The following is a 49058-nucleotide window of genomic DNA, read 5'->3' as shown; positions in this document are numbered from 1 at the left end:
TGGCCGTACCGTCGGCGCCGGCGTCGTCGCCAAGATCATCGAGTAAGCCAGTTATTCGTTGATCGACAGTTTTGGGGCTGGCAACAGCCGGCCCCAGCATGGTTTAGGGGTATAGCTCAACTGGCAGAGCGTCGGTCTCCAAAACCGAAGGTTGGGGGTTCGATTCCCTCTGCCCCTGCCAAAAATCGCCACGTGTCCTACGTGGCATTTGTTTTAAGGTGTTATGGCGAATCCATCCGTCGAAACTGTAAATACCTCCGGCGATAAGCTGATGCTGGCCCTGGGCGTATTGCTGGTCTTGGCCGGATTCGTGGGCTTCTTCTGGCTGGCCAACCAGCAGTGGTATGTCCGCGGTGCCGCTTTGGCGGTAGGTATCATCGCTGGCGTGGCCGTCGGGCTGATGTCCGCACCTGGCAAGAGCCTCATCGCGTTTGCCAAGGATTCGTACAAGGAAGTCCGCAAGGTCGTTTGGCCCACCCGCAAGGAAGCGACGCAAACCACACTCGTCGTGTTCGGTTTCGTGCTCGTGATGGCGATTTTCCTCTGGTTGAGTGACAAATCGATCGAATGGGTGATTTTCTCGGCGATTCTGGGTTGGAAATGATATGAGCGATACTCCGGCATCCCCGAGCGGAAAGCGTTGGTACGTCGTGCACGCCTACTCCGGTATGGAGAAGAGCGTGCAACGTGCGCTTCAGGAGCGCATCGAACGTGCTGGCATGCAGGATAAATTCGGTCAGATCCTGGTCCCGACCGAAGAAGTGGTCGAAGTCAAGGGCGGCCACAAGGCTGTAACCGAGCGTCGTTTCTTCCCCGGCTACGTGCTGGTTGAGATGGAAATGACGGACGAAACGTGGCACCTCGTGAAGAACACGGCGAAGGTCACGGGTTTCGTCGGCGGTGCGCGTAACCGCCCGACCCCGATTTCCCCGAAGGAAGTCGAAAAGATCATGTCGCAGATGCAGGAAGGCGTTGAGAAGCCGCGCCCGAAGACCCTGTTCGAAGTTGGCGAGATGGTGCGTGTCAAGGAAGGCCCGTTCACGGACTTCAATGGCACGGTCGAAGAAGTCAACTACGAGAAATCGCGCGTGCGTGTGTCGGTCACCATCTTTGGCCGCTCCACCCCTGTCGAACTCGAGTTCGGCCAGGTCGAAAAAGTTTGATCCCGATTCGGCGGGCAGCCTCGGCTGCCCGCCTTCGCGCTTACGGTCCGCGTCATGGCCGTTGAGGAGCGTCAGTAGCCAGCGGCGAACGCGCGTTATTACTCACCGAACGCCCCTCCGGCGTTCCAATGAGGTTCACAAATGGCAAAGAAGATTATCGGCTTTATCAAGCTGCAGATCCCTGCAGGTAAAGCCAACCCGTCGCCGCCGGTCGGTCCGGCACTGGGCCAGCGCGGCCTGAACATCATGGAGTTCTGCAAGGCGTTCAACGCGCAGACTCAAGGCATGGAGCCGGGTCTGCCGGTGCCGGTGGTCATCACGGCATTCGCTGACAAGAGCTTCACGTTCGTGATGAAGACGCCGCCGGCGACCGTCCTGATCAAGAAGGCGGCGAAGGTGGACAAGGGCTCGAGCAAGCCGCACACCGACAAGGTCGGTTCGATCACGCGCGCTCAAGCCGAAGAAATCGCGAAGACCAAGATGCCGGACCTTACGGCAGCTGATCTGGACGCAGCCGTTCGCACCATCGCTGGTAGCGCACGCTCGATGGGCATCACTGTGGAGGGCGTGTAAATGGCTAAGATCTCCAAGCGCCGTCAGGCATTTGCCGCCAAGGTCGACCGTCAGAAGCTGTACGCGATCGAAGACGCACTGGCACTCGTGAAGGAATGCGCGAGCGCGAAGTTCAACGAGTCGATCGACGTCGCAGTTCAGCTCGGCATCGATGCGAAGAAGTCGGACCAGGTCGTTCGTGGTTCGGTCGTTCTGCCGGCAGGTACGGGCAAGTCGGTTCGCGTTGCCGTGTTCGCGCAAGGCGAGAAGGCCGAGCAGGCTCGTGCAGCAGGCGCGGAAATCGTCGGTATGGAAGACCTGGCTGAGCAGATCAAGGCTGGCCAGATGGACTTCGACATCGTGATCGCTTCGCCGGACACGATGCGTATCGTCGGTACGCTCGGCCAGATCCTCGGCCCGCGCGGCCTGATGCCGAACCCGAAGGTCGGCACGGTCACGCCGGACGTCGCAACCGCCGTCAAGAACGCGAAGGCTGGTCAGGTGCAATTCCGTGTCGACAAGGCCGGTATCATCCACGCGACCATCGGCCGTGCATCGTTCGAATCGACCGCACTGCGTTCGAACCTGTCGGCGCTGATCGAAGCGCTGCAGAAGGCGAAGCCGGCAACGAGCAAGGGCATCTACCTGCGCAAGATCGCACTGTCGAGCACGATGGGCGTCGGCGTGCGTGTCGACCAGGCTACGCTGGCAGCACAGTAAGCAAGTATTCGGGCCGCTTCGTTCGCGAAGCGGCCTACATGGGCTTTGGGCGGTTGTTCGTGCAGTAGCGCGGGCAACCGGTTATCAAAGACCGTTGGTGGGACGCAGCAGGCAGGCGATCCCTTAATTCAAGCCAACGCAGATGGCGAACCCGAAAAAGTTTTGCAGTGGTGAAGCCGCAGGTCGTGAAGCGATTCACGGCGTGAGGTGGAAATACTCCTAACGAGGTCGGACGCCGTTGTTGAACGAGGTACGTGAGGTTTCGGCCATGCCGGCCGCGCCGAACGTATCGTTTCTGGAGGCTAACCGTGCCGCTTAATAGAGAAGACAAGCAAGCCGTCGTCGCTGAGGTTGCCGCGCAAGTCGCGAAGGCCCAGACCGTTGTGCTGGCTGAGTATCGTGGAATTGCGGTTGGCGATCTGACCAAGCTGCGCGCGAAAGCGCGTGAGCAACAGGTTTACCTGCGCGTGTTGAAGAACACGCTGGCGCGTCGCGCTGTTGAAGGTACGCCTTTTGCTCCGCTGGCAGAGCAGATGACTGGTCCGCTGATCTACGGCATCTCGGAAGATGCAATTGCTGCTGCGAAGGTCGTTCACGACTTCAGCAAGGGCAATGACAAGTTGGTCATCAAGGCTGGTTCGTTCGATGGCAAGGTGATGGACAAGGCTGGCGTGCAAGCGCTGGCAAGCATCCCGAGCCGCGAAGAACTGCTCTCGAAGCTGCTGTTCGTTATGCAATCGCCTGTTTCGGGCTTTGCGCGTGCCCTGGCCGCGCTCGCCGAGAAGAAGCAAGCGGAAGCTGCGTAAGCGAACGTGCATCAGCGTTACTGATCGCTGGCTGTATCCGAATTCAATTTAGGAGTATTTCAAATGGCAATCGCAAAAGAAGACATCCTGGCAGCAGTCGAAGGGATGACCGTTCTGGAACTGAACGAACTGGTCAAGGCGTTCGAAGAGAAGTTTGGCGTGTCGGCAGCTGCAGTGGCAGTCGCTGGCCCGGCAGGCGGCGGCGCTGCTGCTGCTGCAGAAGAGAAGACCGAATTCACGGTCGTTCTGACTGAAGCAGGCAGCAACAAGGTTGCAGTCATCAAGGCAGTTCGCGAACTGACGGGCCTGGGCCTGAAGGAAGCGAAGGACGTCGTTGACGGCGCACCGAAGGCTGTCAAGGAAGGCGTCGACAAGGCTGCTGCTGAAGAAGCCAAGAAGAAGCTGGAAGACGCAGGCGCGAAGGTCGAAGTCAAGTAAGTTTCGGCGCGCTGTGCGAAGGCTGGCGGTATTTTCACCGCCGGCCTTTTTGTGCTTTGTGGGGACGTTATTCTGGCACTCATTCGGGAGCCCGAATAATTGGCCCCAGAAGCCAAAGAAAACCGCCTGATCGTAGTGATTGGTCACGATTGGCGGTTCTCTTTGTCTTCTGAAGCGACTGCAGAAGGCAAGTTTGGTCGGGTAGCGGGCAACACAGGCATCCGCTGCCGTCAGCCAGCGGTTGGTAGCGGCCAACCACCAAGCTTCTCGGCTCGTTCAAGCCGTTGGACGGCCATCGGGTCTCAGTCGGTGAACACTCGGGTTTGAAACGTCCAGGTATTCCGCCTCGATAGCACCCGCCGTGATTCGGAGATCGTATGCAATATTCCTTCACCGAGAAGAAGCGCATTCGCAAGAGTTTCGCGAAGCGCCCCATCGTTCACCAAGTTCCTTTCTTGCTGGCTACCCAGCTTGAATCATTCAGCACGTTTCTGCAAGCCGATGTGCCGGCCACGCAACGCAAGCCTGAAGGTTTGCAGGCCGCATTCACATCGGTATTTCCCATTGTTTCGCACAACGGTTTCGCGCGCCTCGAGTTCGTGAGCTATGCGCTGTCCGCGCCGGCATTCAACATCAAGGAATGCCAGCAGCGTGGCCTGACGTACTGCTCCGCGCTGCGCGCGAAGGTCCGCCTCGTCATCCTCGACAAGGAATCGCCGAACAAGCCGGTCGTCAAGGAAGTGAAGGAGCAGGAAGTGTACATGGGCGAAATGCCGCTCATGACGCCGACGGGCTCGTTCGTCATCAACGGCACCGAGCGTGTCATCGTCTCGCAGCTGCACCGTTCGCCGGGCGTGTTCTTCGAACACGACAAGGGCAAGACGCACAGCTCGGGCAAGCTGCTGTTCTCGGCACGGATCATTCCGTACCGCGGCTCGTGGCTCGACTTCGAATTCGATCCGAAGGACATCCTGTACTTCCGCGTCGACCGTCGCCGCAAGATGCCGGTCACGATCCTGCTGAAGGCCATCGGCCTCACGCCGGAACAGATCCTCGCGAACTTCTTCGTGTTCGACAACTTCACGCTGATGGGCGAAGGCGCGCAACTCGAGTTCGTGCCCGAGCGCCTGCGTGGCGAAGTCGCGCGCTTCGACATCACGGATCGTGATGGCAAGGTCATCGTCCAGAAGGACAAGCGGATCAACGCGAAGCACATTCGCGACCTCGAAGCCGCGAAGACCAAGTTCATCTCGGTGCCGGAAGACTATCTGCTCGGCCGCGTGCTGGCGAAGAACGTCGTCGACGGCGATACCGGCGAAGTGATCGCGAGCGCGAACGACGAAGTCACGGAAAGCGTGCTCGAGAAGCTGCGCGAAGCGGACATCAAGGACATCCAGACGCTCTACACGAACGATCTGGATCAGGGTCCGTACATCTCGTCGACGCTGCGTGTCGACGAAACGACCGACAAGACGGCCGCGCGCATCGCGATCTACCGCATGATGCGTCCGGGCGAGCCGCCGACCGAAGAAGCGGTCGAGGCCCTGTTCAACCGTCTGTTCTACAGCGAAGAAGCGTACGACCTGTCGAAGGTCGGCCGTATGAAGTTCAACCGCCGCGTCAGCCGTGACGAGATCACCGGCCCGATGACGCTGCAGGACGACGACATCCTCGCGACGATCAAGATCCTCGTCGAGCTGCGCAACGGCAAGGGCGAAGTGGACGACATCGACCACCTCGGCAACCGTCGCGTGCGTTGCGTCGGCGAACTGGCGGAAAACCAGTTCCGCGCGGGTCTTGTGCGTGTCGAGCGCGCGGTCAAGGAACGCCTCGGTCAGGCCGAAAGCGAAAACCTGATGCCGCATGACCTGATCAACTCGAAGCCGATTTCGTCGGCGATCCGCGAGTTCTTCGGTTCGTCGCAGCTGTCGCAGTTCATGGACCAGACCAACCCGCTGTCGGAAATCACGCACAAGCGCCGTGTTTCCGCACTGGGCCCGGGCGGTCTGACGCGCGAACGCGCAGGCTTTGAAGTTCGTGACGTGCACCCGACCCACTATGGCCGCGTGTGCCCGATCGAAACGCCGGAAGGTCCGAACATCGGTCTGATCAACTCGCTCGCACTGTATGCGCACCTGAACGAGTACGGCTTCCTCGAGACGCCGTACCGCAAGGTCGTGGACAGCAAGGTGACCGACCAGATCGACTACCTGTCGGCGATCGAAGAAGGCCGCTACATGATCGCGCAGGCGAACGCCGCGATCGACGAGAACGGCCAGCTGATCGACGAACTCGTGTCGTCGCGTGAAGCCGGCGAAACGATGATGGTCACGCCGGATCGTATCCAGTACATGGACGTCGCGCCGTCGCAGATCGTGTCGGTTGCAGCTTCGCTGATCCCGTTCCTCGAGCACGACGATGCGAACCGTGCACTGATGGGTTCGAACATGCAGCGTCAGGCCGTGCCGTGTCTGCGTCCGGAGAAGCCGGTCGTCGGTACGGGCATCGAGCGTACCTGCGCGGTTGACTCGGGCACGACGGTTCAGGCATTCCGTGGCGGCGTCGTCGACTATGTCGACGCAGGCCGTATCGTGATTCGCGTGAACGACGACGAAGCCGTCGCGGGTGAAGTCGGTGTCGACATCTACAACCTGATCAAGTACACGCGTTCGAACCAGAACACGAACATCAACCAGCGTCCGATCGTGAAGATGGGCGACAAGGTCTCGCGCGGCGACGTGCTGGCCGACGGCGCCTCGACGGACCTGGGCGAGCTCGCGCTCGGCCAGAACATGCTGATCGCGTTCATGCCGTGGAACGGCTACAACTTCGAGGATTCGATCCTGATCTCGGAGAAGGTCGTGGCCGACGATCGCTACACGTCGATCCACATCGAAGAGCTGAACGTCGTTGCACGTGACACGAAGCTCGGGCCGGAAGAAATCACGCGCGACATCTCGAACCTGGCGGAAGTCCAGCTCGGCCGTCTCGACGAATCGGGCATCGTGTACATCGGTGCTGAAGTCGAAGCGGGCGACGTGATGGTCGGCAAGGTCACGCCGAAGGGCGAGACGCAGCTGACGCCGGAAGAGAAGCTGCTGCGCGCGATCTTCGGCGAGAAGGCTTCGGACGTGAAGGACACGTCGCTGCGCGTGCCGTCGGGCATGAGCGGTACCGTGATCGACGTCCAGGTGTTCACGCGTGAAGGCATCCAGCGCGACAAGCGTGCGCAACAGATCATCGACGACGAACTGAAGCGCTACCGTCTCGACCTGAACGACCAGCTGCGCATCGTGGAAGGCGACGCGTTCCAGCGTCTCGCACGCATGCTGGTGGGCAAGGTTGCGAACGGCGGTCCGAAGAAGCTCGCGAAGGGCACGAAGATCGACCAGGCTTACCTGGAAGACCTCGACCACTACCACTGGTTCGACATCCGCCTCGCGGACGACGAAGCAGCGGCGTCGCTCGAAGCGATCAAGAACTCGATCGAAGAGAAGCGTCACCAGTTCGACCTCGCGTTCGAAGAGAAGCGCAAGAAGCTCACGCAAGGCGACGAACTGCCGCCGGGCGTGCTGAAGATGGTCAAGGTGTACCTGGCGGTGAAGCGCCGCCTGCAGCCTGGCGACAAGATGGCAGGCCGTCACGGTAACAAGGGTGTCGTGTCGAAGATCGTTCCGATCGAAGACATGCCGTACATGGCCGATGGCCGTCCGGCAGACGTCGTGCTGAACCCGCTCGGCGTGCCGTCGCGGATGAACGTGGGTCAGGTTCTGGAAGTGCACCTCGGCTGGGCCGCGAAGGGCCTCGGCTGGCGTATCGGCGAAATGCTGCAGCGTCAGGCGAAGATCGAGGAAATGCGCGTATTCCTGACGAAGATCTACAACGATTCGGGCCGCCAGGAAGATCTGGAAAGCTTCACCGACGACGAGATCCTCGAACTCGCGAAGAACCTGCGTGAAGGCGTGCCGTTCGCAACGCCGGTGTTCGACGGTGCGACCGAGGAAGAAATGAGCAAGATGCTCGATCTGGCCTTCCCGGACGACATCGCGGAACAGCTCGGCATGAACCCGTCGAAGAACCAGGTCCGTCTGTACGATGGCCGCACGGGTGAAATGTTCGAACGTCGCGTGACGCTTGGCTACATGCACTACCTGAAGCTGCACCACTTGGTCGACGACAAGATGCACGCGCGTTCGACGGGCCCGTACTCGCTCGTCACGCAGCAGCCGCTGGGTGGTAAGGCGCAGTTCGGTGGCCAGCGTTTCGGTGAAATGGAAGTGTGGGCACTCGAAGCGTACGGCGCGTCCTACGTGCTGCAGGAAATGCTGACGGTGAAGTCGGATGACGTGAACGGCCGGACCAAGGTCTATGAGAACCTGGTCAAGGGCGATCATGTGATCGATGCAGGCATGCCGGAATCCTTCAACGTGCTCGTGAAGGAAATCCGCTCGCTCGGTATCGACATCGATCTCGACCGCAATTAATCGGACTACGGAGAGAAGGCAATGAAAGCTCTGCTCGATCTATTCAAGCAAGTCCAACAGGAAGAAGTTTTCGACGCGATCAAGATCGGTCTGGCCTCGCCGGACAAGATCCGTTCGTGGTCGTTCGGTGAAGTGAAGAAGCCGGAGACCATCAACTACCGTACGTTCAAGCCGGAACGCGATGGTCTCTTCTGCGCGAAGATCTTCGGGCCGATCAAGGACTACGAGTGCCTGTGCGGCAAGTACAAGCGCCTGAAGCATCGCGGCGTGATCTGCGAGAAGTGCGGCGTCGAAGTCACGTTGGCGAAGGTGCGTCGCGAGCGCATGGGCCACATCGAGCTCGCCTCGCCGGTTGCGCACATCTGGTTCCTGAAGTCGCTGCCGTCGCGTCTGGGCATGGTGCTCGACATGACGCTGCGCGACATCGAACGCGTGCTGTACTTCGAAGCGTACGTGGTGATCGAACCGGGCATGACGCCGCTGAAGGCGCGGCAGATCATGACCGAAGAGGATTACTACAACAAGGTCGAGGAATACGGCGACGAATTCCGTGCCGAGATGGGCGCGGAAGGCGTGCGTGAACTGCTGCGCGCGATCAACATCGACGAGCAGGTCGAGACGCTGCGCACCGAGCTGAAGAACACCGGCTCGGAAGCGAAGATCAAGAAGTACGCGAAGCGCCTGAAGGTCCTCGAGGCATTCCAGCGCTCGGGCATCAAGCCCGAGTGGATGATCCTCGAAGTGCTGCCGGTGCTGCCGCCGGAACTGCGTCCGCTCGTGCCGCTGGACGGCGGCCGTTTCGCGACGTCGGACCTGAACGACCTGTATCGCCGCGTGATCAACCGTAACAACCGGTTGAAGCGTCTGCTCGAGCTGAAGGCACCTGAAATCATCGTCCGCAACGAAAAGCGGATGCTGCAGGAAGCCGTCGACTCGCTGCTCGACAACGGTCGTCGCGGCAAGGCGATGACGGGCGCGAACAAGCGTCCGCTGAAGTCGCTCGCCGACATGATCAAGGGTAAGGGCGGTCGTTTCCGTCAGAACCTGCTGGGCAAGCGCGTCGACTACTCGGGCCGTTCGGTCATCGTGGTCGGCCCGACGCTGAAGCTGCACCAGTGCGGTCTGCCGAAGCTGATGGCGCTCGAGCTGTTCAAGCCGTTCATCTTCAACAAGCTGGAAGTGATGGGCGTCGCGACGACCATCAAGGCTGCGAAGAAGGAAGTCGAGAACCAGACGCCGGTGGTGTGGGACATCCTCGAAGAGGTGATCCGCGAGCACCCGGTGATGCTGAACCGTGCGCCGACGCTGCACCGTCTCGGTATCCAGGCGTTCGAGCCCGTGCTGATCGAAGGCAAGGCAATTCAGCTGCACCCGCTCGTCTGCGCGGCGTTCAACGCCGACTTCGACGGTGACCAGATGGCCGTTCACGTGCCGCTGTCGCTCGAAGCGCAGATGGAAGCGCGTACGCTGATGCTGGCGTCGAACAACGTGCTGTTCCCGGCCAACGGCGATCCGTCGATCGTGCCGTCGCAGGATATCGTGCTGGGTCTGTACTACGCGACCCGCGAAGCGATCAACGGCAAGGGCGAAGGCCTGTCGTTCACCGGCGTGTCGGAAGCGATCCGCGCGTACGAGAACAAGGAAGTCGAGCTCGCATCGCGCGTCAACGTGCGAATCACCGAAATGGTCCGCAACGAGGACACGTCGGAAGGCGCGCCGCAGTTCGTGCCGAAGATCTCGTTGTACGCGACGACCGTCGGCCGCGCGATCCTGTCGGAGATCCTGCCGCACGGCCTGCCGTTCTCGGTGCTGAACAAGCCGCTGAAGAAGAAGGAAATCTCGCGCCTGATCAACACGGCGTTCCGCAAGTGCGGTCTGCGCGCGACGGTGGTGTTTGCCGACCAGCTGATGCAGTCGGGTTTCCGTCTCGCGACGCGCGCCGGTATTTCGATCTGCGTGGACGACATGCTCGTGCCGCCGCAGAAGGAAACGATCGTCGGCGACGCCGCGAAGAAGGTGAAGGAGTACGACCGCCAGTACATGTCGGGTCTCGTCACCGCGCAGGAACGCTACAACAACGTGGTCGACATCTGGTCGGCAACGTCGGAAGCGGTCGGCAAGGCGATGATGGAGCAGTTGTCGACGGAACCGGTGACGGACCGCGACGGCAACGAGACGCGCCAGGAGTCGTTCAACTCGATCTACATGATGGCCGACTCGGGCGCCCGGGGTTCGGCGGTTCAGATTCGTCAGCTGGCCGGTATGCGAGGCCTGATGGCGAAGCCGGACGGCTCGATTATCGAGACGCCGATTACCGCGAACTTCCGCGAAGGCCTGAACGTGTTGCAGTACTTCATCTCGACCCACGGTGCACGTAAGGGTCTGGCTGATACGGCACTGAAGACCGCGAACTCGGGTTACCTGACGCGTCGTCTCGTCGACGTCACGCAGGATCTGGTGGTGGTGGAAGACGATTGCGGTACGTCGAACGGCGTCGCGATGAAGGCGCTGGTCGAAGGCGGTGAAGTCGTCGAAGCGCTGCGCGACCGTATCCTCGGCCGCGTCGCGGTCGCGGACGTCGTGAACCCGGAAACGCAGGAAACGGTGTACGAATCGGGCATGCTGCTCGACGAAACGGCGGTCGAGGAAATCGAACGCCTCGGCATCGACGAAGTGCGCGTGCGCACGCCGCTGACCTGCGAAACGCGCTACGGCCTGTGCGCAGCCTGCTACGGCCGTGACCTCGGCCGCGGCTCGCTCGTGAACGTCGGTGAAGCAGTCGGCGTGATCGCGGCACAGTCGATCGGTGAACCGGGCACGCAGCTGACGATGCGTACGTTCCACATCGGTGGTGCGGCATCGCGTGCGGCAGTGGCGTCGTCGGTCGAAGCGAAGAGCAACGGTATCGTGCGTTTCACGGCGACGATGCGTTACGTCACCAACGCGAAGGGCGAGCAGATCGTCATCTCGCGTTCGGGCGAAGCGCTGATCACCGACGATTTCGGTCGCGAGCGCGAGCGTCACAAAGTGCCGTACGGCGCGACGCTGCTGCAGCTCGACGGCGCGACGATCAAGGCCGGCACGCAGCTGGCGACGTGGGATCCGATGACGCGTCCGATCATCACCGAGTACGGTGGTACGGTGAAGTTCGAGAACGTCGAGGAAGGTGTGACCGTCGCGAAGCAGATCGACGACGTGACCGGCCTGTCGACGCTGGTCGTGATCGACGTGAAGCGTCGTGGTTCGCAAGCTTCGAAGAGCGTGCGTCCGCAGGTGAAACTGCTCGACGCGAACGGCGACGAAGTGAAGATCCCGGGCACGGAACACGCAGTGCAGATCGGCTTCCAGGTCGGCGCACTGATCACCGTGAAGGACGGCCAGCAGGTGCAGGTGGGTGAAGTGCTCGCACGTATCCCGACCGAAGCGCAGAAGACGCGTGACATTACCGGCGGTCTGCCGCGGGTGGCGGAACTGTTCGAAGCGCGTTCGCCGAAGGATGCCGGCATTCTCGCGGAAGTCACCGGTACGACGTCGTTCGGTAAGGACACGAAGGGCAAGCAGCGTCTCGTCATCACGGACCTCGAAGGCAATCAGCACGAGTTCCTGATCGCGAAGGAAAAGCAGGTTCTGGTTCACGATGCACAGGTCGTCAACAAGGGCGAAATGATCGTGGACGGTCCGGCCGATCCGCACGACATCCTGCGTCTGCAGGGTATCGAGGCGCTGTCGCGCTACATCGTCGACGAAGTGCAGGACGTGTATCGTCTGCAGGGCGTGAAGATCAACGACAAGCACATCGAGGTGATCGTTCGCCAGATGCTGCGTCGTGTGCAGATCACCGACAACGGTGATACGCGCTTCATCCCGGGCGAACAGGTCGAGCGTTCCGACATGCTGGACGAGAACGATCGCATGATCGCCGAGGACAAGCGTCCGGCTTCGTACGACAACGTGCTGCTCGGTATCACGAAGGCATCGCTGTCGACCGACTCGTTCATCTCCGCGGCATCGTTCCAGGAAACGACCCGCGTGCTGACCGAAGCGGCGATCATGGGCAAGCGCGACGATCTGCGTGGCCTGAAGGAAAACGTGATCGTCGGCCGTCTGATTCCGGCCGGTACGGGTCTCGCGTTCCACAAGGCGCGCAAGGCGAAGGAATCGTCGGATCGCGAGCGTTTCGACCAGATCGCAGCGGAAGAGGCATTCGACTTCGGCACGCCGAGCGCGCCGGCAGAAGAGCCGCAGCAACACCCGACGGCCGAGTAAGTGCGGGCGGCGCGAGCCGCCTCACCTCGCTGTCATCGAAACCGCCCGGTCCGCCGGGCGGTTTTTTTTATCCGTCGTTCGCGTGCATGACGGGCTTGCCGCACGGTTGCGCAGGCCCGTCATGCGCGCGCACGAACCCTGTCCGCTTGGCTAGCGTTGCACGATTCGCCGCGCGCTGTGCGAGCGGGTTGTTAAAATTGCGGTCATCGTTCTGCCGCCCTCGTTCTCATTCATGTCCCGCGCCCTCGAAATCCTCGACGAAGTCTTTGGTTATTCCGCATTTCGCGGCCAGCAGGGCGAGATCGTCGAACACGTCGCCGGCGGCGGCGATTGCCTCGTGCTGATGCCGACCGGCGGCGGCAAGTCGCTGTGCTACCAGATTCCGGCGCTGCTGCGCCGCGAGGCCGGGCAGGGCGCAGGCATCGTGGTGTCGCCGCTGATCGCGCTGATGCAGGACCAGGTCGCCGCGCTGCGCGAAGTCGGCGTCCGTGCGGCCTACCTGAACTCGACGCTGTCGGGTGCCGAGGCCGCGGCCACCGAGCGCGCGCTGCGCGAAGGCGAAATCGACCTGCTGTACGTCGCGCCGGAACGGCTGATGACGGGGCGCTTCCTCGACCTGCTCGAGCGCGCGAAGATCGGCCTGTTCGCGATCGACGAAGCGCACTGCGTGTCGCAATGGGGGCACGATTTCCGTCCGGAATACATCCAGCTGTCGGTGCTGCACGAGCGGTTTCCGGCGGTGCCGCGCGTTGCGCTGACGGCCACGGCCGACGCGATCACGCGCGACGAGATCATCCATCGTCTCGCGCTCGACGACGCGCGCGTGTTCGTGTCGAGCTTCGACCGCCCGAACATCCGCTACCGGATCGTCGAGAAAGACAACGCGCGCTCGCAGTTGCTCGACTTCATCCGTGCCGAACACACGAATGCCGACGGCACGACGGACGCGGGCGTCGTCTATTGCCTGTCGCGCCGCAAGGTCGAGGAAACGGCCGAGTGGCTGAAGGCGCAGGGCGTGCGCGCGCTGCCGTATCACGCCGGGATGGAGTTCGAGGTGCGGCAGAAGCACCAGGAAATGTTCCAGCGCGAAGAGGGCGTCGTGATGTGCGCGACGATCGCGTTCGGCATGGGGATCGACAAACCCGACGTGCGTTTCGTCGCGCACCTGGATCTGCCGAAGAGCGTCGAAGGCTACTACCAGGAAACGGGTCGCGCGGGCCGCGACGGGATGCCCGCGAACGCATGGATGGCGTACGGTCTCGGCGACGTCGTCCAGCAGCGCAAGATGATCGACGAGTCCGATGCGGACGACGCGCACAAGCGCGTGCAGACGTCGAAGCTCGATGCGCTGCTCGGGCTGTGCGAGACGATCTCGTGCCGCCGCGTGCGGCTGCTGAACTACTTCGGCGAAGAGAGCCGGCCGTGCGGCAACTGCGACACGTGCCTCGAGCCGCCCGCATCGTGGGATGCCACGCGCGAGGCGCAGATGGCGCTGTCTTGCGTGTTCCGCGCGCAGCGCGCGAGCGGCTTCAATTTCGGCTCGAGCCACCTGATCGAGATCCTGCGCGGCGGGCGCACGGAGAAGGTGTTGCAGCGCGGCCACGACCAGCTCACGACGTTCGGGATCGGCGCATCGCTGTCCGAGCCCGAATGGCGCGCGATTTTCCGGCAGCTCGTCGCGTACGGCTATCTGGCCGTCGATCATGGCGGCTTCGGCGCGCTGGTGCTGACCGAGGCCGCGAAGCCCGTGCTGAAAAACGAGGAGAAGGTCACGCTGCGCCGCTACGTGAAGCCGCAGCGCACGCGCCAGTCGTCGAGCCGCAGCGGCACGCGCGTCGACCCGACGGCCGGCATGGGTACGCGCGAGCGCGCGCGGTGGGACGCGCTGCGCGCGTGGCGCGCGGAAACCGCCAAGACCGACGGCGTGCCGGCCTACGTGATCTTCCACGACGCGACGCTCGCGGAAATCGCGCGCAACGCGCCGGAGTCGATCGACGACCTGCGCCACATCCCCGGCATGGGCGTACGCAAGCTCGAACGCTTCGGCGACGAGATCATCGACGTCGTCGAATCGGCCTGACACAGGCGTTCCGACCCTTCCTGTAAACCACGCGGTCGACTGGCAAATCACGCAAGCCGTTGACTTAGTTGGTATTTCCGGAATATCATGCTGGGTTCCGGTATTCGGTGGGCCGTGTTGCGTTCGAAAGCTCGCACCCGATTCGCCGGTTCGGAAGTCAACTGTGCGCCGATTCTCGCTTTGCCCGAAATCGATGTGCAGATTTTGTTCAATTTCAGGAATAAACAATGCCAACCATCAACCAACTGGTTCGCAAAGGCCGTCAGTCGGAAACGACGAAGAGCAAGAGCCCGGCCCTGCAGGACTGCCCCCAGCGTCGCGGCGTGTGCACCCGTGTGTACACGACGACGCCGAAGAAGCCGAACTCGGCACTCCGTAAGGTCGCCAAGGTTCGTCTGACGAACGGCTTCGAAGTGATTTCGTACATCGGCGGTGAAGGCCACAACCTGCAGGAACACTCGGTTGTGCTGATCCGCGGCGGCCGTGTGAAGGACTTGCCGGGTGTGCGTTACCACATGGTTCGCGGCTCGCTGGATACCCAGGGCGTCAAGGACCGTAAGCAAGCGCGCTCGAAGTACGGCGCGAAGCGTGCAAAGGCTGCCAAGTAAGCAGTTTTTGATCAGGGATCGCCGCAGGGCGGTCAAGGCGGGAGTGCCGGATTGCCGGTGCTGTCGAGTAAGTGGTCACCCGGCCAAGCTGGTTAGTCGTGAAGATGTGATCGGGTTTGTTGGTGGCCGCGGAGCTGGAACCAGCTCCAACTGAACAAGTAAAGGAAGAATCATGCCGCGTCGTCGCGAAGTCCCCAAGCGGGAAGTGTTGCCGGATCCGAAGTTCGGTAACGTTGATGTTGCCAAGTTCATGAACATGCTGATGCTGTCCGGCAAGAAGTCGGTCGCAGAGCGCATCGTTTATGGCGCATTCGAACAGATCCAGACCAAGGGTGGCAAGGACCCGCTGGAAGTGTTCACGGTTGCGCTCAACAACGTGAAGCCGGTGGTCGAAGTGAAGAGCCGTCGCGTTGGTGGTGCCAACTATCAAGTTCCGGTCGAAGTGCGCCCGTCGCGTCGTATGGCATTGGCGATGCGCTGGCTGCGTGAGGCTGCGAAGAAGCGCAGCGAGAAGTCGATGGCTCTGCGCCTGGCAGGTGAACTCTCCGAAGCGGCCGAAGGCCGTGGCGGCGCGATGAAGAAGCGCGACGAAGTTCACCGCATGGCAGAAGCCAACCGCGCGTTCTCGCATTTCCGTTTCTAAGCGCCTGGCTGGGCTGTTTGCGGAAATAAATTCCGGGCGGGTGCGCTTTTCAGGCGCCTCGCCCGTTTGTGTTGAAGCGTGATGCAGCAGCGCTGCATCGCGTCATCCCAGTAGAGGATCAAAGTGGCTCGCAAGACTCCTATCGAGCGCTACCGCAATATCGGTATTAGCGCTCACATCGACGCCGGCAAAACGACGACGACCGAGCGCATTCTGTTTTACACCGGTGTGAACCACAAGATCGGTGAAGTCCACGACGGCGCAGCAACGATGGACTGGATGGAGCAGGAACAGGAGCGTGGTATCACGATCACGTCCGCTGCTACCACGGCCTTCTGGAAGGGCATGGGCGGCAACTATCCGGAACACCGCATCAACATCATCGACACCCCGGGCCACGTCGACTTCACGATCGAAGTGGAACGTTCGATGCGCGTGCTCGACGGCGCGTGCATGGTGTACTGCGCAGTGGGCGGCGTGCAGCCGCAGTCGGAAACGGTGTGGCGCCAGGCTAACAAGTACAAGGTGCCCCGTCTCGCGTTCGTCAACAAGATGGACCGTACCGGCGCGAACTTCTTCAAGGTCTACGACCAGCTCCGTCTGCGCCTGAAGGCGAACCCGGTTCCGGTCGTGGTGCCGATCGGTGCGGAAGAAGGCTTCAAGGGCGTCGTCGATCTGATCAAGATGAAGGCGATCATTTGGGACGAGGCGTCGCAAGGCACGAAGTTCGACTACGTCGACATCCCGGCGGAACTCGCCGACACGTGCAACGAGTGGCGTGAAAAGATGGTCGAAGCCGCTGCCGAGTCGAGCGAAGACCTGATGAACCAGTATCTGGAAGCAGGTTCGCTGACGGAAGACGAGATCGTGAAGGGTCTGCGTGACCGTACGATCGCGTGCGAAATCCAGCCGATGCTGTGCGGTACCGCGTTCAAGAACAAGGGCGTGCAGCGTATGCTCGACGCCGTGATCGACTTCCTGCCGTCGCCGGTCGACATTCCGCCGGTTACGGGCGAACTCGAAAACGGTGAGAAGACGGAGCGTCGTGCTTCCGACGACGAGAAGTTCTCGTCGCTCGCGTTCAAGATCATGACCGACCCGTTCGTCGGCCAGCTGATCTTCTTCCGCGTGTACTCGGGCGTCGTCAATTCGGGCGACACGCTGCTCAATGCGACCAAGGGCAAGAAGGAACGTCTCGGCCGTATTCTGCAGATGCACGCGAACCAGCGCGAAGAAATCAAGGAAGTGCGCGCGGGCGACATCGCTGCAGCGGTCGGCCTGAAGGAAGCGACCACGGGCGACACGCTGTGCGATCCGGCACATCCGATCGTGCTCGAACGCATGATTTTCCCGGAGCCGGTGATTTCGCAGGCCGTCGAGCCGAAGACGAAGGCTGACCAGGAAAAGATGGGCCTGGCGCTGAACCGTCTGGCTCAGGAAGATCCGTCGTTCCGCGTGCAGACCGACGAAGAATCGGGTCAAACGATCATTTCGGGCATGGGCGAGCTCCACCTCGAAATTCTGGTTGACCGGATGAAGCGTGAATTCGGCGTGGAAGCGACCGTCGGCAAGCCGCAGGTTGCTTACCGCGAAACCATCCGCAAGTCGGCCGCGGACGTCGAAGGCAAGTTCGTCAAGCAGTCGGGCGGTCGCGGTCAGTACGGCCATGCGGTCATCACGCTCGAGCGCAGCGAACTGGGCAAGGGCTACGAGTTCATCGACGCGATCAAGGGCGGCGTGATTCCGCGCGAATACATTCCGTCGGTTGACAAGGGTATCCAGGAAACGCTGAAGAGCGGCGTGCTGGCAGGCTTCCCGGTCGTCGACGTGAAGGTCACGCTGACGTTCGGTTCGTACCACGACGTTGACTCGAACGAAAATGCGTTCCGCATGGCTGGTTCGATGGCGTTCAAGGAAGCAATGCGCCGCGCTGATCCGGTTCTGCTCGAGCCGATGATGGCCGTGGAAGTGGAAACGCCGGAAGACTTCATGGGTAACGTGATGGGTGACCTGTCGGGTCGCCGCGGCATCATCCAGGGCATGGACGACATGGTGGGCGGCGGCAAGATCGTGCGCGCCGAAGTGCCGCTGTCGGAAATGTTCGGCTATTCCACGTCGCTGCGTTCGCTGACGCAGGGTCGCGCAACGTACACGATGGAGTTCAAGCACTACGCTGAAGCTCCGAAGAACGTTGCAGAAGCGATCATCAGCGCGAAGACGAAGTAATTCGTTATCACAATCGATTATTTTTGAAAGAAGAGAATCATGGCAAAAGGTAAATTCGAGCGGACCAAGCCGCACGTCAACGTTGGTACGATTGGTCACGTTGACCACGGCAAGACGACGCTGACGGCAGCGATTACGACGGTGCTGACGAAGAAGTTCGGCGGCGAAGCGAAGGCATACGACCAGATCGACGCGGCACCGGAAGAAAAGGCGCGCGGCATCACGATCAACACGGCACACGTCGAGTACGAAACGGCTAACCGCCACTACGCACACGTCGACTGCCCGGGCCACGCTGACTATGTGAAGAACATGATCACGGGCGCAGCGCAGATGGACGGCGCGATCCTGGTTTGCTCGGCAGCAGACGGCCCGATGCCGCAAACGCGCGAGCACATCCTGCTGGCCCGTCAGGTTGGCGTTCCGTACATCATCGTGTTCCTGAACAAGTGCGACATGGTGGACGACGCTGAACTGCTCGAGCTGGTCGAGATGGGAAGTTCGCGAACTCCTGTCGAAGTACGACTTCCCGGGCGACGACACGCCGATCGTGAAGGGTTCGGCGAAGCTGGCGCTGGAAGGGCGACACGGGCGAGCTGGGGCGAAGTGGCGATCATGAGCCTGGCAGACGCACTGGACACGTACATCCCGACGCCGGAGCGTGCAGTTGACGGCGCGTTCCTGATGCCGGTGGAAGACGTGTTCTCGATCTCGGGCCGTGGTACGGTTGTGACGGGTCGTGTCGAGCGCGGCATCGTGAAGGTCGGCGAAGAAATCGAAATCGTCGGTATCAAGCCGACGGTGAAGACGACCTGCACGGGCGTTGAAATGTTCCGCAAGCTGCTGGACCAAGGTCAGGCAGGCGACAACGTTGGTATCCTGCTGCGCGGCACGAAGCGTGAAGACGTGGAGCGTGGCCAGGTTCTGGCGAAGCCGGGTTCGATCACGCCGCACACGCACTTCACGGCTGAAGTGTACGTGCTGAGCAAGGACGAAGGCGGCCGTCACACGCCGTTCTTCAACAACTACCGTCCGCAGTTCTACTTCCGTACGACGGACGTGACGGGCTCGATCGAGCTGCCGAAGGACAAGGAAATGGTGATGCCGGGCGACAACGTGTCGATCACGGTGAAGCTGATCGCTCCGATCGCGATGGAAGAAGGTCTGCGCTTCGCAATCCGCGAAGGCGGCCGTACCGTCGGCGCCGGCGTCGTCGCCAAGATCATCGAGTAATATCGACGATCCGCGGATCCCTCGTGGGTCCGCGATTCCACGGTAGGCAGTTGTACCGTCGAAACCGGGTGTCCAGCTTGTGCTGGCACCCGGTTTTGTTTTTGTGGCGTGCCATCGCGCACATCGACAAACGCACACCACCGCTCCGAATTTTCGTGTAGAATCGCGGGCTTAGCAGTGGAAGTGCCGTTCGGAACCTGTCGCCTCGCTCCCCGCAGGCAACATGTTTCGCGTTCTTTTAGTGTCCGGCGATGCAACATCGCCTCGCTCTTTTCAAGGAATCGTCATGCAGCAACAGAAAATCCGCATTCGTCTGAAGGCATTCGACTATCGTCTGATCGATCAATCGGCTGCCGAGATCGTCGATACCGCGAAGCGGACTGGCGCAATCGTCCGTGGCCCGGTGCCGCTGCCGACGCGCATTCAGCGTTTTGACATCCTGCGTTCGCCGCACGTCAACAAGACGTCGCGTGATCAGCTCGAAATCCGCACCCACCAGCGCCTGATGGACATCGTCGATCCGACCGACAAGACGGTTGACGCGCTGATGAAGCTCGATCTGCCGGCTGGCGTCGACGTGGAAATCAAGCTGCAGTAAGGCTTTCAGCGCCAACCGGCTTGTCGGGCGGCGCTAAGTCTTTGTATTGCTTGCGGAAATCGAGAAGTCGGGCTATACTGCTTGGCTTTTCGCGTATTCGCGTAAAAAAGTTGGGCCTTGCGTGCCCGGCATTTTGTAAATCAGCCCCGACCAATCGCAGTCGGGAATGGAGAAAATGATGAGCCTTGGACTCGTAGGTCGCAAGGTTGGCATGACCCGTATCTTCACGGCTGAAGGGGATTCGATTCCCGTCACCGTGCTGGACGTGTCGGACAACCGCGTGACGCAGATCAAGACTGTTGAAACCGACGGCTACACGGCCGTGCAGGTTGCATTCGGCTCCCGCCGCGCATCGCGCGTGACGAAGCCGCTGGCAGGTCATCTCGCCAAAGCCGGTGTCGAAGCCGGTGAAATCCTCAAGGAATTCCGCATTGACGCGGCCAAGGCAGCTGAGCTGTCGAATGGCGCCGTGGTCGGTGCTGATCTTTTCGAAGTAGGCCAGAAGGTCGACGTGCAAGGCGTGTCGATCGGTAAGGGCTACGCCGGTACGATCAAGCGTTACAACTTCTCCTCCGGCCGTGCCACGCACGGTAACTCGCGCTCGCACAACGTGCCGGGCTCGATCGGTATGGCGCAGGATCCGGGTCGTGTTTTCCCGGGTAAGCGCATGACGGGTCACCTCGGTGACGTTACGGTGACGGTGCAGAACCTCGAAATCGCTCGTATCGACGCAGAGCGCAAGCTGCTGCTCGTCAAGGGCGCGATTCCGGGCGCGAAGGGCGGCAAGGTTTTCGTGACGCCGGCCGTCAAGACCAAGGGGGCGAAATAATGGAACTCAAGCTCCTGAATGAAAATGGTCAGGAAGGTGCAGTGGTCAACGCGTCGGACGTCGTGTTCGGTCGTGACTACAACGAAGCGCTGATCCACCAGGTCGTCGTCGCTTACCAGGCGAATGCTCGCCAGGGTAACCGCGCACAGAAGGACCGTGAGCAAGTCAAGCACACCACCAAGAAGCCGTGGCGTCAGAAGGGTACGGGCCGCGCTCGTGCTGGTATGTCGTCGAGCCCGTTGTGGCGTGGCGGTGGTCGCATCTTCCCGAACTCGCCGGAAGAGAACTTCTCGCACAAGGTCAACAAGAAGATGCATCGCGCAGGTCTCTGCTCGATCTTCTCGCAGCTGGCCCGCGAAGGCCGTCTGTCGGTCGTCGAGGACATCATCCTCGAAGCGCCGAAGACCAAGCTGCTGGCTGACAAATTCAAGACCATGGGTCTCGACTCCGTTCTGATCATCACGGACACGGTCGACGAGAACCTGTACCTGGCTTCGCGCAACCTGCCGCACGTGGCGATTGTCGAGCCGCGCTACGCTGACCCGCTGTCGCTGATCTACTTCAAGAAAGTGCTGGTCACGAAGGCTGCGGTCGCCCAGATCGAGGAGTTGCTGTCATGAGCGAGATTCGCAAGAACGATCATCGTTTGATGCAGGTCCTGCTCGCACCGGTGATCTCGGAAAAGGCGACGCTGGTTGCCGACAAGAACGAGCAAGTCGTGTTCGAAGTCGCACCGGATGCCACGAAGCAGGAAGTGAAGGCGGCTGTCGAGCTGCTGTTCAAGGTTGAAGTTGATTCGGTCAACGTGCTGGTTCAGAAGGGCAAGCAAAAGCGCTTCGGCCGTTCGATGGGCCGCCGTAAGGACGTGAAGAAGGCGTACGTTTGCCTGAAGCCCGGCCAGGAAATCAACTTTGAAGCGGAGGCCAAGTAATCATGGCAATCGTTAAAGTTAAGCCGACATCGCCGGGTCGCCGCGCGATGGTCAAGGTGGTCAACAAGAACCTGCACCAGGGCAAGCCGTTCGCGGCACTGCTCGACTCGCAGAGCTCGACCGCCGGCCGTAACAACAACGGTCGTATCACCACGCGTCACAAGGGTGGTGGTCACAAGCAACACTACCGTATCGTCGATTTCCGTCGCACGAAGGACGGCATCCCGGCAAAGGTCGAGCGTCTCGAGTACGACCCGAACCGTAGCGCGAACATCGCGCTGGTGCTCTACGCAGACGGCGAACGTCGCTACATCATCGCCCCGAAGGGTCTGACGGTCGGCCAACAGCTGATGTCGGGTTCGGAAGCGCCGATCCGTGCAGGCAACACGCTGCCGATCCGCAACATTCCGGTCGGTACGACGATCCACTGCATCGAGATGCTGCCGGGCAAGGGCGCGCAAATGGCGCGTTCGGCTGGCACGTCGGCCATGCTGCTGGCACGCGAAGGCGTCTACGCGCAGGTTCGTCTGCGTTCGGGCGAAATCCGCCGCGTGCACATCGAGTGCCGTGCAACGATCGGTGAAGTCGGCAACGAAGAGCATAGCCTGCGCCAAATCGGTAAGGCTGGTGCGAACCGCTGGCGCGGTATCCGCCCGACGGTGCGTGGCGTTGCGATGAACCCGGTTGATCACCCGCACGGTGGTGGTGAGGGCAAGACGGCTGCAGGTCGTGACCCGGTGAGCCCGTGGGGTACGCCGGCTAAGGGTTACCGCACCCGCAGCAACAAGCGCACGACGACGATGATCGTCCAGCGCCGTCACAAGCGTTAAGGAGTAGGCAATGGCACGTTCTGTTAAAAAAGGTCCGTTCTGCGACGCCCATTTGCTGAAGAAGGTTGAGGCGGCTGCAGCTTCGCGCGACAAAAAACCGATCAAGACCTGGTCGCGTCGCTCGACGATTCTGCCGGATTTCATCGGCCTGACGATCGCTGTTCACAACGGCCGTCAACACGTTCCGGTGTACATCTCGGAAAACATGGTCGGCCACAAGCTTGGCGAGTTCGCACTGACCCGTACGTTCAAGGGTCACGCGGCCGACAAGAAGGCCAAGAAATAAGGGGCAATCAAGATGGAAGTGAAAGCAATTCATCGCGGTGCCCGCATCTCGGCGCAAAAAACGCGCCTTGTGGCTGACCAGATCCGCGGTTTGCCGGTCGACAAGGCGCTGAACGTTCTGACGTTCTCGCCGAAGAAGGCGGCTGGCATCGTGAAGAAGGTTGTGCTGTCGGCAATCGCGAATGCGGAGCACAACGAAGGCGCTGATATCGACGAGCTCAAGATCAAGAGCATCTACGTCGACAAGGCTGCATCGCTCAAGCGTTTCACCGCGCGCGCCAAGGGCCGCGGTAACCGCATCGAGAAGCAATCCTGTCACATCACTGTGACGGTCGGGAATTAAGGAGCCATACGATGGGACAGAAAATTCATCCGACTGGCTTCCGCCTGGCTGTCAGCCGCAATTGGGCTTCGCGTTGGTACGCGAACAACAACAATTTCGCGGCGATGCTGCAGGAAGACATCGGTGTTCGTGAATACCTGAAGAAGAAGCTGAAGAACGCTTCGGTCGGTCGGGTCGTCATCGAGCGTCCGGCGAAGAACGCGCGCATCACGATTTACAGCTCGCGTCCGGGTGTGGTCATCGGCAAGAAGGGCGAGGATATCGAACAGCTGAAGACGGAACTGCAACGCCGCATGGGCGTGCCGGTTCACGTCAACATCGAAGAAATCCGCAAGCCGGAAACCGATGCGCAGCTGATCGCTGACTCGATCACGCAACAGCTCGAGCGCCGGATCATGTTCCGTCGCGCGATGAAGCGTGCGATGCAGAACGCGATGCGTCTGGGTGCTCAAGGCATCAAGATCATGAGCGCAGGCCGTCTGAACGGTATCGAAATCGCTCGTACGGAGTGGTATCGCGAAGGTCGCGTGCCCCTTCACACGCTGCGTGCTGATATCGACTACGCGACTTCGGAAGCGAAGACGACTTACGGGATCATCGGCGTCAAGGTGTGGGTCTACAAGGGCGATACGCTCGGCCGCAACGACGCACCGGTGGTGGAAGAAGTAGCCGAAGACAAGCGTCCGCGTCGCAATGCGCGTCCGGGCGACCGTCGTCCGCGCCGTGACGGCGAAGGCGGCGCTCCGGGTGCTCGCCGTGGCGCACCGCGCCGTGGCGCCGGCAAGCCCGAAGACGGCAAGACTGGAGAATAACGATGCTGCAACCGAAACGCAGAAAGTATCGTAAAGAGCAGAAGGGTCGTAACACCGGCAAGGCGACGCGCGGCAACGCAGTGTCGTTCGGTGACTTCGGCCTGAAGGCTATCGGTCGCGGTCGTTTGACCGCACGCCAGATTGAAGCGGCGCGTCGTGCAATGACGCGTCACATCAAGCGTGGCGGCCGCATCTGGATCCGGATCTTCCCGGACAAGCCGATTTCGCAAAAGCCGGCAGAAGTGCGTATGGGTAACGGTAAGGGTAACCCGGAGTACTACGTCGCCGAGATCCAGCCGGGCAAGATGCTCTATGAAATGGACGGCGTAACCGAAGAACTGGCACGCGAAGCGTTCCGTCTGGCTGCAGCCAAGCTGCCGCTGAAGACGGCGTTCATCGTGCGCCAGCTCGGCGCCTAAGGAGAAAATATGAAGGCTTCCGAACTTCTCCAGAAAGACCAGGCCGCGCTCAACAAGGAGCTGGCGGACCTGCTGAAGGCGCAATTCGGCCTGCGCATGCAACTCGCGACCCAGCAACTCACGAACACGAGCCAGCTGAAGAAGGTTCGTCGCGACATCGCACGTGTGCGGACCGTCATGACTCAGAAGGCGAACCAGAAATGAACGATAGCGTGAAAACCTCGCTGAAGCGGACGCTGGTCGGTCGGGTCGTCAGCAACAAGATGGACAAGACCGTCACCGTGCTGATCGAGCACCGCGTCAAGCACCCGATCTACGGCAAGTATGTCGTGCGCTCGAAGAAGTACCACGCGCATGATGAAGCGAACACCTGCAACGAAGGCGATCTCGTCGAAATCCAGGAAACCCGTCCTGTTTCGAAGACGAAGGCCTGGACGGTGTCGCGCCTCGTCGAAGCAGCTCGCGTCATCTAAGCGGGCAGCGCAGTAGGCAGTAACAGGCACTTCTCCTCGAAGTGCTTGAAATCGCAAAGTTTTTGCTTGCGTGACCAGGATTATTTGTTATAATCCTGGTCTTCCCTCTTTATGGGAGCCCCGTCGCGGGCGAAGTTGGTGGGGGAAGCGGACTGGCGCCTGCCTGTCCGAAAGATTCACCGAATTGCGATGGCGGGTTTCGTTTGCCGTCGCTGCTGTTCCAACCCAAGCAGCCGATTGGCTGACGGGACCAAGACTGACCGAATGCATCATGGTGGTGCATCCGGATTAAGTTGGGAAAGACAAACCATGATCCAGACCGAATCTCGGCTCGAAGTAGCCGACAACACGGGTGCACGTGAAGTCATGTGCATCAAGGTGCTCGGCGGCTCGAAGCGTCGTTATGCCGGCATTGGCGACATCATCAAGGTGACCGTCAAAGAGGCAACGCCGCGCGGGCGCGTGAAGAAAGGCGAAATTTACAACGCCGTGGTGGTCCGCACCGCCAAGGGTGTTCGCCGTCAAGACGGCTCGCTGATCAAGTTCGACGGCAACGCCGCTGTGCTTTTGAATAACAAGCTTGAGCCGATCGGCACCCGCATCTTCGGGCCGGTGACGCGTGAGCTGCGTAGCGAACGATTCATGAAGATCGTTTCGCTGGCGCCGGAAGTGCTGTAAGGAGTCGCGATGAACAAGATTCGCAAGGGTGACGAAGTCATCGTCGTCACTGGCAAAGACAAGGGCAAGCGCGGCGTCGTGCTGGCTGTCGGTGCTGAACATGTGACGGTTGAAGGTATCAACCTCGTCAAGAAGCATGTGAAGCCGAACCCGATGAAGGGTACGACGGGCGGCGTGGAAGCGAAGACGATGCCCCTGCATATTTCGAACGTCGCACTGGTCGACGCGAATGGCAAGGCGTCGCGTGTTGGCATCAAGGTCGAGGAAGGCAAGAAGGTTCGCTTCCTGAAGACGACCGGTGCCGTACTGAGCGCCTGACGCAGCGGAGTAAAAAATGGCTCGTTTTCAAGAGTTTTACAAAGAAAAGGTTGTGCCCGGCCTGATCGAGAAGTTCGGTTACAAGTCGGTCATGGAAGTGCCGCGCATCACCAAGATCACGCTGAACATGGGTCTTGGCGAAGCGATCGCTGACAAGAAGATCATCGAGAACGCCGTTGGCGACCTCACGAAGATCGCCGGCCAGAAGCCGGTCGTCACGAAGGCTCGCAAGGCAATCGCAGGCTTCAAGATCCGCCAGGGTTACCCGATCGGCGCGATGGTGACGCTGCGTGGCCAGGCGATGTACGAATTCCTCGACCGTTTCGTGACGGTTGCCCTGCCCCGCGTGCGAGATTTCCGCGGCGTGTCGGGTCGTGCTTTCGATGGCCGTGGCAACTACAACATCGGTGTGAAAGAGCAGATCATTTTCCCCGAAATCGACTACGACAAGATCGACGCACTGCGTGGGCTGAACATCAGCATCACGACGACTGCGAAGACCGACGACGAAGCAAAGGCTCTGCTCGCCAGCTTCAAGTTCCCGTTCAGAAACTGAGGTTACCGTGGCTAAACTGGCACTGATCGAACGTGAAAAGAAGCGCGCCCGCCTGGTCGCGAAGTTCGCAGCAAAGCGCGAAGCGCTGAAGGCGATCGTCGAAGACCAAAGCAAGTCGGAAGAAGAGCGCTACGAAGCACGCCTGGAGCTGCAGCAACTGCCCCGCAACGCAAACCCGACCCGCCAGCGTAACCGCTGCGCGATCACGGGCCGTCCGCGTGGCACGTTCCGTAAATTCGGCCTCGCGCGTAACAAGATTCGTGAAATCGCATTCCGTGGCGAGATTCCTGGCCTGACCAAGGCGAGCTGGTAATAGGAGAAACGTAAATGAGCATGAGTGATCCTATCGCCGATATGCTGACTCGCATCCGCAACGCGCAGATGGTCGAGAAGGTATCGGTTGCGATGCCCTCGTCGAAGGTCAAGGTTGCAATCGCGCAAGTCCTCAAGGACGAAGGTTATATCGACGATTTCGCTGTCAAGGCGGAAGGTGCGAAGTCCGAACTGAATATCGCGCTGAAGTACTACGCAGGTCGCCCGGTTATCGAACGCCTCGAGCGCGTGTCGAAGCCTGGTCTGCGCGTGTACCGCGGCCGTAACGACATTCCGCAGGTCATGAATGGCCTCGGTGTGGCAATCGTGTCGACGCCGAAGGGCGTGATGACCGACCGCAAGGCGCGCGCTACCGGCGTCGGCGGCGAAGTCATCTGCTACGTCGCTTAAAGCCGAGGAGAGAGAAACATGTCTCGAGTAGGTAAGAGCCCGATCGCGCTGCAAGGCGCGGAAGTCAAGCTGGCCGACGGTGCGATCACCGTCAAGGGCCCGCTGGGCACCATCACGCAAGCGATCAATCCGCTCGTGAACGTGGCGAACAACGACGGCACGCTGAATCTGTCGCCGGTCGACGAAAGCCGCGAAGCAAACGCACTGTCGGGCACGATGCGCGCGATTATCGCGAATGCCGTGCACGGCGTGACCAAGGGTTTCGAGCGCAAGCTGACGCTGGTTGGCGTCGGTTATCGTGCGCAAGCGCAAGGCGACAAGCTGAACCTGTCGCTGGGTTTCTCGCACCCGGTGGTGCACCAGATGCCGGAAGGCGTCAAGGCTGAAACCCCGACGCAAACCGAAATCGTGATCAAGGGGATCAACAAGCAACAAGTCGGTCAAGTGGCTGCGGAAGTCCGCGGTTACCGTCCGCCGGAGCCCTACAAGGGCAAGGGCGTGCGCTATTCCGACGAGGTTGTGATCCTCAAAGAAACGAAGAAGAAGTAAGGGTGCGCAATCATGGATAAGACTCAATCTCGCCTGCGCCGCGCTCGCCAGACGCGTATCAAGATCGCTGAGCTGCAGGTCGCGCGTCTCGCCGTGCATCGCACGAACACGCACATCTACGCTCAAGTGTTCTCGCCCTGCGGCACCAAGGTGCTCGCCAGCGCGTCGACGCTCGAAGCAGAAGTGCGCGCTGAACTGGCCGACAAGTCGGGCAAGGGCGGCAACGTTAATGCCGCGACGCTGATCGGCAAGCGTATTGCCGAGAAGGCAAAGGCTGCCGGCATCGAATCCGTCGCCTTCGACCGCTCGGGCTTCCGCTACCATGGCCGCGTCAAGGCGCTGGCTGAGGCAGCTCGCGAAGCTGGGCTCAAGTTCTAAGGAAGGAATTCGTCATGGCAAAGATGCAAGCGAAAGTTCAGGCTGACGAGCGCGACGACGGCCTTCGTGAAAAGATGATTTCGGTCAATCGCGTGACCAAGGTTGTGAAGGGTGGCCGTATTCTCGGCTTCGCCGCACTGACCGTGGTTGGCGACGGTGATGGCCGCATCGGTATGGGCAAGGGCAAGGCGAAGGAAGTGCCGGTCGCTGTCCAGAAGGCAATGGAACAAGCTCGCCGTAACATGTTCAAGGTGCCGCTCAAGAACGGCACGCTGCAGCACGAAGTGCACGGCAAGCATGGCGCATCCGCTGTCCTCCTCGCTCCGGCGAAGGCAGGTACGGGCGTGATCGCCGGCGGCCCGATGCGCGCAGTGTTCGACGTGATGGGCGTTCAGAACGTCGTGGCGAAGAGCCACGGTTCGACGAACCCGTACAACCTCGTTCGCGCCACGCTGGACGGTCTGCGCAAGCAGTCGACCCCGGCAGACATCGCGGCGAAGCGCGGCAAGTCCGTCGAAGATATTTTGGGCTAAGCCCGGGTGGTCACCATGTCTGAAAAAACTGTCAAGGTTCAGCTCGTTAAGAGCCTGATCGGGACCCGCGAATCGCACCGCGCGACCGTGCGTGGCCTGGGCCTGCGCCGACTCAATTCGGTTAGCGAGCTGCAGGACACGCCGGCGGTCCGCGGCATGATCAACAAGGTCTCGTACCTCGTTAAGGTCATCGCGTAAGCGGCCCTACGGATCAAGGAGTTGATATGGAATTGAATAACCTGAAGCCGGCCGCTGGTGCCAAGCACGCCAAGCGTCGCGTCGGCCGCGGCATCGGTTCGGGCCTCGGCAAGACGGCTGGCCGTGGTCACAAGGGTCAGAAATCGCGTTCGGGCGGCTTCCACAAAGTCGGCTTCGAAGGCGGTCAGATGCCTCTGCAACGTCGTCTGCCGAAGCGCGGCTTTACGTCGCTGACGAAGGAATTCGTCGGTGAAGTGCGCCTGGGCGACCTCGAGAAGCTGCCGGTCGATGAAGTCGATCTGCTCGCACTGAAGCAAGCCGGCCTGGTCGGCGAGCTGACGCGGAGCGCAAAGATCATCGCGACGGGCGAACTGAAGCGCAAGATCGTCGTGAAGGGTCTCGGCGCCACCAAGGGTGCGCGCGCTGCGATCGAAGCGGCTGGCGGTTCGTTCGCCGAGTGACACGCGTAGCGCGTCGTTACTTGCATTCATCGGAGAAGGTACTTGGCTAACAGCCCGAGTCTTGCAAAACCCGGTCGAAGCACGGCGAAATTCGGCGATCTGCGTCGGCGAGCGATGTTCCTGCTCCTGGCGCTGATCGTCTATCGCATCGGCGCGCACATCCCCGTGCCGGGCATCGATCCGGATCAACTGGCGAAGCTGTTCCAGAGTCAGGCGGGCGGCATCCTGGGCATGTTCAACATGTTCTCGGGTGGCGCGCTTTCCCGCTTCACGATCTTTGCGCTGGGGATCATGCCGTATATCTCGGCGTCGATCATCATGCAGTTGCTGGCGATCGTCTCGCCGCAGCTCGAGGCGCTGAAGAAGGAAGGGCAGGCAGGGCAACGGAAGATCACGCAGTACACGCGGTATTTCACCGTGGTGCTCGCGACCTTCCAGGCGTTCGGTATCGCGGCTGCGCTGGAAAACCAGCCGGGCCTCGTGATCGACCCCGGCATGCTGTTCCGACTGACGACGGTCGTGACGCTGGTTACCGGCACGATGTTCCTGATGTGGCTGGGTGAGCAGATCACCGAGCGTGGTCTGGGCAACGGCATCTCGATCATCATCTTCGGCGGGATCGCAGCAGGGTTCCCGAATGCCGTCGGTGGGCTGTTCGAGCTGGTGCGTACGGGTTCGATGAGCATCATTTCGGCGATCATCATCGTCGTTCTGATTGCAGCGGTGACTTACCTGGTCGTGTTCATCGAACGCGGTCAGCGCAAGATCCTCGTGAACTACGCGAAGCGCCAGGTCGGCAACAAGATCTACGGTGGGCAGTCGTCGCACTTGCCGCTGAAGCTGAACATGTCGGGCGTGATTCCGCCGATCTTCGCATCGTCGATCATCCTGTTCCCGGCCACGATTCTCGGCTGGTTCAGCACGGGTCAGCCGACGGGGAGCTGGATCTCCAACACGTTGCATAACGTCGCGGAGGCGCTGAAGCCGGGTCAGCCGGTCTATGTGCTGCTGTACACGCTGGCAATCGTGTTTTTCTGCTTCTTCTACACCGCACTGGTGTTCAACAGCAGGGAAACCGCGGACAACCTGAAGAAGAGCGGTGCATTTGTTCCGGGCATTCGTCCGGGCGATCAGACCGCACGATATATCGACCGCATCCTCACGCGTCTGACGCTGGCCGGTGCGATCTACATCGTCTTCGTGTGTCTGCTGCCGGAATTCCTGGTGCTGCGCTGGAACGTGCCGTTTTATTTTGGTGGAACGTCGCTGCTGATCATTGTCGTCGTCACGATGGACTTCATGGCGCAGGTGCAGTCGTACGTTATGTCGCAACAGTATGAGTCACTGCTCAAGAAGGCAAACTTCAAGGGCGGCAACATCCCAATGCGTTAATTAGGACTATGGCCAAAGACGATGTAATCCAGATGCAGGGTGAGGTGATCGAAAACCTCCCGAATGCGACCTTCCGTGTGAAGCTGGAAAACGGCCATGTCGTGTTGGGGCATATCTCCGGGAAGATGCGGATGCACTACATCCGCATCCTGCCGGGCGACAAGGTGACGGTTGAATTGACGCCTTACGATCTGTCTCGTGCGCGGATCGTGTTCCGGGCGAAGTGATTTGAAAAAAGGGTATTATCATGAAAGTGATGGCATCGGTTAAGCGCATTTGCCGCAATTGCAAGATCATCAAGCGCAAAGGCGTCGTTCGCGTGATCTGCAGCTCGGATCCGCGCCACAAGCAGCGCCAAGGCTGACCGCGCGTTTGTTTGCGCTTTTTGTTTGAGGAAAAACAATGGCTCGTATCGCAGGGGTTAACATCCCGAATCACCAGCATACCGAGATCGGCCTGACGGCAATCTTCGGTATCGGCCGCACGCGCTCGCGCAGCATCTGCGTGGCGTCTGGCGTGGAATTCTCGAAGAAGGTCAAGGACCTGACCGACGCAGACCTCGAAAAGCTGCGTGAAGAAGTGGGCAAGTTCATCGTCGAAGGCGATCTGCGCCGTGAAGTGACGATGAACATCAAGCGCCTGATGGACCTCGGTTGCTACCGTGGTGTTCGTCATCGCAAGGGCCTGCCGATGCGCGGTCAGCGTACGCGTACGAACGCACGTACCCGCAAGGGTCCGCGTCGTGCAGCGCAAGCGCTGAAGAAGTAAGCGGAACTGACAGTTACAGGAAAACGTAATGGCTAAGGCTTCGAACACCGCGGCGCAACGCGTTCGCAAGAAGGTTAAGAAGAACGTCGCTGAAGGCGTGGTTCACGTTCACGCGTCGTTCAACAACACGATCATCACGATCACCGATCGCCAGGGCAATGCACTGGCATGGGCGACGTCGGGCGGCCAGGGCTTCAAGGGCTCGCGCAAGTCGACGCCGTTCGCTGCTCAGGTTGCTGCTGAGTCGGCCGGTCGCGTGGCGATGGAATACGGCGTGAAGAATCTGGAAGTGCGGATCAAGGGCCCGGGCCCGGGTCGTGAGTCGGCAGTGCGCGCACTGCATGGCCTCGGCATCAAGATCACCGCGATTTCGGACGTCACCCCGATTCCGCACAACGGCTGCCGTCCGCCGAAGCGCCGTCGTATCTAAGAATGTGCTGGCACGTTCGTGCTGGCGCATTTGCCTGTCGCCGCGTAGCGTCGACGGGCGTTGCTTTTTTGATTGACTAAGCCCACCGTTCGCCCCAAAGGGCGCGAACTAGCGCGGATTTCGATCCGCGTGACTGATTGATAAAGGAATGCAAAGTGGCACGTTATATCGGCCCTAAGGCCAAGCTGTCCCGCCGTGAAGGCACCGACCTGTTCCTGAAGAGCGCGCGCCGCTCGCTCGCCGACAAGTGCAAGCTCGACAGCAAGCCGGGTCAGCACGGCCGTACCTCGGGCGCACGTACGTCCGACTATGGTACGCAGCTGCGCGAAAAGCAGAAGGTCAAGCGCATCTACGGCGTGCTGGAGCGTCAGTTCCGCCGCTACTTCGCTGAAGCCGACCGCCGCAAGGGCAACACGGGTGAAAACCTGCTGCAACTGCTCGAGTCGCGTCTCGACAACGTCGTGTATCGCATGGGCTTCGGCTCGACCCGCGCTGAAGCGCGTCAGCTGGTGAGCCACAAGTCGATCACCGTGAACGGCGTCGTCGCGAACGTGCCGTCGCAGCAAGTGAAGGCTGGTGACATCGTCGCGATCCGCGAAAAGGCGAAGAAGCAGGCGCGTATCGTCGAAGCGCTGTCGCTGGCCGAGCAAGGCGGCATGCCGAGCTGGGTTGCAGTCGATGCGAAGAAGTTCGAAGGCACGTTCAAGCAAATGCCGGAACGCGCTGACATCGCAGGCGACATCAACGAAAGCCTGATCGTCGAATTGTATTCGCGTTAATCCGATTGACGGCCGAGGTACCCCGATTGCGTTGCGCAAGGAGGGTCCTCGGCTGTTTATTTTCTGGTTGTTACCGGTCAGCCTTATCGGTGTAACGAGCCGAGGGTATTGAAAAGGAAAGCCCATGCAAACCAGTTTGCTGAAACCCAAGATCATCGCCGTGGAATCGCTGGGCGAGAACCACGCGAGGGTGGTCATGGAACCGTTCGAACGCGGTTACGGCCATACCTTGGGCAATGCGCTTCGCCGCGTGCTGTTGTCGTCGATGGTAGGCTATGCGCCGACCGAAGTCACGATCGCAGGCGTGGTGCACGAGTACTCGACGCTTGATGGCGTGCAAGAGGACGTCGTCAACCTGCTGCTGAACCTGAAGGGTGTGGTGTTCAAGCTGCACAACCGTGACGAAGTGACGGTGACCCTGCGCAAGGAAGGCGAAGGCGTCGTCACGGCCGGCGATATCGAGCTGGCTCACGATTGCGAAGTCATCAACCCGAATCACGTGATCGCACACCTGTCGAAGGGCGGCAAGCTCGACGTTCAGATCAAGATCGAAAAGGGTCGCGGCTATGTGCCCGGCAACGTCCGTCGCTACGGCGAAGACACGGCCAAGATCATCGGCCGCATCGTCCTCGATGCATCGTTCTCGCCGGTTCGCCGCGTGAGCTACGCCGTTGAAAGCGCACGTGTCGAGCAGCGTACCGACCTCGACAAGCTCGTGATGAACATCGAAACGAGCGGCGTGATCACCCCGGAAGAGGCGATCCGTCAATCGGCCCGCATCCTGGTCGACCAGCTGTCCGTGTTCGCGGCACTGGAAGGCACGGAAACGGCTGCCGAGGCACCGTCGCGCGCACCGCAGATCGATCCGATCCTGCTGCGTCCGGTGGACGATCTCGAACTGACGGTTCGTTCGGCGAACTGCCTGAAGGCCGAGAACATCTACTACATCGGCGACCTGATCCAGCGCACGGAAAACGAGCTGCTGAAGACGCCGAACCTCGGTCGCAAGTCGCTCAACGAGATCAAGGAAGTGCTCGCTTCGCGCGGTCTCACGCTGGGCATGAAGCTCGAGAACTGGCCGCCGGCTGGTCTCGACAAGTAAGCCCGCTTGTAGCCCGGCTGTTGCTGTAGTTGGCAAAGATGCGGATTTTCCTTTAAAATCCGCATCTTGCTTTTTTCGCTACCGGCCCGTGCACCCTCGAGGTGCGATAGAAGAGCTGGATCAAAACTTTGAATCAAGGAAACTGAAATGCGCCATCGTCATGGTCTGCGGAAACTGAACCGCACGAGCAGCCACCGTCTGGCTATGCTCCGTAACATGTCCAACTCGCTGATCGAGCACGAAGTCATCAAGACGACGCTGCCGAAGGCGAAGGAACTCCGTAAAGTCGTCGAGCCGCTGATCACGCTCGGCAAGAAGCCGTCGCTGGCAAACCGTCGCCTGGCGTTCAACCGCCTGCGCGATCGTGACTCGGTCGCGAAGCTGTTCGACGTCCTCGGTCCGCGTTTCGCGAACCGTCCGGGCGGCTACCTGCGCGTGCTGAAGTTCGGCTTCCGCGTTGGCGACAACGCACCGATGGCACTGGTCGAGCTGCTCGATCGTCCGGAAGTCGACGAAACGGAAAACGTGCAAGAAGCCGAGTAAGCTTCCGGTACGCAGCTGTATCTGAAAGGGGCCGAGCGATAGCTTGGCCCTTTTTGTTTTTGGCGCCTCGGCTGCGATCGATTGTCGCAGGCCGGTGCCGGCAGTGTCGTGCAGGCTGCGCTACGATAACGAATTGTCGACGCGGGCACCGGAATCGGTGCTCCGTGGCGGCGGAAGCCGGTATACCAGTCAGGAGAGCGCGTATGGTGGTGGTGTTGATGCTGACGACGGTGCCGGATGCGGCGACGGCTGCAGTGCTCGCCAACGGCGCGCTCGACGCGCGGCTTGCCGCGTGCGTGTCGGAGCTCGGTGCGATCAAGTCGCGCTATCACTGGCAGGGCAAGGTCGAAACGGCCGACGAGATCCAGTTGCTGTTCAAGACGAGCCCGGTGCGCTCGCTCGAACTGGAGCGATTTATTCTCGCGCATCATCCGTACGAGACGCCGGAAATCGTCTCGTGGCAGTCGACGGCCTCGGCCGCGTACGGCCAGTGGGTGACCAGCGAAACTCAACGTCTATTTCATGTTTAACGGTATGGCGCTTTCCGTGCGCGTGCGTGCGCTGCGGTTCCTCGCAGTCCTGTTGTCGCTCATGTTCGTGCTGGGCGGCGTGTCGGTCGCGCGCGCGGCCGACGATTTCCTCGATCCGTCGGTGGCGTTCAAGTTCAGCGCGAGCGAGTCGCCGGGGCAGGTGGACGTCCGCTTCAAGGTCGCCAACGGCTATTACCTGTACCGCGAGCGGTTCGCGTTCGCGGTGAAGAGCGGACAGGCGACGATCGGCGACCCGCAGTTCCCGGCCGGCCATGTGAAGTTCGACCAGACGTTCCAGAAGGAAGTCGAGACCTATCGCGACGAGGTCGTGGTTCACGTGCCGGTCAAGCAGGCGGCGGGGCCGTTCGAACTGACGGTGACGTCGCAAGGCTGCGCGGACGAAGGGATCTGCTACCCGCCGGCCGAGCACGTCGTGAAGGTCGACGGTGCGGCGCTCGGCGCGGCTTCGCCGGCCGATGGCGCGGCGGCTTCGGGCAGCTGGTTCGACAAGGTCACGAGCGCGGATTTCGCACAGTCGCTGCTCGAAGGGCACGGCTTCTTCACGATCGTCGCGCTGTATTTCGTCGCGGGCGTCGTGCTGAGCCTGTTGCCGTGTTCGTACCCGATGATCCCGATCGTGTCCGCGATCATCATCGGCCAGGGCACCCGCGCAACGCATGCGCGCGGCTTCGCACTGTCGCTCACCTATGTGGTCGGCATGGCGCTCGTCTATACGGTGCTCGGCATCGCCGCGGCGCTGGTCGGCCAGAGCCTCGGCGCCTGGCTGCAGAACCCGTGGGTGCTCGGCGCGTTCGGCGTGTTGCTCACCGCGTTCGCCGTGTCGCTGATTGCAGGCAAGGACATCGCACTGCCGGAGCGCTGGCAGAACGGCGCGGCCGAGGCTTCGAGCGCGCGCCGGGGCGGCCATTTCGTTGCGGTCGCCGCGATGGGCGCGTTGTCGGCGCTGGTCGTCGGCGCCTGCATGACGGCGCCGCTGTTTGCGGTACTCGCGTTCATCGCACACACCGGCAATGCGCTGCTCGGTGGCGCCGCGCTGTTCTCGATGGGCCTCGGGCTCGGCGTGCCGCTGCTCGTCGTCGGCATCGGCGCCGGCACGGTGCTGCCGCGCGCAGGCGCATGGATGGATGGCGTGAAGGTGTTCTTCGGCATCGTGCTGCTCGCCGCTGCGCTGTGGATCGTGTGGCCGGTGCTCGCGGGCAGCCTGAAGATGGTGCTCGCCGCGTTGTGGCTGCTGATCGCGGCTGCGGCGCTCGGCCTGTTCACGCCGCATGTCGGCGCGGTGTCCATCTGGCGGCGCCTCGGCCGTGGCCTCGGCGCGGCGCTCGCGATCTGGGCTGCGACGCTGCTTGTCGGTCTCGCAGCAGGGTCTAACGACCCCGTGAAGCCGCTGGCCGTGCTCGCGGCGCGTACGGTTGCATCGGGCGATGCGCCGGCCGCCGGTGCGGCTTCCGGGCAGCAGGGCCCCGCGTTCGCGTCGGTGCGCTCCAGCCGCGAGCTGGACACGCTGCTGAAGACGTCAGGCCAGCCCGTGATGCTCGACTTCTACGCCGACTGGTGCGTGAGCTGCAAGGAGATGGAGCATCTGACGTTCACCGACGGGCGTGTGCAGGCGCGGCTCGCGCAGCTCCACCTCGTGCGTGCCGACGTCACCGCCAACAATCCGGACGACCAGGCGCTGCTCAAGCGCTTCAACCTGTTCGGGCCGCCGGGCATCATCTTCTTCGATCGCAACGGCAATGAAATTGGTCGTGTGGTCGGCTATCAGGCGGCCGAGACGTTCCTGCGCAGCCTCGATCGCGCGGCAGTACCGACCGTGTAACGCGCATTCGTCGGCGCGCATCGGCGGCAGCCACGCCGATCGACTGACTGCGAACGTGAAAAAAACGGCGGGACACCGAAGTGTTCCGCCGTTTTTCCTTACGCCTGCCGGCGCGCTGCTCAGCGCTGCGCTTTCAGCAGACGCGCCGCGTCGAGGGCGAAGTAGGTGAGCACGCCATCGGCGCCCGCGCGCTTGAATGCCAGCAGCGACTCGAGCACGACCTTGTCGTGGTCGAGCCAGCCGTTCATCGCAGCGGCCTTCAGCATCGCGTATTCACCGCTCACCTGGTACACGTAGGTCGGGAAGCGGAACTCGTCCTTCACGCGGCGCACGATGTCGAGATACGGCATGCCGGGTTTGACCATCACCATGTCGGCGCCTTCGTCGATGTCGAGGCGCACTTCGCGCAGCGCTTCGTCGCTGTTCGCCGGATCCATCTGGTAGGTCATCTTGTTGCCCTTGCCCAGGTTGGACGCCGAGCCGACCGCATCGCGGAACGGGCCGTAGAACGCCGACGCGAACTTGGCCGAATAGGCCATGATGCGCGTATGGATATGGCCGTCGCTTTCCAGCATCTCGCGGATCGCGCCGATGCGGCCGTCCATCATGTCCGACGGTGCGACGATGTCGACGCCGGCTTCCGCCTGCGCACGCGCCTGGTCGACCAGGATCTCGATCGTGTCGTCGTTGATCACGTAGCCGTTTTCGTCGAGCACGCCGTCCTGGCCGTGGCTCGTGTACGGATCGAGCGCGACGTCGGTCAGCACGCCGAGTTCGGGGAAGCGCTTTTTCAGTTCGCGCACCGCGCGCGGGATCAGGCCTTCCGGATTGGCCGCTTCGCGGCCGTCAGGCGTTTTCAGCGACGGCTCGATGGCCGGGAACAGCGACAGCACGGGCACGCCGAGTTCGACGCACTGCTCGGCGACATGCATCAGCAGATCGACCGACACGCGCTCGACGCCGGGCATCGACGGTACGGGCTGGCGTTCGTTGGTGCCTTCGACGACGAACACCGGGTAGATCAGGTCGTCGGTGGTCAGCCGGTTTTCGCGCATCAGGCGGCGCGAGAAGTCGTCGCGGCGCATCCGGCGCGGACGATGAAGCGGATGGAAGCTCATGGCGATTGGGTAGAAATCAGGGCAAGAAGAACCTTACGGAACCCTTCGGTCATTTTCGAGACCGTTGGTATATGATAGCGATCGAGCGGCACGCGTTGCGTGCTGCTCCCCGCTTCTCCTCCCTGAGCGGGTGCCTGTCGTTATTCGATTAGGCTGTTTGACCCGCCGTTCAACGGCGGGTTTTTTTATGGGCCGGCCGAATCGAATCTACAGGCGCCGTCAGGTGCGCGCAGCCGAACCCGGCCGCGCGTTGCCCGATCATTGTGCTACAGGCTCGCTTTTTTCGTCGGCGACGGACGGCCGCAGCCAGCTCTCGATCAGTTCATGCGCCTCGTCGAGCCCCGTGCGCTTCAGCGCGGAGAACAGCTGGACGGTCAGCTTGCCCTTCACGCCCTGGTCGCGATATGCGTCGAGCCCCTTTTGCGTGTTCCGCAGCGCGTTGATGCTCTCCTGCCGCGTCAATTTGTCGCACTTCGTCAGCAGCGTGTGGATCGGCTTGCCGGTCGGCGCGAACCACTCGATCATCCGGCGATCGAGGTCGGTCAGCGGGCGGCGCGAATCCATCATCAGGATCAGGCCGCACAGCTGCGAACGCGTCGCGAGGTAGGACGACAGCAGCATCTCCCAGTGGGCCTTCGCGGCCCCCGGTACTTCGGCATAGCCATAGCCGGGCAGGTCGACGAGGTTCGCGACGGGCTCGGCGGCCGGGCCGACGGAGAAGTAGTTGATGTGCTGCGTGCGGCCGGGCGTCTTCGACGCGAAGGCCAGCCGCTTCTGGTTGCACAGCACGTTGATCGCCGTCGATTTGCCGGCATTCGAGCGGCCCGCGAATGCGATTTCCGGTTGCACCGTCGGCGGCAGGTCGCGCAGATGGTTGACGGTCGTGTAGAAGCGGGCTTGATGGAGCAAAAAGGCCATGGGGAAACCGGTGGGACGGGCGGCGCGAGCCGCTTGGTGGAGGCGGGGTAGCCCCGATAGGCGCGGGAGCTTTCAGCGCGATATTGTACAATACGACGGTTTTACCGAAGGGCTGCGGGCGCCTGCCTCGCGCTTTTATGCAGCTTCTGCGGTAGACTGGTCGCCGTCGTTTTTTGCAGAACCTCAAATTCCCACAAGACGAAACAGGGTGTGCGAATGAATCGACTGTGCAAGTCTCTGATGGTGCTTCAGGTTGCAGCAGGGTTCGTAGGTTTCGTAGCGGAGGCAAACGCGGCGGATGCGGCAAAGCCGGATCTGGACCGCGGCAAGGCGATTGCCGGGCAGGTCTGCGCGTCGTGTCACGGTGCCGACGGCAACAGCGCGTCGGGCAGTTTCCCGAAGCTCGCCGGCCAGCATCCCGAATATCTGGTCAAGCAGTTGAACGACTTCAAGGCCCAGCCCGGCGCGAAGGGGCCGGCGCGGACCAACCCGATAATGGTCGGGTTCGCGAGTGCGTTGAGTGCGGACGACATGCGCAACGTCGCCGCGTATTACGGATCGCAGGCCACGAAGCTCGGCACCGCACGCGATGCGGCGACCGTGCCGATCGGCCAGAAGATCTACCGCGGCGGCCTCGCGGAAAAGGGTGTGCCCGCCTGCGCGAGCTGCCACGGGCCAACGGGGCAGGGGATGCCGGTCCAGTACCCGCGTCTGTCGGGGCAATGGGCCGATTACACGGTTGCCCAGTTGACCGCGTTCCAGCAGGGTGCCGGCGCGCGCAACAACAACGAGGCGATGCATCAGATCGCTTCGCGTCTGTCGGATAACGAGATCAAGGCTGTGGCAGATTACATCGCCGGCCTGCGTTGAACGGACAGTCGCGAATGGAATGACCGGGCGCCCGAAGGGCGGCCGGAGTCAGAACAAGAAAAGGGTGGGGCGCCGCGTGTTTGCGGGCGCCTTGCCCTTTTTTGTTGTCAGTCGGAGTTTGAATGAGCGTTACCACGTCGGGGTTGCAGTCCAAGTCGGGTCCGGGAGCGTCCAAGCGCGCGGTCGAGCTGCTGAGCTCGATGCGCTTCGCGATCGCGCTGCTGGTGGTGTTGTCGATCGCGAGCATCATCGGCACGGTCCTGACCCAGGACGACCCGTATCCGAACTACGTGAACCAGTTCGGGCCGTTCTGGGCGGACATCTTCCGCTCGCTGGGCCTGTACAACGTGTACAGCGCGTGGTGGTTCATGCTGATCCTGATCTTCCTCGTCGTGTCGATCTCGCTGTGCGTGATCCGCAACGCGCCGAAGATGCTCGCCGATGCGAAGAGCTGGAAGGACAAGGTCCGCGAAGGCAGCCTGCGTGCCTTCCACCACAAGGCCGAGTACACGACGTCCGGCACGCGCGCGACGGTTGCGACCACGCTCGCCACGTTCGTCACCAAGGCCGGCTACAAGCACGTCGTGCGCGAAACCGACGGCGCGACGCTGATCTCTGCGAAACGCGGCGCGCTGACGAAGTGGGGCTACATCTCCGCGCACCTCGCGATCGTCGTGATCTGTATCGGCGGCCTGCTCGACAGCAACCTGCCGATCAAATTCCAGATGTGGATGTTCGGCAAGAGCCCCGTCAACACGAGCGCGACGATCAGCGAGATCTCGCCCGACCACCGGCTGTCCGCGTCGAACCCGACGTTCCGCGGCTACGCGTGGGTGCCCGAAGGCCAGTTCGTGTCGACCGCGATCCTGAACCAGCCGAGCGGCTCGCTGATCCAGGACCTGCCGTTTTCGATCCAGCTGAACAAGTTCATCGTCGACTACTACACGACGGGGATGCCGAAGCTGTTCGCGAGCGACATCGTCGTGATCGATCGCGAGACGGGCCAGAAGATCCCGGCGCGCGTCGAGGTCAACAAGCCGTTCACCTACAAGGGCGTGTCGATCTACCAGTCGAGCTTCCAGGACGGCGGCTCGCAGATGCAGATGACCGCCTACCCGATGACGGGCGACAACGCGAAGACCTTCGCGGTGAAGGGCACGATCGGCAGTACCGCGCCGCTGCAGATGCCGGGCAACGACGGCGACACGATCGAGTTCTCCGACTTCCGCGCGATCAACGTCGAGAACATGGCCGACGCGAACGGCAAGCCGGACGTGCGCGGCGTCGCCAAGACGGAGTCGCTGAAGGAGGCGTTCGACGAGCGGCTCGGCTCGGGCGCGAAGACATCGAAGCCGATGCAACTCCACAACATCGGACCGTCGGTGCAGTACAAGATTCGCGGCAAGGATGGCCAGGCGCGCGAATTCAACAACTACATGCTGCCCGTCGACATGGGCGGCACGCGCGTGTTCCTCGCCGGCGTGCGCGCGAGCCCGAACGATCCGTTCCGCTATATGCGGATTCCGGCCGACAGCGCGGATTCGATCGGCGATTGGATGCGCCTGCGCGCCGCGCTCGAGGATCCGGCCGTGCGTGCCGAAGCCGCCGCGCGCTTCGCGCAGCGTTCGTTGCCGACTACCGAAGCGTCGCTGCGCGGCCGCCTGCAGGACAGTGCAGCCAAGGTGCTGACCCTCTTTGCTGCGAGTGACGACAGTGTCGGCCGCGGTGCCGACGGCCAGCCGATCGGCGGCTTCCAGGCAGTGGCCACGTTCATCGACCGTTCGGTGCCGAAGGCCGAGCAGGAAAAGGCGGCCAGCCTGCTGCTGCGCATGCTCGAAGGTTCGATGTGGGAGGTCTGGCAGATCGCGCGCGAGCGCGCCGGCGAGCCGGCCGTCCAGCAGGGCACCGACACGATCCGCTTCGTGCAGAACGCGATCAATGCGCTATCCGACAGCTTCCTGTATGGATCGCCGGTCTATTTGCAGCTTGACTCCTTCAAGCAGGTGCAAGCTTCGGTATTTCAGTTGACGCGCGCACCCGGCAAGAATCTGGTGTATCTTGGCAGCCTGCTGTTGGTCGCCGGCATCTTCTCGATGTTCTACGTGCGCGAGCGGCGCCTCTGGTTCTGGCTCAAGGATGCCGGCTCGGGCGTCGATGTGGTGATGGCGATGTCCACGGCCCGCAAGACCTTCGATTTCGAGAAAGAATTCGTGCAGACGCGCGACGCGGCCGGCGCCGCCTTGCGCGCCGCACCCCGCGACGCCGCACCCGCTGGTGCGGCATCGACTGCCCGCCCGCCCGCCGGCGGCGGTTCTGATTCCGAGAATTCCACCCGGTAACATCATGGATCTCACGCAAGTTTCCTCTTCGCATTCGGGGCCGGCCCAGGCCCCGGTTTCGTCGCCGTTGTTCGACGATCGTCCGTTCCTCGCGCGCCTGTCGATCATCGACTGGCTGTTCGCCCTGGCACTCGTGGTCGGCGCGGGCTATGCGTTCGTGCACTACAACGAGCACATGAATTACTACGACAAGGCAGTGATGATCGGCACCGTGCCGGCGCTTGTCGTACTCGGGTGGCGCTGGAAGCCCGCGCGGCTGCTGATGGCGACGATCGCCGTGCTGTCGCTGCTGTCGATCCAGATCTACCAGGGCGATCTGGCGCGCGCCGATTCGGCGTTCTTCCTCAAGTACTTCCTGTCGAGCCAGTCGGCGATCCTGTGGATGAGCGCGCTGTTCGTGCTCGCGACGATCTTCTACTGGATCGGCTTGCTCGCGCGCTCGGAATCGGGCGCCGCGATCGGTCAGAAGCTCACGTGGGTCGCTGTGCTGATGGGCTTCACCGGGCTGATGGTGCGCTGGTACGAGTCCTACCTGATCGGCGCCGACGTCGGGCATATCCCCGTGTCGAACCTGTATGAAGTGTTCGTGCTGTTCAGCCTGATCACCGCGCTGCTCTACCTGTATTACGAAGGGCATTACGGCACGCGTGCGCTCGGCGCATTCGTGCTGCTGGTCATCAGCGCGGCCGTCGGTTTCCTGATGTGGTACTCGGTCGCGCGCGACGCGCAGCAGATCCAGCCGCTCGTGCCGGCGCTGCAGAGCTGGTGGATGAAGATCCACGTGCCGGCGAACTTCATCGGCTACGGCAGCTTCGCGCTGTCGGCGATGGTGGCGGTCGCGTACCTGATGAAGGAGCGTGGTGTGCTGGCCGATCGCCTGCCGACGCTCGAGGTGCTCGACGACGTGATGTACAAGTCGATCGCGGTCGGTTTCGCGTTCTTCACGATCGCGACGATCCTTGGCGCACTGTGGGCCGCCGAAGCATGGGGCGGCTACTGGAGCTGGGACCCGAAGGAAACCTGGGCGCTGATCGTGTGGCTCAACTACGCGGCCTGGCTGCACATGCGCCTGATGAAGGGCCTGCGCGGCGCGGTTGCCGCGTGGTGGGCGCTCACTGGCCTGATCGTGACGACGTTCGCGTTCCTCGGCGTCAACATGTTCCTGTCCGGGCTGCACAGCTACGGCAAGCTGTAAGATTTCCGACGCTGGTCCGACAAAAGACCGCCGGCGCACTGCGTGCCCGGCGGTTTTCTTTTGTAACGGGTGGGCGGTCCGGGCGTCGAACGGCGCATGATGGGCCGGGTCGAACGCTCATGATGCGTGCGCGCCGCGCACGCGGGAGGAGCAGCACGATGTGGATCAAACACCCTTTGCGCACCGTACTGACCGGCGGCGACATTGCGCAGAGCGAGATTACGCCCCGCGCGGTGTTCGAGAACCGGCGGCGCGTGTTGCAGGCGGCTGGTCTGGCGGCGGCAGGCGGGTTGCTCGGTGGCAGCGGGGCGGCGTTCGCCGCATATGCGTCGCCCGACGCGCGGGCGGCGAAGCTCGCGGCGAAGACCAATCCGACGTTCGTCGCGGCCGACAAGGTGACGCCGTTCAAGGACATCACGTCCTACAACAACTTCTATGAATTCGGCACTGACAAGGGCGACCCGGCGCAGAACGCGAGCACGCTGAGGCCGCGCCCGTGGCGCGTGAGCGTCGAGGGCGAGGTGCTGCACCCGAAGGTGTTCGATCTCGACGAGCTGCTGAAGCTCGCGCCGCTCGAGGAGCGCGTGTACCGGCTGCGCTGTGTCGAGGGATGGTCGATGGTGATCCCGTGGATCGGCGTGCCGCTGTCCGAGCTGATCAAGCGTGTGCAGCCGACCGGCAACGCGAAATACGTGCAGTTCGTCACGCTGGCCGACCCGTCGCAGATGCCGGGCCTGTCGACGCCGGTGCTCGACTGGCCGTACTCGGAAGGGCTGCGGATGGACGAGGCGATGAATCCGCTGGCGCTGTTGACGATGGGCGTCTACGGCCAGGTGCTGCCGAACCAGAACGGCGCGCCGGCGCGGATCGTCGTGCCGTGGAAGTACGGCTTCAAGAGCGCGAAGTCGCTCGTGAAGATCCGCTTCGTCGACAAGCAGCCGAAGACGAGCTGGAACACGTATGCGTCGAACGAATACGGCTTTTATTCGAACGTGAATCCGAACGTCGATCACCCGCGCTGGAGCCAGGCGACCGAGCGCCGGATCGGCGAGGACGGCTTCTTCACGCCGAAGCGCAAGACGCTGATGTTCAACGGCTACGGCGACCTCGTCGCGTCGATGTATCAGGGCATGGACCTGAAGAAGAACTTCTGAGCGCGACGGTGAGAAACAACCTGCCTCCTTCGATGCTGACGCCGGGGCGTGCTGCCGGCCCGCGCACGGCCGCGGGCGCTGCGCGGGCCGGCGCAGTGCGCACCGCCGCACCGCGCTGGCTTGCGCCGGCGAAGGTGCTGGTGTTCGCGGCCGGCCTTTATCCGCTCGCGCGTCTCGTGCTGTTCGGGCTGACCGAGCGGCTCGGCGCGAATCCGATCGAATTCATCACGCGTTCGACGGGTCTGTGGACGCTGGTGATGCTGTGCGTCACGCTCGCCATCACGCCGCTTCGGCGCGTGACGGGCGTGCCCGCGTTGCTGCGCTTTCGCCGGATGATCGGCCTGTTCGCGTTTTTTTACGCGATGCTGCATTTCACGACGTATTTGTGGTTCGACAAGTGGTTCGACGTGCTCGCGATCCTGAAGGACGTCGGCAAGCGTCCTTTCATTACGGTCGGCTTTGCCGCGTTCGTGCTGCTGATTCCGCTGGCTGCGACCTCGCCGCGCGCGATGGTGCGCCGGCTCGGCCGTCACTGGGCCACGCTGCATCGTGCGATCTATGTGATCGCGCCGTTCGGCGTGCTGCATTTCTGGTGGATGAGGTCCGGCAAGCACGATCTCGCGCAGCCGAAGCTCTACGCGACGATCGTCGCGGTGCTGCTCGGCTGGCGGCTGCTTGCATGGGGATGGCAGCGCGTCCGTGCGTGACGATGCGGGCCTGGAAAAACGAAAGGCGATGACGGGAAGTCATCGCCTTGTGTCGCGAAACCGCGCGAGCGGTGGCGCGTGATTACTGCACGGCGGCCGGGCCTGATGCCGGCGTGGCGGCCTTCGATGCGCCGTTCGACAGCTCGGGCGACAGCGTGAGCGGCGTGCCGGACGAATCCGGAATGCTGTCGGACGACGCATTTTCATCCGTCGGCTTGACGTCCGACGGTGGCGCGTCCTGCTGGATGGGCTTCGCCGGCAATGGCGGCACGGTGGGGAGATAGAGCGGGCCGCGTTGACCGCAGCCGGCAAGAATTGCCAAAGCCGCTACAATCGCGCTCATCCGGAAAACGACTCGCATGATCGTCCCTGAACAATTTAACCGATAGAGTTTAGCATGTCCGATACTGAATACCTGGGCCGTGCCGAGGCCGTGCTGGCGGCCGTCGAGCGTACCGTCGATGCCGCGAACGACGGCGATCACGACATCGATCTGGAGCGCAACGGCAGCGTGCTGACACTGACGTTCGAGAACGGCTCGAAGATCATCGTCAACCTGCAGCCGCCGATGAAGGAAGTGTGGATAGCCGCGAAGGCGGGCGGATTCCATTACCGTTTCGTGGACGGCGAATGGCGCGATACGCGCTCCGGCACCGAGTTCTTCGCGGCGCTCACCGAATACGCGACGCAGCAGGCCGGCCTGCCGATCACGTTCGGTGCGTAACGACCGGCGCTCGCCCGGCCGGGCGCCGATACGTCGGATCAATGCCCAAAGAAAAAGCGCCCCGCGGGGCGCTTTTTTCATGCTCCGGCCGTTTGCGTCAGTGGCCGCGGAACAGGTTCATGATGTCCTGCTTCTCCTGCTCGTCGACGTGCGGCACCGGTTCGTCGGCGCTCTGCACCGCCGGCGCCTGTGGCACGCCGACCGTCGACACGAAGCCGTGCCCCGGCGTGAACTCGGTGAAGTACAGCTCGCTGCCGAGCGACTGGACGTCGTCCGGCATCGTCGGCTTGAACTCCGGCACGCCCTTCAGTGCCGCGCCCATGTATTCGACCCAGACCGGCAGCGACAGGCCGCCGCCCGTTTCGCGATCACCGAGGCTGCGCGGGTTGTCGTAGCCGATCCACGCGATCGCGGCGAGCGAGTGCTGGTAGCCGGCGAACCACGCGTCGTGCGAGTCGTTCGTCGTGCCCGTCTTGCCCGCGAGGTCGGTGCGCTTCAGCACGTTGGTGCGCGCGCCCGTGCCACGCTGCGCGACGCTCTGCAGCAGGCTGTTCATCACGTAAGCATTGCGCGCGTCGATCGCGCGCGGCGCGTTCTGCTCGGCGATGAGCGGCTGCGCGCGTACGACGACCGCACCGTTCGGATCGGTCACTTCCGCGATCAGGTACGGATTCACGCGGAAGCCGCCGTTCGCAAATACCGAGTACGCGCCGGCCATCTGCAGCGGCGTGACCTGGCCCGCGCCGAGTGCCATCGGCAGGTAGGCCGGATGGCGGTCGGCGTCGAAGCCGAAGCGCGTGATGTACTGCTGCGCGTACTTCGTGCCGATGTGGTTCAGGATCCGGATCGACACGAGGTTGCGCGAGCGCTGCAGCGCGGTGCGCATCGACATCGGACCTTCGAAGCCGCCGCCATAGTTCTTCGGCTCCCACGGCTGGCCGCCGGTTTCCGCGGCGCTGAAGTACAGCGGGCCGTCGTTGATCACCGTGGCCGGCCCGAGGCCCTTGTCGAGCGACGCCGAGTAGATGAACGGCTTGAACGACGAACCTGGTTGCCGCCACGCCTGCGTGACGTGGTTGAACTTGTTCTTGTTGTAGTCGAAGCCGCCGACGAGCGCGCGGATCGCGCCGTCCTGCGGGACGATCGAGATGAACGCGCCCTCGACCTGCGGCAACTGCGTGATCGACCACTTGCCGGCGTCGTTCTTCACGACACGGACGATCGCGCCCGGACGGATGCGGCGGTTCGGCTGCGCGCTGGCCGACAGCGCGCTGGACGCGAAGCGCAGGTTGTCGCCGTCGATCGTCGCGCTGCTGCCGTCGATGAAGGCGACCGTGATCTGGCGCGGCGTTGCCGTGGTGACGACCGCCGCGATCAGCTCGCCGTTGTCGGGATGCTCGAGCAGCGCGTCGTCGATTGCCTGCTCGCGGTCGTCGGCGCCGGCCGGCAGCTCGATGAAGCCTTCCGGCCCGCGATAGCCATGGCGGCGCTCGTAATCCATGATGCCCTTGCGCAGCGCGGTGTACGCAACCTGCTGGTCGGCCGAATCGATCGTCGTGACGACGTTGAAGCCGCGCGTGTAGGTTTCCTCGCGGTACTGCGCATACATCATCTGCCGGACCATTTCCGCGACGTACTCGGCGTGCACGCTGAACTCGCGACCTGCGCCCTTGACGGCGAGCGGCTGCGCGACGGCCTGGTCGTACTGCTCGCGGGTGATGAAGTTCAGCTCCAGCATCCGCTCCAGGATGTATTCCTGGCGCACCTTCGCGCGCTTCGGATTGACGACCGGGTTATATGCGGACGGCGCCTTCGGCAGCCCGGCGAGCATCGCTGCCTCGGCGAGCGTGATGTCCTTCAGGTCCTTGCCGAAATAGACCCGCGCGGCGCTCGCGAAGCCGTATGCGCGCTGGCCGAGATAGATCTGATTCATGTAGACCTCGAGAATCTGATCCTTCGTCAGCGCACGCTCGATCCGGTACGCGAGCAGCATCTCGTAGATCTTGCGCGTGTAGGTCTTTTCGCTCGACAGGAAGAAGTTGCGCGCGACCTGCATCGTGATCGTGCTCGCGCCCTGCGACGCATGGCCGTTCGTCAGCGCGACGAAACCGGCGCGGGCGATCCCGGTGAGGTCGACGCCGCCGTGATCGTAGAAGCGGGCATCCTCGATCGCGAGGATTGCCTTCTTGAGCGAGTCCGGGACGTCCTTGAAATGGACGATGTCGCGGCGTTCTTCGCCGAATTCGCCGATCAGCACGTGATCCGACGTGTAGATGCGCAGCGGTACCTTCGGACGATAGTCGGTCAGCGCGTCGAGCGACGGCATGTTCGGCCATGCGACGACGAGCGCGTAGCCGAGCACGAGGCCGCCGGCCACGACGAGAGCCACGCACATCGCGACGAGGCCGAGCAGGACTTTCTGCCACCAGGGCCGCTTTTTCGGCTCCGGGGCGGGAGGCGGGGACGTAGGAGACGTGGATTGCATAGGCGTACCGGAAAACAGTCCCGCGATTATAGCTGCCCGGTAAGACCGGTCCTGACGCGGGGGGCGCCCGCCGGAACGCCGCGGGTTGCCCATGCCGCCAGCATACCGCCCGCGCGGCCGCCAGGCACGGCGACTGGCCGTCCGGCTGACTGTCGGGCCCGCACGCCGCTTTGCAGAATCAGGTCTCGGTAACGCGGCGTGGGCCGCGACGATCGCGGGAGGCCGGGATGGCAGGACGATGGGGGGCGCGGTTTGCGCCGGGCAGGCACCGTTCGACGGGAATCGACGTCGCGGCGGACGAGGTGAGGGTCGCGGTGCTGAGCCGGCGCGGCCGGGGCGCGGAGGTGCGGGTCGAAGGGCTCGAGCGGGAGCCGGTGGGATTGGCAGGTGGGCCGGAGGACGCACGCTGGGCCGCGGTCGCGCGCGCGTTGGCGGCGGCCGTGGCACGGCTGTCGGCGGTGGGTGTGCGCTGCGATGCGCGCGGCGTGATGGCGCTGCGCGACGACGAGATGCGGACCGCGACGCTCGATCTGGCCGGGCGCGATGACGTCGCCGATGCCGCCCGGCAGGCGGCCGAACGTATCTCGGGGCTGGCGCCGGACAGTCTCGCGTTCGACTGGCGCCAGGACGGCGGCGCGCATGCGGGCGAGATCGCGGTCGCCGTGGCGCCGCAGGCGCTGCTCGAACGGCGCATCGACGTGGCCGCGCAGGCCGGCGTCGACCTGACGGCCGTCGACGGTGAGTCGGCCGCCGCGCTGCGCGCCTTGCGCTATGCCGCGCAGTTCGAACTCGACGCGCACGGCCCTTACGCCGCGTTCTGGTTCTGCGACACCGGCGTGCACGGGTGGCGGGTCGACGGCCCGGTCGCTGCGCCGGTGCTCACGGTGTCCGGCGAGGTGCGGGCGGCGTTTTCCGACGCATTTCGCCAGTGCGTGTCCGAGCCAGTGCGCTGTGTGCTCGTGGCCGGTGACGAGCGGTGCATCGCCCGCTTCGGCATGTCGGTTGCCGATATCGGCGACGCGCTGGGCGCG

Annotated in this window: 55 protein-coding genes and 1 tRNA gene (1 of these 56 running past the window's edge); 52 read left to right on the top strand and 4 right to left on the bottom strand. The window is 62.3% G+C overall.

Annotated elements, in window-relative coordinates; genetic code table 11:
- Window positions 1-105: 105 nt before the first annotated feature.
- From GEM_RS15830 to dsbD, 45 genes are all read left to right on the top strand, one after another.
- A tRNA-Trp gene (locus GEM_RS15830) sits at window positions 106-181 on the top strand.
- A 42-nt stretch (window positions 182-223) separates the two neighbouring features.
- A complete protein-coding gene (secE, locus tag GEM_RS15825) occupies window positions 224-604 on the top strand; it encodes a preprotein translocase subunit SecE (RefSeq protein ID WP_006482892.1) in 381 nt (126 codons plus the stop codon).
- A gap of 1 nt (window position 605) precedes the next feature.
- On the top strand, window positions 606-1163 hold the full coding sequence (gene nusG / locus GEM_RS15820) for a transcription termination/antitermination protein NusG (protein WP_006400672.1): 558 nt from the start codon (window positions 606-608) through the stop codon (window positions 1161-1163).
- A 141-nt stretch (window positions 1164-1304) separates the two neighbouring features.
- Entirely contained in the window at window positions 1305-1736 is a 432-nt protein-coding gene (gene rplK / locus GEM_RS15815; RefSeq protein WP_006477201.1) for a 50S ribosomal protein L11, read from the top strand.
- Window positions 1737-2435: a 50S ribosomal protein L1 gene (rplA, locus tag GEM_RS15810; protein ID WP_014898362.1), complete on the top strand. Its 699-nt coding sequence runs from the start codon at window positions 1737-1739 to the stop codon at window positions 2433-2435. It begins immediately after the preceding gene.
- A 308-nt stretch (window positions 2436-2743) separates the two neighbouring features.
- Complete coding sequence (rplJ, locus tag GEM_RS15805; protein WP_014898361.1) at window positions 2744-3241, top strand: 50S ribosomal protein L10; 498 nt, start codon at window positions 2744-2746, stop codon at window positions 3239-3241.
- 63 nt (window positions 3242-3304) lie between these two features.
- The gene (gene rplL / locus GEM_RS15800; RefSeq protein WP_014898360.1) at window positions 3305-3679 is read left to right on the top strand and encodes a 50S ribosomal protein L7/L12; all 375 of its coding nucleotides are present in this window, start codon (window positions 3305-3307) and stop codon (window positions 3677-3679) included.
- Window positions 3680-4056: 377 nt separating this feature from the next.
- Window positions 4057-8163 (top strand): DNA-directed RNA polymerase subunit beta, encoded by a 4107-nt coding sequence (rpoB, locus tag GEM_RS15795; RefSeq protein WP_014898359.1) that lies wholly within the window; start codon window positions 4057-4059, stop codon window positions 8161-8163.
- A gap of 21 nt (window positions 8164-8184) precedes the next feature.
- Window positions 8185-12429, top strand: a complete 4245-nt coding sequence (rpoC, locus tag GEM_RS15790) for a DNA-directed RNA polymerase subunit beta' (protein ID WP_014898358.1) — start codon at window positions 8185-8187, stop codon at window positions 12427-12429.
- A gap of 232 nt (window positions 12430-12661) precedes the next feature.
- Window positions 12662-14509: a DNA helicase RecQ gene (gene recQ, locus GEM_RS15785; protein ID WP_014898357.1), complete on the top strand. Its 1848-nt coding sequence runs from the start codon at window positions 12662-12664 to the stop codon at window positions 14507-14509.
- Between the two features lie 227 nt (window positions 14510-14736).
- Window positions 14737-15117, top strand: a complete 381-nt coding sequence (gene rpsL / locus GEM_RS15780) for a 30S ribosomal protein S12 (protein ID WP_006400662.1) — start codon at window positions 14737-14739, stop codon at window positions 15115-15117.
- A 172-nt stretch (window positions 15118-15289) separates the two neighbouring features.
- A complete protein-coding gene (gene rpsG / locus GEM_RS15775; RefSeq protein ID WP_006477195.1) occupies window positions 15290-15760 on the top strand; it encodes a 30S ribosomal protein S7 in 471 nt (156 codons plus the stop codon).
- A 123-nt stretch (window positions 15761-15883) separates the two neighbouring features.
- Complete coding sequence (gene fusA / locus GEM_RS15770; RefSeq protein ID WP_014898356.1) at window positions 15884-17986, top strand: elongation factor G; 2103 nt, start codon at window positions 15884-15886, stop codon at window positions 17984-17986.
- Window positions 17987-18025: 39 nt separating this feature from the next.
- Complete coding sequence (tuf, locus tag GEM_RS15765) at window positions 18026-19219, top strand: elongation factor Tu (RefSeq protein ID WP_014898355.1); 1194 nt, start codon at window positions 18026-18028, stop codon at window positions 19217-19219.
- A gap of 286 nt (window positions 19220-19505) precedes the next feature.
- Complete coding sequence (gene rpsJ, locus GEM_RS15760) at window positions 19506-19817, top strand: 30S ribosomal protein S10 (RefSeq protein WP_004199280.1); 312 nt, start codon at window positions 19506-19508, stop codon at window positions 19815-19817.
- Between the two features lie 178 nt (window positions 19818-19995).
- Window positions 19996-20646, top strand: a complete 651-nt coding sequence (rplC, locus tag GEM_RS15755; protein WP_006752926.1) for a 50S ribosomal protein L3 — start codon at window positions 19996-19998, stop codon at window positions 20644-20646.
- Window positions 20646-21266 carry a 50S ribosomal protein L4 gene (rplD, locus tag GEM_RS15750; RefSeq protein ID WP_006477192.1) on the top strand — a complete coding sequence of 207 codons (621 nt, stop codon included), beginning with the start codon at window positions 20646-20648 and terminating at the stop codon, window positions 21264-21266. The genes rplC and rplD overlap by 1 nt, the downstream gene beginning before the upstream one ends.
- Window positions 21263-21577, top strand: a complete 315-nt coding sequence (gene rplW / locus GEM_RS15745) for a 50S ribosomal protein L23 (RefSeq protein ID WP_004199275.1) — start codon at window positions 21263-21265, stop codon at window positions 21575-21577. The genes rplD and rplW overlap by 4 nt, the downstream gene beginning before the upstream one ends.
- Before the next feature lie 2 nt (window positions 21578-21579).
- Window positions 21580-22407: a 50S ribosomal protein L2 gene (gene rplB / locus GEM_RS15740; RefSeq protein WP_006482900.1), complete on the top strand. Its 828-nt coding sequence runs from the start codon at window positions 21580-21582 to the stop codon at window positions 22405-22407.
- Between the two features lie 10 nt (window positions 22408-22417).
- Window positions 22418-22693, top strand: coding sequence for a 30S ribosomal protein S19 (rpsS, locus tag GEM_RS15735; protein WP_004199273.1), 276 nt, complete (start codon window positions 22418-22420; stop codon window positions 22691-22693).
- Between the two features lie 12 nt (window positions 22694-22705).
- Complete coding sequence (gene rplV, locus GEM_RS15730; protein WP_004199272.1) at window positions 22706-23035, top strand: 50S ribosomal protein L22; 330 nt, start codon at window positions 22706-22708, stop codon at window positions 23033-23035.
- 11 nt (window positions 23036-23046) lie between these two features.
- Window positions 23047-23847, top strand: coding sequence for a 30S ribosomal protein S3 (gene rpsC, locus GEM_RS15725; protein ID WP_006482899.1), 801 nt, complete (start codon window positions 23047-23049; stop codon window positions 23845-23847).
- Window positions 23848-23849: 2 nt separating this feature from the next.
- Window positions 23850-24266 carry a 50S ribosomal protein L16 gene (gene rplP / locus GEM_RS15720; RefSeq protein ID WP_006752927.1) on the top strand — a complete coding sequence of 139 codons (417 nt, stop codon included), beginning with the start codon at window positions 23850-23852 and terminating at the stop codon, window positions 24264-24266.
- A gap of 9 nt (window positions 24267-24275) precedes the next feature.
- Window positions 24276-24470: a 50S ribosomal protein L29 gene (rpmC, locus tag GEM_RS15715; protein WP_006400652.1), complete on the top strand. Its 195-nt coding sequence runs from the start codon at window positions 24276-24278 to the stop codon at window positions 24468-24470.
- Window positions 24467-24739: a 30S ribosomal protein S17 gene (gene rpsQ / locus GEM_RS15710; protein ID WP_006752928.1), complete on the top strand. Its 273-nt coding sequence runs from the start codon at window positions 24467-24469 to the stop codon at window positions 24737-24739. The genes rpmC and rpsQ overlap by 4 nt, the downstream gene beginning before the upstream one ends.
- Before the next feature lie 309 nt (window positions 24740-25048).
- Entirely contained in the window at window positions 25049-25417 is a 369-nt protein-coding gene (gene rplN / locus GEM_RS15705) for a 50S ribosomal protein L14 (RefSeq protein ID WP_006752929.1), read from the top strand.
- Between the two features lie 9 nt (window positions 25418-25426).
- Window positions 25427-25735 (top strand): 50S ribosomal protein L24, encoded by a 309-nt coding sequence (gene rplX, locus GEM_RS15700; RefSeq protein ID WP_006477187.1) that lies wholly within the window; start codon window positions 25427-25429, stop codon window positions 25733-25735.
- 16 nt (window positions 25736-25751) lie between these two features.
- Window positions 25752-26291 (top strand): 50S ribosomal protein L5, encoded by a 540-nt coding sequence (gene rplE / locus GEM_RS15695; protein ID WP_006477186.1) that lies wholly within the window; start codon window positions 25752-25754, stop codon window positions 26289-26291.
- A gap of 7 nt (window positions 26292-26298) precedes the next feature.
- A complete protein-coding gene (rpsN, locus tag GEM_RS15690) occupies window positions 26299-26604 on the top strand; it encodes a 30S ribosomal protein S14 (RefSeq protein WP_006482884.1) in 306 nt (101 codons plus the stop codon).
- 14 nt (window positions 26605-26618) lie between these two features.
- Window positions 26619-27014 carry a 30S ribosomal protein S8 gene (gene rpsH, locus GEM_RS15685; RefSeq protein ID WP_006477185.1) on the top strand — a complete coding sequence of 132 codons (396 nt, stop codon included), beginning with the start codon at window positions 26619-26621 and terminating at the stop codon, window positions 27012-27014.
- Between the two features lie 18 nt (window positions 27015-27032).
- Window positions 27033-27563, top strand: a complete 531-nt coding sequence (gene rplF, locus GEM_RS15680) for a 50S ribosomal protein L6 (RefSeq protein ID WP_006758786.1) — start codon at window positions 27033-27035, stop codon at window positions 27561-27563.
- 12 nt (window positions 27564-27575) lie between these two features.
- Window positions 27576-27941 (top strand): 50S ribosomal protein L18, encoded by a 366-nt coding sequence (gene rplR, locus GEM_RS15675; RefSeq protein WP_006477183.1) that lies wholly within the window; start codon window positions 27576-27578, stop codon window positions 27939-27941.
- 14 nt (window positions 27942-27955) lie between these two features.
- A complete protein-coding gene (gene rpsE, locus GEM_RS15670) occupies window positions 27956-28474 on the top strand; it encodes a 30S ribosomal protein S5 (RefSeq protein ID WP_006752931.1) in 519 nt (172 codons plus the stop codon).
- Between the two features lie 15 nt (window positions 28475-28489).
- On the top strand, window positions 28490-28672 hold the full coding sequence (gene rpmD / locus GEM_RS15665; RefSeq protein WP_006400644.1) for a 50S ribosomal protein L30: 183 nt from the start codon (window positions 28490-28492) through the stop codon (window positions 28670-28672).
- A 26-nt stretch (window positions 28673-28698) separates the two neighbouring features.
- Window positions 28699-29133: a 50S ribosomal protein L15 gene (rplO, locus tag GEM_RS15660; RefSeq protein ID WP_014898354.1), complete on the top strand. Its 435-nt coding sequence runs from the start codon at window positions 28699-28701 to the stop codon at window positions 29131-29133.
- Window positions 29134-29175: 42 nt separating this feature from the next.
- Window positions 29176-30525 carry a preprotein translocase subunit SecY gene (gene secY / locus GEM_RS15655; protein ID WP_011655761.1) on the top strand — a complete coding sequence of 450 codons (1350 nt, stop codon included), beginning with the start codon at window positions 29176-29178 and terminating at the stop codon, window positions 30523-30525.
- An 8-nt stretch (window positions 30526-30533) separates the two neighbouring features.
- Complete coding sequence (gene infA / locus GEM_RS15650) at window positions 30534-30752, top strand: translation initiation factor IF-1 (RefSeq protein WP_004521905.1); 219 nt, start codon at window positions 30534-30536, stop codon at window positions 30750-30752.
- A gap of 20 nt (window positions 30753-30772) precedes the next feature.
- Complete coding sequence (gene rpmJ / locus GEM_RS15645; RefSeq protein WP_004199844.1) at window positions 30773-30889, top strand: 50S ribosomal protein L36; 117 nt, start codon at window positions 30773-30775, stop codon at window positions 30887-30889.
- 38 nt (window positions 30890-30927) lie between these two features.
- The gene (gene rpsM, locus GEM_RS15640; RefSeq protein ID WP_014898353.1) at window positions 30928-31293 is read left to right on the top strand and encodes a 30S ribosomal protein S13; all 366 of its coding nucleotides are present in this window, start codon (window positions 30928-30930) and stop codon (window positions 31291-31293) included.
- A 28-nt stretch (window positions 31294-31321) separates the two neighbouring features.
- Window positions 31322-31723 (top strand): 30S ribosomal protein S11, encoded by a 402-nt coding sequence (gene rpsK, locus GEM_RS15635; protein ID WP_004197937.1) that lies wholly within the window; start codon window positions 31322-31324, stop codon window positions 31721-31723.
- A gap of 155 nt (window positions 31724-31878) precedes the next feature.
- Complete coding sequence (gene rpsD / locus GEM_RS15630) at window positions 31879-32502, top strand: 30S ribosomal protein S4 (RefSeq protein WP_006752934.1); 624 nt, start codon at window positions 31879-31881, stop codon at window positions 32500-32502.
- A gap of 124 nt (window positions 32503-32626) precedes the next feature.
- Window positions 32627-33604 carry a DNA-directed RNA polymerase subunit alpha gene (locus GEM_RS15625; RefSeq protein WP_006477176.1) on the top strand — a complete coding sequence of 326 codons (978 nt, stop codon included), beginning with the start codon at window positions 32627-32629 and terminating at the stop codon, window positions 33602-33604.
- Between the two features lie 147 nt (window positions 33605-33751).
- Window positions 33752-34147 (top strand): 50S ribosomal protein L17, encoded by a 396-nt coding sequence (rplQ, locus tag GEM_RS15620; protein ID WP_006477175.1) that lies wholly within the window; start codon window positions 33752-33754, stop codon window positions 34145-34147.
- 203 nt (window positions 34148-34350) lie between these two features.
- Window positions 34351-34677 (top strand): divalent-cation tolerance protein CutA, encoded by a 327-nt coding sequence (gene cutA / locus GEM_RS15615; protein ID WP_014898352.1) that lies wholly within the window; start codon window positions 34351-34353, stop codon window positions 34675-34677.
- Window positions 34670-36517 (top strand): protein-disulfide reductase DsbD, encoded by a 1848-nt coding sequence (dsbD, locus tag GEM_RS15610; protein ID WP_014898351.1) that lies wholly within the window; start codon window positions 34670-34672, stop codon window positions 36515-36517. Before cutA ends, dsbD begins: the two co-directional genes overlap by 8 nt.
- Window positions 36518-36636: 119 nt before the next feature.
- On the opposite strand, the gene hemB is transcribed toward dsbD, so the two are convergent.
- Together hemB and yihA are read right to left on the bottom strand one after the other, a co-directional pair.
- Complete coding sequence (gene hemB, locus GEM_RS15605; RefSeq protein ID WP_014898350.1) at window positions 36637-37635, bottom strand: porphobilinogen synthase; 999 nt, start codon at window positions 37633-37635, stop codon at window positions 36637-36639.
- Window positions 37636-37893: 258 nt separating this feature from the next.
- Window positions 37894-38553: a ribosome biogenesis GTP-binding protein YihA/YsxC gene (gene yihA, locus GEM_RS15600; protein WP_006477171.1), complete on the bottom strand. Its 660-nt coding sequence runs from the start codon at window positions 38551-38553 to the stop codon at window positions 37894-37896.
- A gap of 216 nt (window positions 38554-38769) precedes the next feature.
- On the opposite strand from yihA, the gene GEM_RS15595 reads away from it, so the two are divergent.
- From GEM_RS15595 to msrQ, 5 genes are all read left to right on the top strand, one after another.
- Window positions 38770-39423, top strand: a complete 654-nt coding sequence (locus GEM_RS15595; RefSeq protein ID WP_014898349.1) for a c-type cytochrome — start codon at window positions 38770-38772, stop codon at window positions 39421-39423.
- Window positions 39424-39545: 122 nt separating this feature from the next.
- Window positions 39546-41762 (top strand): cytochrome c biogenesis protein ResB, encoded by a 2217-nt coding sequence (locus tag GEM_RS15590; protein WP_014898348.1) that lies wholly within the window; start codon window positions 39546-39548, stop codon window positions 41760-41762.
- A gap of 4 nt (window positions 41763-41766) precedes the next feature.
- A complete protein-coding gene (gene ccsB / locus GEM_RS15585; protein ID WP_014898347.1) occupies window positions 41767-42957 on the top strand; it encodes a c-type cytochrome biogenesis protein CcsB in 1191 nt (396 codons plus the stop codon).
- 158 nt (window positions 42958-43115) lie between these two features.
- The gene (msrP, locus tag GEM_RS15580) at window positions 43116-44111 is read left to right on the top strand and encodes a protein-methionine-sulfoxide reductase catalytic subunit MsrP (protein ID WP_014898346.1); all 996 of its coding nucleotides are present in this window, start codon (window positions 43116-43118) and stop codon (window positions 44109-44111) included.
- 20 nt (window positions 44112-44131) lie between these two features.
- Window positions 44132-44818 (top strand): protein-methionine-sulfoxide reductase heme-binding subunit MsrQ, encoded by a 687-nt coding sequence (msrQ, locus tag GEM_RS15575; RefSeq protein ID WP_041490707.1) that lies wholly within the window; start codon window positions 44132-44134, stop codon window positions 44816-44818.
- 82 nt (window positions 44819-44900) lie between these two features.
- Here msrQ and lptM read toward each other — a convergent pair whose 3' ends face one another.
- On the bottom strand, window positions 44901-45179 hold the full coding sequence (gene lptM, locus GEM_RS15570) for an LPS translocon maturation chaperone LptM (protein WP_014898344.1): 279 nt from the start codon (window positions 45177-45179) through the stop codon (window positions 44901-44903).
- Window positions 45180-45215: 36 nt separating this feature from the next.
- On the opposite strand from lptM, the gene cyaY reads away from it, so the two are divergent.
- Window positions 45216-45542, top strand: coding sequence for an iron donor protein CyaY (gene cyaY / locus GEM_RS15565; protein WP_014898343.1), 327 nt, complete (start codon window positions 45216-45218; stop codon window positions 45540-45542).
- A gap of 97 nt (window positions 45543-45639) precedes the next feature.
- Here the strand turns inward: cyaY and GEM_RS15560 are convergent, their stop codons facing one another.
- Window positions 45640-48027, bottom strand: a complete 2388-nt coding sequence (locus GEM_RS15560) for a penicillin-binding protein 1A (RefSeq protein WP_014898342.1) — start codon at window positions 48025-48027, stop codon at window positions 45640-45642.
- A 227-nt stretch (window positions 48028-48254) separates the two neighbouring features.
- Between GEM_RS15560 and GEM_RS15555 the strand changes: the two genes are divergently transcribed.
- Window positions 48255-49058, top strand: partial view of a hypothetical protein gene (locus tag GEM_RS15555; RefSeq protein WP_014898341.1) — the 5' portion only. 120 nt of this gene lie beyond the right edge of the window; the window shows 804 of its 924 coding nt (coding positions 1-804); its start codon is at window positions 48255-48257; the stop codon falls past the right edge of the window.

Origin of the sequence: Burkholderia cepacia GG4, from assembly GCF_000292915.1 — a bacterium.
Taxonomy (GTDB): Bacteria; Pseudomonadota; Gammaproteobacteria; order Burkholderiales; family Burkholderiaceae; genus Burkholderia; species Burkholderia cepacia_D.
This window is presented reverse-complemented; position numbering and strand designations above follow the sequence as displayed.

What these genes read in the sequence shown, in the direction of transcription:
- rplK (WP_006477201.1), top strand. Translation starts at nt 1,305, where the DNA reads ATGGCAAAGAAGATTATCGGCTTTATCAAGCTGCAGATCCCTGCAGGT.
- rplO (WP_014898354.1), top strand. Translation starts at nt 28,699, where the DNA reads ATGGAATTGAATAACCTGAAGCCGGCCGCTGGTGCCAAGCACGCCAAG.
- rplW (WP_004199275.1), top strand. Translation starts at nt 21,263, where the DNA reads ATGAGCGAGATTCGCAAGAACGATCATCGTTTGATGCAGGTCCTGCTC.
- rplV (WP_004199272.1), top strand. Translation starts at nt 22,706, where the DNA reads ATGGAAGTGAAAGCAATTCATCGCGGTGCCCGCATCTCGGCGCAAAAA.
- rplA (WP_014898362.1), top strand. Translation starts at nt 1,737, where the DNA reads ATGGCTAAGATCTCCAAGCGCCGTCAGGCATTTGCCGCCAAGGTCGAC.
- lptM (WP_014898344.1), bottom strand. Translation starts at nt 45,179, where the DNA reads ATGCGAGTCGTTTTCCGGATGAGCGCGATTGTAGCGGCTTTGGCAATT.
- rpmJ (WP_004199844.1), top strand. Translation starts at nt 30,773, where the DNA reads ATGAAAGTGATGGCATCGGTTAAGCGCATTTGCCGCAATTGCAAGATC.
- GEM_RS15625 (WP_006477176.1), top strand. Translation starts at nt 32,627, where the DNA reads ATGCAAACCAGTTTGCTGAAACCCAAGATCATCGCCGTGGAATCGCTG.
- ccsB (WP_014898347.1), top strand. Translation starts at nt 41,767, where the DNA reads ATGGATCTCACGCAAGTTTCCTCTTCGCATTCGGGGCCGGCCCAGGCC.
- rplR (WP_006477183.1), top strand. Translation starts at nt 27,576, where the DNA reads ATGGATAAGACTCAATCTCGCCTGCGCCGCGCTCGCCAGACGCGTATC.
- rpsQ (WP_006752928.1), top strand. Translation starts at nt 24,467, where the DNA reads ATGAACGATAGCGTGAAAACCTCGCTGAAGCGGACGCTGGTCGGTCGG.
- rpsS (WP_004199273.1), top strand. Translation starts at nt 22,418, where the DNA reads ATGGCACGTTCTGTTAAAAAAGGTCCGTTCTGCGACGCCCATTTGCTG.
- rpoB (WP_014898359.1), top strand. Translation starts at nt 4,057, where the DNA reads ATGCAATATTCCTTCACCGAGAAGAAGCGCATTCGCAAGAGTTTCGCG.
- yihA (WP_006477171.1), bottom strand. Translation starts at nt 38,553, where the DNA reads ATGGCCTTTTTGCTCCATCAAGCCCGCTTCTACACGACCGTCAACCAT.
- rpsE (WP_006752931.1), top strand. Translation starts at nt 27,956, where the DNA reads ATGGCAAAGATGCAAGCGAAAGTTCAGGCTGACGAGCGCGACGACGGC.
- msrP (WP_014898346.1), top strand. Translation starts at nt 43,116, where the DNA reads ATGTGGATCAAACACCCTTTGCGCACCGTACTGACCGGCGGCGACATT.
- GEM_RS15560 (WP_014898342.1), bottom strand. Translation starts at nt 48,027, where the DNA reads ATGCAATCCACGTCTCCTACGTCCCCGCCTCCCGCCCCGGAGCCGAAA.
- rpoC (WP_014898358.1), top strand. Translation starts at nt 8,185, where the DNA reads ATGAAAGCTCTGCTCGATCTATTCAAGCAAGTCCAACAGGAAGAAGTT.
- dsbD (WP_014898351.1), top strand. Translation starts at nt 34,670, where the DNA reads ATGTTTAACGGTATGGCGCTTTCCGTGCGCGTGCGTGCGCTGCGGTTC.
- rplN (WP_006752929.1), top strand. Translation starts at nt 25,049, where the DNA reads ATGATCCAGACCGAATCTCGGCTCGAAGTAGCCGACAACACGGGTGCA.
- rplX (WP_006477187.1), top strand. Translation starts at nt 25,427, where the DNA reads ATGAACAAGATTCGCAAGGGTGACGAAGTCATCGTCGTCACTGGCAAA.
- rpsL (WP_006400662.1), top strand. Translation starts at nt 14,737, where the DNA reads ATGCCAACCATCAACCAACTGGTTCGCAAAGGCCGTCAGTCGGAAACG.
- rplF (WP_006758786.1), top strand. Translation starts at nt 27,033, where the DNA reads ATGTCTCGAGTAGGTAAGAGCCCGATCGCGCTGCAAGGCGCGGAAGTC.
- secE (WP_006482892.1), top strand. Translation starts at nt 224, where the DNA reads ATGGCGAATCCATCCGTCGAAACTGTAAATACCTCCGGCGATAAGCTG.
- cutA (WP_014898352.1), top strand. Translation starts at nt 34,351, where the DNA reads ATGGTGGTGGTGTTGATGCTGACGACGGTGCCGGATGCGGCGACGGCT.
- rpsK (WP_004197937.1), top strand. Translation starts at nt 31,322, where the DNA reads ATGGCTAAGGCTTCGAACACCGCGGCGCAACGCGTTCGCAAGAAGGTT.
- cyaY (WP_014898343.1), top strand. Translation starts at nt 45,216, where the DNA reads ATGTCCGATACTGAATACCTGGGCCGTGCCGAGGCCGTGCTGGCGGCC.
- rpsM (WP_014898353.1), top strand. Translation starts at nt 30,928, where the DNA reads ATGGCTCGTATCGCAGGGGTTAACATCCCGAATCACCAGCATACCGAG.
- rpsJ (WP_004199280.1), top strand. Translation starts at nt 19,506, where the DNA reads ATGCAGCAACAGAAAATCCGCATTCGTCTGAAGGCATTCGACTATCGT.
- infA (WP_004521905.1), top strand. Translation starts at nt 30,534, where the DNA reads ATGGCCAAAGACGATGTAATCCAGATGCAGGGTGAGGTGATCGAAAAC.
- rplE (WP_006477186.1), top strand. Translation starts at nt 25,752, where the DNA reads ATGGCTCGTTTTCAAGAGTTTTACAAAGAAAAGGTTGTGCCCGGCCTG.
- rplL (WP_014898360.1), top strand. Translation starts at nt 3,305, where the DNA reads ATGGCAATCGCAAAAGAAGACATCCTGGCAGCAGTCGAAGGGATGACC.
- nusG (WP_006400672.1), top strand. Translation starts at nt 606, where the DNA reads ATGAGCGATACTCCGGCATCCCCGAGCGGAAAGCGTTGGTACGTCGTG.
- rpmD (WP_006400644.1), top strand. Translation starts at nt 28,490, where the DNA reads ATGTCTGAAAAAACTGTCAAGGTTCAGCTCGTTAAGAGCCTGATCGGG.
- rplC (WP_006752926.1), top strand. Translation starts at nt 19,996, where the DNA reads ATGAGCCTTGGACTCGTAGGTCGCAAGGTTGGCATGACCCGTATCTTC.
- recQ (WP_014898357.1), top strand. Translation starts at nt 12,662, where the DNA reads ATGTCCCGCGCCCTCGAAATCCTCGACGAAGTCTTTGGTTATTCCGCA.
- rpsC (WP_006482899.1), top strand. Translation starts at nt 23,047, where the DNA reads ATGGGACAGAAAATTCATCCGACTGGCTTCCGCCTGGCTGTCAGCCGC.
- rplD (WP_006477192.1), top strand. Translation starts at nt 20,646, where the DNA reads ATGGAACTCAAGCTCCTGAATGAAAATGGTCAGGAAGGTGCAGTGGTC.
- rplQ (WP_006477175.1), top strand. Translation starts at nt 33,752, where the DNA reads ATGCGCCATCGTCATGGTCTGCGGAAACTGAACCGCACGAGCAGCCAC.
- hemB (WP_014898350.1), bottom strand. Translation starts at nt 37,635, where the DNA reads ATGAGCTTCCATCCGCTTCATCGTCCGCGCCGGATGCGCCGCGACGAC.
- rplP (WP_006752927.1), top strand. Translation starts at nt 23,850, where the DNA reads ATGCTGCAACCGAAACGCAGAAAGTATCGTAAAGAGCAGAAGGGTCGT.
- tuf (WP_014898355.1), top strand. Translation starts at nt 18,026, where the DNA reads ATGGCAAAAGGTAAATTCGAGCGGACCAAGCCGCACGTCAACGTTGGT.
- rpsG (WP_006477195.1), top strand. Translation starts at nt 15,290, where the DNA reads ATGCCGCGTCGTCGCGAAGTCCCCAAGCGGGAAGTGTTGCCGGATCCG.
- GEM_RS15590 (WP_014898348.1), top strand. Translation starts at nt 39,546, where the DNA reads ATGAGCGTTACCACGTCGGGGTTGCAGTCCAAGTCGGGTCCGGGAGCG.
- rpsH (WP_006477185.1), top strand. Translation starts at nt 26,619, where the DNA reads ATGAGCATGAGTGATCCTATCGCCGATATGCTGACTCGCATCCGCAAC.
- rplB (WP_006482900.1), top strand. Translation starts at nt 21,580, where the DNA reads ATGGCAATCGTTAAAGTTAAGCCGACATCGCCGGGTCGCCGCGCGATG.
- rpmC (WP_006400652.1), top strand. Translation starts at nt 24,276, where the DNA reads ATGAAGGCTTCCGAACTTCTCCAGAAAGACCAGGCCGCGCTCAACAAG.
- GEM_RS15595 (WP_014898349.1), top strand. Translation starts at nt 38,770, where the DNA reads ATGAATCGACTGTGCAAGTCTCTGATGGTGCTTCAGGTTGCAGCAGGG.